Raw genomic sequence first — 54,828 nt, 5'->3', positions numbered from 1 at the left:
CCGGCAGCATCGGCCACCGCGCGTTCCCCCATTGTGGCGACAACCGCCTCCCGCGCCGTGCTGTTCGAGGCGATGGACTGGACGGAAACGCCGGTGCTGCGTCGCGAGACATTGCGTGTCGGTGAGGTCGTGCTGGGGCCCATGGTGCTCGAACAGCTCGATGCGACGATCCTGCTCGCCGCCGGCGACCGCGGCCAGGTCGATGACGTGGGCAATCTTGTCGTGGATCTCGCGCCATGAGGACTGGCCCCGCCGACCCCATCACCCTGGAGGTGATCCACAACGCGCTGCGTTCGATCGCCGACGAGACCTTCCTGGCGCTGATGCGCAGTGCCTATTCCGGCAATATCAAGGAAAGACGGGACCACAGCACCGCGATCATCGACCCCGGGGGGCGGCTGATCGCCCAGGCCGCGCAATCGCTGCCGATCCATCTGAGCGGGCTGATCGGGTTGATCGGCGCGCTGCGCGCCAAGCATCCGCTGGACACCATCGCCCCGGGCGACCTCTTCATCGCGAATGATCCCTATGCGGGCGGCGGGTCGCATCTGCCGGATATCAACACGGCGGCGCCCGTCTTCATCGATGGCCGGCTGATCTGCTTCGTATGCACCATCGCGCATCATTCGGATATCGGCGGCGCGCGCCCCGGCAGCATGGCGAGCGGGCTGACCGAGATCTACCAGGAAGGCATCCGCATCCCGGTGGTGAAGCTGTTCGAGCGTGGACGGCTTCTGCAGGATGTCTTCGACCTGATCTTGCTGAACATGCGGATGAAGGAAGAACGCCTGGGCGATTTCCGCGCCCAGTTCGCGGCCAGCCGCCTCGGCCTGCGGCGCTTCGAGGAGCTGGCGGCGAGCTATGGCGCCGATGCCCTGATCCTCGCCTTCGACGACATCCTTGCCGCCACGGCGCGACGCATGCGGCTGGCGATCTCCGAGATCCCCGACGGCACCTACGGTTTCCAGGATCTCCTGGATGGCGATGGGCTGGCCGCGCATGACATTCCCATCGCCGTCCGGATCGACGTGACGGGCGATCGCATGCTGCTGGACTTCGCCGGCTCAGGCCCGCAGGTGCCGGGCAATATCAACCTGGTGCTGAACGGGCTGCATTCGACCGTCGCCTTCGCCCTGAAATGCCTGCTGGATCCGGAGGCACCGAACAATCATGGGCTGATGCTGCCGATCGAGGTGGTGGCGCCGGAGGGGTCGGTCGTCGCCGCCAGCTATCCCGCCGCCGTCGCGCATCGGGTGATGACCGCCATGCGCGTGGTCGATGTGATCCTGGGTGCCTTCGCGCAGGTGCTGCCGCATCGCGTCACCGCGGCGGCCAATGGTTCCAACACCGCGGCGATGTTCTATGGCCGCCATCCGGCGAGTGGCCGCGAATTCGTCTATTTCGAAACTTTGGGCGGCGGCGGCGGGGCGCGGCACCAAAAACCCGGCAAGGATGGCGTCCAGGCCTACCTGACCAATACCTCCAACCTGCCGGTCGAGGCGATCGAGGCCGAGTATCCCCTGTTGATCGAGCGCTATGCGCTGGTCGAGGGCTCCGGTGGCGCCGGACTGCATCGCGGCGGCCTGGGCATCCGGCGCGAGGTGCGGCCGCTGGGCGACGGCGCGATGTTCAGCGGCGCCGGCGAGCGCTTCGTGCATCGGCCATGGGGTCTGGATGGCGGCGGCGCTGGCGCCGCCGGCCGCTTCCTGCTGCGGGACGACGACGGTACCGAACGCCGGCTGCCCGACAAGCCCGACCTGATGCCGGTGCGATCCGACCAGGTGCTGATCATCGAAACGCCGGGTGGCGGCGGCTTCGGCAACCCTGACGCGGTTGGTGGGTGATGGCTCAGACTTACCTTGCCTTGCGGATCGCGACCGGCCTGCGACGCCTGCTGGAACGCATCGGCGGCTGGATGGGTGTAGCAGCCGGCTGGATCTATGTTGGAATCGCGATCTTCGTGACGGCCGATGTGCTGAGCCGCCGCTTCCTGGGCACGAGTTCGGGCGGCACTACGGAGGTGTCCGGCTACATGATGGGTTTCGGCATCGCCTGGGGGGTGGCGCAGGCGATGACCGACCGCGCGCATGTGCGGATCGATGTGCTGGTCATGCGCCTGCCGCTGGCGGCGCGGCAGTTGCTGCATGTCTTCTCCCTGGCACTGTTGACGCTGCTGATGATCGTGGTCGCCTGGTCGTCGATCGGCGTGGTCGAGGAATCGATTCTCTTCGACACGCGCGACATCAGCGCGTTGGCGGTGCCCCTGGTCGTACCGCAAAGTCTCTGGGCCTTCGGGCTGTGCTTCTTCGCGCTGCTGCTGGTGGCCATGCTGCTGGAAAGCCTCTGCCTGCTCATCGCCGGCCGCGGCGCCGAGGTGGATGCGATGCTGCGCCCGCGCAGCTACGAGGAAGAGACGCAGGAAACCCTGATCGCCCTTTCGAAAGTGGAGGGCACGCCATGATCGCAGTCGTCTTCATCGGCGTGTTGCTGGCCGTCGCCGTCGGCCTCGCCTTCAACGGCGCCGCCACGGATCTGCCGATATCGGAGATACTGGTCCTCTGCGGCCTCTTCGCGGCCTTCTTTGGCGCGGGGGTCTATATCGCGGCGACGCTCGGCATCCTCGGCCTGCTCGCGGGCCTGGCCTTTTCCAGCCGTCCCTTCTGGCTGTTCCTTGGTGAGATCGCCTGGACCACCACGACCAACTACGTGCTGATCGCGATGCCGCTATTCCTGCTGATGGGCGAGATCCTGTTGCGGGCGGGCATTTCGGACCGGCTGTACAAGGCGCTGGGGCTTTGGATGAACCGCGTCCCGGGCGGGTTGCTGCATACGAACATCATGTCCTGCGCGCTGTTCTCGGCGATCTCCGGCTCGAGCATCGCGACCGCGGCGACCATGGGTTCGGTGGCGCTGCCGTATTTCGAGAAGACGAATTACGACCGCCGCATGGTACTGGGCAGCCTCGCGGCCGGTGGGGCGCTGGGCAATCTCATCCCACCGGGCATCACCTTCATCATCTATGCGCTGCTGACCAATACCTCGGTCGGCAAGCTGTATCTGGCGGCGGTCGGGCCGGGCCTGCTCGTGACGGTGCTTTTCCTGGCCTATATCTTCGTCAAGGGGCTGCGCGGGCCGCGCATGGACGCGCCCAAGGTGCCCTTGCTGGTGAAGCTGTTGGGCCTGGTCGATCTGGTGCCGACGCTGGCGCTTGGGCTGGTTGTGCTGGGGTCGATGTATGGCGGCCTCGCGACCCCCACCGAGGCCGCGGCCCTGGGTGCCGTGGCGGCGGTGGTCTTCGCCGCGCTGGCGGGAAAATTCAACCTGCGCATGCTGCATGAATCGGCGCTGGCGACGGCACGGAACACCGCGCTGGTCGGACTGATCCTGATCAGCGCCTTCCTGCTGAACTACGTGCTGACCAGCCTGGATGTGCCGCGCCTGGTCGCGGGCTTCGTCACCGGCCTGCCGCTGCCCGCCTGGGCGCTGATGGCGATGATCATCGGTCTGTATTTCGCCCTGGGCACCTTCATGGAAGGCTTTTCCATGATCATCACCACCATCCCGGTGGTCTTCCCGATCGTCACGGCGCTTGGCTACGACGCCGTCTGGTTCGGCGTGATCGTGACCATGCTGATCGAGATCGCCTTGATCACCCCGCCCGACGGCACCGTCATGTATGTGCTGCAAGGGCTACGGCGGCCGTCCGGGCCGATCACCGATATCTTCGCCGGCGTCACGCCCTTCGTTGCGCTCTATGTCGCCGCGGTCGTGCTGCTTGTCGTCTTTCCCAGCATCGCCCTGTGGCTGCCATCTCTTCAGGATTGAAAGAGTGACGATGACATCTTCCTCCTCCCCCCTGCTCATCGATCTGCTCGGTGGCACGATCGGCACGCTGACCCCGCCGAAGGATGCGCCGCGGGACTACGGCCGCAAGCTGACGACCGCGGGCGTGCATGCCTTCACGGTCACCATGGGCCTCTATGCCCGTGATATCCGACCGATCTTGCGCGAGTTCTACGACTTCGACTGCGTCTTCGAACAGGTGCCCGACCGTGTCCTGCAGGTCCGTACCGCGGATGACATCCTGCTGGCGCGCGACACGGGGCGCGTGGGCGTCATCCAGGGCGTGCAAGGGCTGCATTTCATCGAGGAGGAGACCGCCTTCATTCCCGTGCTGGCGAAACTGGGGCTGCGGGTGGCGGCGCTGACCTATAACGAAACCACGCAATTCGGCGCGGGCTGCCTGGAGCCGCGCGACGATGGGCTGACGCTGCTGGGCATTCGCGCGGTGCAGGAGTTGAACCGCAGCAAGGTGCTGGTGGATGTGTCCCACGCCGGATGCCGGACCTCCCTGGATATCATCGCCAATAGCAGCCAGCCGGTCGTCGCGACGCATTCCAACGCCGATGCGGTGACGCGCAGCGGCCGCAACCTGACCGATGAGCAGATACGCGCCATCGCCACATCCGGCGGCGTGATCGGCATCTCGCCCTACTCCCCCTTCATCCACAAGGACGGGAAGGCCAGGCCGGACCTGGAGGATGTCGTCGATCACATGGCCTATGTCGCCCGGCTGGTCGGGGCGGAACACGTCGCCATCGGCACGGATTTCTTCCCGCACACCAAGGTGAAGTGGGAGAACACGACGCGCCGGATGTATCCGGGCATGGTCGGCCCCTATCTGTTCGAGGATCTCTACGCCGAGGGCCTGGCCGACCATCCGGACATGCCAGCCCTGGCACCGGCGCTGGCGCGGCGCGGTTTCTCGCCCGCCGAGGTCGAGGGCATCCTTGGGCTGAACGCGCTGCGCGTGTTGCGCGCGGTCTGGGGCTGACCGCCATGCTGCTGAACATCGACAGGGCACGGGCGTTGATGGAGCAGCACGGGCTGGACGCGATCCTGCTCGGGCATCCCAACAACTTCATCTATGCAACCGACTATCTGGTGCCAAGCACCTTCTCCTTCCTCGACCGCCCCTTCCTGGCGCTGCTGTTCCGCGATCCCGCGCGAGAGGCCGTGGCGATCGTGCCAAGCTGGGATTTCGACGACATGCGCCGGCGGTCCTGGATCCGTCGCGTGATCGGCTACACCGAATACGCCACCGACCAGGATGGCGATCTGGTGGCGAACTGGCGCGTGGCGCTGGACCACGCCCTGGCTGGCCCCGCCCGGTCCCTGCGGCTGGGTGTCGAGGAACGCTATCTGCCACTGTGGATCAGCCGCGAGGTGGTGGGCCATCCCGCCGTGGGCGCCGTCGTCGATGCGACCTCCATCATCCGCGACATCCGCGCGGTGAAGACGCCCGAGGAGATCCTGCGCTGCCGCCGCGCCGCCGAGATCATGGAGACGGCGGTGGAGGAAATGTTCGCGTCCCTGCACGACGGGATCACGGAACGCGAGGCGGCCCGCGTCTATGCCAGCGCCGTCAGCCGCCAGGGCGGCGAGAACATCGCCAACTTCGTCCTCGGCTTCGGCCCCGCCAGCGCCTTCTCCCACTGCATTCCGGAAGACCGCGCCCTGCGGCCCGGCGATGTCGTGCGCTTCGATCTTGGCGCGCGCTACATGGGCTATCACGCCGATACCGCCGTTTCGCGCTTCTGGCGCGGGCCGACCGCGGAGCAGGCGCGGATCTATGGGGCCGTGCTGGACAGCCAGCGCGCGGCGGCCGCCTTGCTCCGCCCGGGCGTGCCGGTGGCCGAACTCTATCGCGCCGCGATCGCCACGGCACGCGAGGTGCTGCCGCGCTTCCGCATGGAACATGTCGGCCACGGCATAGGCGTGGAGCACCACGAGAACCCGCCGCTGATCGGCAGCGGCGATGTGGTGCTGGAAGCGAACATGGTGATCAACGTCGAGACGCTGTTCCTGGACCCCATCCATGGCGGCTTCGCGGTCGAGGACACCTACCTGATCACCCCATCGGGGGCCGAGCAATGGACCGGCTTCGACCGGAACCCGACCGTCGGTCCATGACGTAGGAACGCAGCGCCCAAGACAGTCACCTCGCACACAGACGGAAAGGACATCCCATGATTGCCAAGCGCACCATCGCCGCGACTGTCGCGGTCCTGGCCGCCGGATTCTTCGGTCCGGCCGCCTGGTCGCAGGAACCCAGCCTCGCGGCCGGGCCCCGCGTGACCATCAACACCATCACGCAGACGCTGCCCACCCTGCCGCAATACACGCAGGTGGAACTGCCGATCTTCCGTGAACGCGTGCCGGCGTGGAGCAATGGGCGCGTCGAATTCCGCCCAAGCACCTGGGCGGAATCCGGCGTCACCGGCAGCAATATCCTGCGCGTCGTGCGCCAGGGCCAGGCCGAGATCAGCGCGGCCCCCCTGGCCTCCGTTGCCGGCGATGTGCCTTTCGTGGAGATCGCCGACCTGGCGGGGCTGAGCCCGACGATCGAACGCGCGCGCGCGATCTCGGCGGCCGTCGTCAATGCCTCGAACCGCGAGATGGAACGCTTCGGGCTGCGTATCATCGGGACCTATGTCTTCCCGGCCAATGTGATTTTCTGCCGCCAGCCCCTGGCCTCCCTGGCTGATCTGGCGGGGCGCAAGGTGCGCACCTTCGGCCCCTCGCAGAACGATCTGGTGGAACAGCTCGGCGCCCAGGCCGTGAGCATCGCCTTCCCCGAAGTCTATGGCGCGCTGGAACGCGGTGTCGCCGATTGCGCCGTCACGGCCGCGCTGTCAGGCAATGCCGCCAAGTGGTTCGAGGTGACGACCCATATGTACAACCTGCCGGTGTCCTGGGGCATCGGCGGCTACTACGTCAGCCTGCGCTGGTGGAACAGCCTGGACCCGGCGGTGCGCGGCTTTGTCGAGCAGGTCTTCAAGCGGATCGAGGATGAGCAGTGGGCGCTCGGCCTCAACGGGACCGCCGATGGCGTGGCCTGCAACATCGGCGACGCCAGCGGTTGCCGCACCGGCACGTTGGTCACCGGCGCGCGCCGCATGACCGTGGTGGAACCGAATGACGCCGACCGCGCCCGCGTGCAGTCCATCCTGCAAGGCGCCGTGCTGACCAATTGGGTTCGCCGTTGCGGGGCGCGCTGCGGCACGCAGTTCAACGAGATCGTCGCGCCGGTTGTCGGCTTCCGCTACGCAGGTAACTGACCATGCTGGATGATGGTGCCGCCCTGACCTTCGACCGCGCCATTGGCGAGGCGATCGACCGGTTGATCTGTGTCGAGATGCGCTTCTCCTCCGGCCTCCCGCGCGGCGTGATCCACCGCCTGTATGATGCGGCGCGTGCCTGGCAGGAGGAGCCGCTGACAACCCGGGCCGCGGAGGCGCTGGCGCGGCGCATCCGCCCCGGCGATCGCGTGCTGGTGGTCACCGGGGCGGGGGCGCCGCCCTGGCTGCCCTTCGGTGAGACGGACGGCCCCCTCGGTGCCGCCGCCATCGCGCGGGGGCTGGACATCGGCCTTGGCGCGAAGCCGGTGCTGGTGTCGGAGGAGCGCAACCTTCCCGCCATCGTCGCGGCGACCGAGGGCATCGGCCTCGCGGTCCTCCCCATGGCCTGGTTCGAGGAACGCAGCGCCTGCGCGACCACGGATGCGCTGCTGCTGGGCGAGGAAGCGGGCCCTGCTTCGGCGCGGGCAATCCTGGCGCGCCACAAGCCCACAGCGGTCGTCTTCGTGGAAAAGGGCGGGCCGAATGCAAAGGGCGTCTTCCACACCATCACCGGGCGCGGGCGGTCCGCGGATGTGATGGCCAGCGCGCATGTGCTCGCCGAGGAAGCACGCGCCGCCGGCATCCTGACGATCGGGATCGGCGACGGCGGGAATGAGATCGGCTTCGGCGCCGTGGCGGAGGCGGTGCGTGACATCCAACCCTTCGGCCGGCGCTGCGCCTGCCCCTGCGGCGAGGGGATCGCGACGGTGGTGGAAACCGACAGCCTGGTGGTCGCGGCGATTTCGAACTGGGGCGCCTATGGTGTCATGGCGGCCCTGGCCTGCGCGCTGGGCGACCGGCACATCCTGCACGACGCGGCGGCGGAGCGCCGGATGCTGCTGCGCTGCGTGGAGAAGGGCGCGGTGGATGGCATCCTGGGCCGGCTTGAGCCCGGGGTGGATGGCACGACCCCGGAGTCCCAGGAGGCGATGCTGACCCTCCTCGGCAACCTCGTGGACAATGCCCTGCGGGCCGGGCAGCGGTCGTTTTAGTTTTGTGAATATACGGACGCCTATCCGGAGTTTCGTAGGTCGTTCGCGCACACTTGCGGCTTGCACATGACCCTGCCCCCTGTCTGGGGCGTGCTGCGAAGGCGTTGGGGGTAAGCCCGTTCAGGCTCGTGTGGGGGCGTTCGATGTTGTCGTCCGTCCTTCGTGTTTCGATGATCCGCGGCGCCATGCCTGCCAAGCCGCAGGCGCGATGTTGCGAATAGTCTTTCTCCCGGATCGTCCAGGTCACGGCATTGTGCCGTGAGCCACGCGTCAGAAGTTTTTTGCCGACATCTCCCACAGCGTCGAAACGTCGAGCATGGAGTCCGCCAGCAGCTTCTTCAGCAATCGCATCGCGGAGAACGCGACCAGAGACCAGGCGCTGCTGCGTGATGCGCTCGCCGCAGTGCAGGCGGCGCCGGACATCCTCGCGGCGGCTGGAGAGGCCGTGTCCGCGGATCCCGCCGAGGGGGACCGAGACGGCGGACCTGTGGCCCATCACCTCAGCCGCCTCGCGCGACCGATACGAGACCGATGAGCGCAGTCATTTCCGGGCCATAAGTGGTCCGACGGCCTTGCCGAAGCACGTCAGGGGGCTGGCAACCGACGACCGCGCTCAGGCCGTGGAGGGCGAGCGGGCCGCCTTTCCGTGCCGAGCCAGATGTGGTGGGTGCCAGCGGCCCCCCCGAAAAGCGGGGCGGCCACGTGTCAAGTCATCGCGCATATCCGAGAGGTCGCCGCATCCAGCGGGTAGACGCCAGGGCATGGGCGCGAGAGCGACGTGCGGCCCTCGAATTCCGCTCCCTCAAGCGCGCGCAATCGGCCGAACCGTCGAAGAAATGATTGGCTGCGCGGCTGGTGGTGTTTAGGCTGTCTCCCGACCAGGGGAAGTTGCGGACCATGAGCGTCGAAAGCGAGATGAGCTCATATAATGCCGGTGCTGCCGGCGGCCTCTATACTGGCAACTCGACCACCGACTTAGCGGCTTACAACGCCGGTGCGGCGAGCCGGTCAGGTGCTGGCGCAGCCGGCGGTGGCGGTGGCGCCATGGTGGCACTGATCCCGTTGATGCTGGCTTCGATCCCGGCCTTGGCGATCGGCACCTGCATCTTCCCTTTGGCTGGCATCCTGACGCTGGTCGGCACCTCGCTGATCGCTGGCGTGCTGCCAGACAACGTCGGCTTCTGGGTCATGATCATGGTCGTCTTGCTGCCCGGCTTCTTCATCTTCGTGCTCGGCCTCAAGCTGGAACGCGTATTGGAGCAGCACCGGTGGTATCGCCGGCTGCGCCATGGCGCGCGCCTGCTGGTCGTGGGGTTTGTGGCGCATGTGATCGCCTTTGCCTTCAACGGCGCCGGCCGCTACGGTGCACAGGTTGATTTCTTTGACAGGATCACGCTGCCGCATGTGATCGCGGTCACCGCGGCCGTAGTGTCAGCGCATTTTCTGTTCCGCCGGTTGGACCGAAAGTTCGGCGACGCCGCGACATTCAGCAAACGCTTCACGTTTCGCCGGACGGCCTGACCGCCGCGCCACGTGGCGGCGTCCGTGCCGCTCGCCTGCTTCGTGTTCAGCGGTGCGTTGCCCTTCGGCTCGATTTTCGCATTACCAAAGCACCACGCCATCAACGGCTGAGCTGCATGGCAAAGCGTGCCCTCCGCCATGCGAAGGTGCAGGGCCAAGGCGGGCGCCTGATCAACATCCCCGTCCCGATCAACACGCGCCGCGTCTACCGCCTCATGGCCGCTATTGGCTGATCAACCACCTCCGTCCATTCCCGCAGCAAGACGGCTCCATCATCGGCAATGTAAACCTGGCTCGCGATGTCGAAAGCAATGGACTCACAAAATGCCTTCAGCGCGGCCACGATGTCCGGGCGCCGCTGGTCTGACTCAACGACCGTTGTCCCTATTCCGATGACGAGTGGCGGGTGGTTCGGCATGCTGGGCATCGGCATCGCAAAGGTGTTGGAGCGTGCGAGGACGGCTCCCCTGCTCTCCGTCCATCCCCGTTCCCGGCTTTCCTTCAGATCGGCACGTACCTTCGCCACCGAAACGCGCATGTCGGGATTGGTCTCTTCCGTATTCGCGCGGCGAAGTATGCGCCCGACTTCCGCGTCGCCATGAATCATCAGAAGTGCCTTGCCGACCGAGGCGCGTCCGATCTGCACCGACGGGATGCCGCAAGCCGGTTGGCGTTCGCAGTACGTTTGTGGACGGGGCGCACCAGCCTTGGTCGATCTCATGGGCGGCGAGTTGGACTTGGTCTGCGCGGACCTTCAGCCAGTCATCGCAGCACATCAGAGAGACGAATATCGAGTTCTCGGTGTGATGGGGACCGAACGATCGCCGGTGCTGCCGAATGTTCCAGTGTTCAGCGAAGTCGGCCTACCGCAGGTTGTGTCGACGAATTGGTACGCTTCCTCGCCCTCGCAGGTCGAAGTAGCGCCACGACTCTCCGGGACCAAACACTCTTTTTTGGGGTGCCCCCAACCAGTTGCCCGGGCGAAGGATCCCTCGTCAGTGTTCGTGGCACCCTCTGGGCAGATCATTGGCCCGCGGTCTGCCCAGGCACCACGATGCGGGGCTAACCTGATGCCATGCCCAGCATGACCTACCCTTGACCGTCACCCGCTTCGTCGCCGCCATCGTTGTCGCACAAGTGCTGGCGCAGATCGGCGCCTTCACCCTGCCGGCGCTGCTTCCGGGCTTCATCGCGCGCTGGTCGCTTTCGGCGACCCAGGCGGGGTGGCTGATCGGCGCTTTCTTCGCGGCCTATGTCGTCGCCGTGCCGGTCCTGGTGTCGCTGACCGATCGGTTGCCGGCGCGGCGCGTCTATCTGGTCGGTGCCGGGCTGACGGCCGCTTCCCACCTCGGCTTCGCCTTGTTGGCGGACGGGTTCTGGGGCGCCCTGGCGCTGCGGGCCATCGCCGGGATCGGGTGGGCCGGCTGCTACATGCCGGGCTTGAAGGCGATCGCGGACCGGCTGGAAGGCCAGGCGCAGTCGCGGGCGATCACCTGGCACGCTGCGGGCGTGGGTATTGCGGGGGCGGCCTCCTTCGCGGTGGCGGGTGGCCTGGACGCGCTGGCGGGGCCCATCGCCCCCTTTCTGTTCGGCGGCGTGGCGGCCCTGATGGCCGGCGTGATCGGCGCCGTGGTGATGCAGGCCGATGGGCCACAACCCCCCAGGCATGCCACGCTGCATGCCGCACCGCCCGCCGCGCTGCTGGATTTCCGGCCGGTCTTGCGCAACCGCGCCGCCATGGCCTGGATCGTCGGCTACACGGTCCATACCTGGGAATTGGCGGCGCTACGCGCCTGGGCGGTCACCTTCCTCGCCGTCACCATCGCGTGGCACGGGGCCCCGGCCTGGCTGCCCGGGCCGACCGCGCTGTTCACGGTGGCCGGCCTGGTGGGCATCGCGGTGTCCGTGTGCGGGAACGAGACGGCGCAGCGCTTTGGCCGCGCGCGGGTCGTCGCCTGGGCGATGGGGGCGGCCGCCACCCTGGCACTCCTCACCGGCTGGTCGGGCATGGTCTCGGCACCTTTGGCGGCGCTTTGCGTGGTGTTGTGGAATGCCGCCATCTACCTGGACAGTTCGGCGCTGACGGCAGGCACGGTGCAGGCCGCGGCCGAGGGGCGGCGCGGGGCGACCATGGGGCTGCACAGCATGTGCGGCTACGCCGGGGGCTTCCTGGGACCGCTCGGGGTCGGCGTGGCGCTGGATGTGGCCGGCAACGGCGCCTTGGGCTGGAGCCTTGGCTTCGGCCACCTCGCGATCGTCACGCTGATCGGGCTGCTCGTTCTACGCCGGCTTGGCCGGCAGCGCTGACGGGGCGGCCGGCCAGCGTCCCGCTCATCCGCCGCCTTGGCCGCAGCACCCCTTCGCTGGCGTGGGTGGCGTCGCGACGGGGCCGCAGCACGGCGCCGCGGCGGCAAGTGCGGGCTTTGGCGGGCAGCAGGCGCCTTGCGGCGTCGTGTCCGTGCAGCATGCCGTCGCCTCGGCGCCGGGCGCCGGCCGGTCGCTCGAACAGACGCCGGTCTCAGGCAGGTCCAGATGGACCTCGCGCGCGGCCGTCCAGTCACCCGCCAGCGCCGCGGCGATGCTGCGCACCTGTTCATGGCCGGTGGCCATCAGGAAGGTCGGTGCGCGCCCATAGCTCTTGATGCCGGCTATCCAGAAGCCGGCCTCCGGGTGCCGCAGCTCCGCCTCGCCATGCGGGCGGACGGTGCCGCAGGAATGCAGGTTCGGGTCGATCAGGGGCGCCAGGGCCGGGGTCGCCTCCACCGCCGGGTCCAGGCCGAGCCGGATCTCCCGCAGGTAGGACAGGTCCGGCCGGAAGCCGGCGGCGACGATGATGCGGTCGGCCTTGACCATGGTGGCGCGACCGCCCTGTCGGCCGCAGATGGCAAGGCCCCCGCCATCGGCCGCGATGCGGTCGATCAGGAAGGGGGCCAGCGCGGTGACGGCGCCGCTTTCCACCAGCGCCTGGGCCCGGGTGCCGAGTGCGCCACGTTCCGACAGCGCATCGCCCGCGCCGCCACCGAAATTCACTGCGCCAAGCGGCCGGCGAAAGGCCCAGAGGATGCGTGTGCCCGGCGCGGCCTTCGCCAGCGTGACCAGGTCCAGCACGGCATTCATGGCGGAATGGCCGCCGCCGACGACCAGGGTGGTCGCCCCGGCATAGGTGGCGCGGGCGGCACCCAGGACCGGCGGAATGCCATAGGCGATCCGTTCTGACTGCGCTGCCTCACCCAAGGCGGGGATGCCATGGGCACCGGCGGGATTGGGGGCGTGCCAGGTGCCGGCGCAATCGATCACCGCCGCGGCCTCGATCGCCGCCATGGCGCCATCGGCGGTGGCGATGTGCAGGATGAAGGGCGCTGCGTCGCGTCCCTGGCCATCGTGCAGCCGGCCGTGGTCGCGGCGGGCGATCCCGACGACCCTGGCGCCGGTGCGGATGCGGTCGCGCAATGCGGCCGTGGCGGCGAGCGGGGCGAGGTACTGGGCCACCAGCTCCGCCCCGGTCGGGTAGGCGCCGGCCGTGGGCGCGACCCAGCCCGCCGCCTCCAGCAAACCACGCGCGGCGGTATCGATGTTGTAGCGCCAGGGCGAGAACATCCGGACGTGGCCCCAGGCGCTGACGGCGTGGCCGACCTCGGGCCCAGCCTCAAGCACCAGAGGTTCCAATCCGCGGGCGAGAAGATGTGCGGCCGCGGCAAGGCCGATGGGGCCGGCGCCGACGATCGCGACCGGAAGCGGGCGAGGGGTCATGATGATGCTCCCTGATGCATAGACGGTTGATGTATTTGGGCAAAGCGAGGCCGCCGCTGGGCTGGCATCAGCAGCAGCCCTTGGCTGTCTTGGCGCGATCGGCGGCGGCAAAGGCGCGGCCCGTGTCCTGCAGGGCGGCGGTCGCGTCCATCCAGGCGCGCAGCGCCACGCGGAAGGCGGCGCGCCCGGCGTCGGTCAGCGCATAGACGCGGCGCTGGCGGCCCTGGACCACCTCCTCCGTCGCGGTGACGAAGCCGCCGGCCTCGAACTCTCGGAGCACAGGATAGATGGTGCCCTCTGTTGGGGAGCAGCAGCCGCCCGTGGTGTGTTCCACCGCCCGGGCGACCTCATACCCATGCATCGGCCCGTCGTGCAGGACGCGCAGGATGAAGAATTTGGAGAGGCCCATCTTGATGGTGCCCGCCCAGTAGTCGCGGGAGGCGAAATCCACGCGGGGCGGGGCGAGGGGGCGGGGTGCGGTCATGCGCGAGATGTATGCATAGACCATCAATGCATCAAGGGGGACTTCTCAATGGATCCGCCGCCCGATCCTGGGCGGAGAGAAACGGCAGGCGGTGATCCGCCACCAGCGTGAACGCCGCTCAGGCCGATGTCATGCGGAGGGAAGGACTGGATTGGTCCATCCGACTTCCGCAGGACGCACGCACGACCATGCGCACCGGCATCGCCACCTGCTCCACCGGCGCCGCGGGATCGGCAATGCGGCGAAGCAGCAGCCGCGCCGCCTCCTGCCCGATCGCGCGCGGGTTGGTCGCCAGGGTCGTGAGCCCCGGTTGGCACGCCGCGGCCTCGGGCACGTCGCCGACGCCCGTCACCGCCACGTCCCGGCCAATCACCAGGCCGCGCTGCTGCAGCCCCATGATGGCGCCGAAGGCGGTGACATCATTGCCGCAGATCACCGCCGTTGGCCGCTTCTCCATCGCCCAGATCTGCGCCGCCGCCTCCACGCCGCCCAGCCGCGTCGTCTCGTTGCGCAGGAACACCGGGTCGGGCAGGCCGTGCCGCCGCAGCGCGCCGGTCACGCCCGCGATGCGCTGGTGATTCGCCGAATGCACCAGCCCACCGCCGACATAGGCGAAATGGCGATGCCCCAGGCCGATCAGGTGCTCGGCCAGAAGGGCCATGCCTGGCTCGTTATCCGGGCCGACGTAGTCACCGGCGCTGCCCGGCACGAAGCGCATGGTCTGCACGACCGGCATGCCCACCGTCGCGAGCTGCGCGATCTGTTCGGGCGTGGACCCGACGGCGGGGCACAGGATCAGGCCGTCAACGCGATGCTCGCGCAGCCGCAGGATGGCGCGTTCCTGGCGATCGACGGCGTCCTCCGTGACCGACAGGAAAGCAATGTACCCCGCCGCATCCAGCGCCGCGCTGACGCCGGCCGTCAGTTCGGAAAAGAACGGGTTGTCGATCTGGTTGACCAGCAGGCCGATGGTCTTGGTGCCGGTGGCACGCATCGTCGCGGCGCCGCGATTATAAAGATAGCCCACCGCATCCAAGGATTGCCGAACCTTGGCCTTGGTCGCCGCCGCGACCAGCGGGCTGTCGCGCAGGACCAGCGACACCGTGGCGCGCGACACGCGCGCATGCCGCGCGACATCGATCAGCGTAAGGCGCTCTGACATGGCATCGATCTAGCAGAACCCGCCGACCGGGCAATGCCGATGATTCGGGCGTGCCGGGCTTGTCATTTAGATTGATCCAATGTTTGATCATGAGGCTGCCCCGGCAACAGGGGCACGCTGGAGGATCCAAGCATGCTTCGTCGGCGGAGCCTTGCCGTACTCGGGCTGGCAGCGACCGTGGCCGCGCCGCGCATCGCGCGCGCCGCCTGGCCGGATCGACCGATCCAGATCATCGTCTCCGGCCCCGCCGGCGGCGGCATGGACACCTACACCCGCGCCATCATCCCCTTCGTGGCGCCGCGGCTGAACAACGCGACGATGGTCGTGGTGAACCGCACCTCGGCCGGCGGCCAATTGGCCTTCGAGGCGGTCTTCGCGGCGGCGCCGGATGGCTACACCCTGGGCGCCGCGCAGACGCCCAACCTCATCACCCTGCCGATCGAGCGCCAGGTCCGCTACCGCATGCGCGACTTCAACTTCATCGCGAATGTCGTGGAGGATCCCGGTGGGCTCTTTGTCCGCGCCGCATCCCCCTATCGCAGCGTCGCCGAACTGGTGGCGGATGCGCGCCAGAAGCCCGGCCTGCTCAACCTCGGCTGCGCCGGCATGGGCGGCGACGACCATCTGCTGATCCTGGCACTGCAGGCAGCGACGGCGACCGAATTCACCGCGATCAACTATCCCGGCACGCCGCCGATCATCTCGGCGGTGCTGGCCGGCGATCTCGCGGCCGGATCCTTCAACGTCGCCGAGGGCATCAGCATGGTGCGCCAGGGCAGCCTGCGCATGCTTGGCCAGGCCAGCCCGGCACGGCTCGACATGGCGCCGGATACGCCGACCTTCCGCGAACAGGGCATCGACATCGTCGCCGGATCGACCCGCGGCATCATCGCCCCACCTGGATTGCCGGTCGAACTGCGCGATCGCTTTCGCACCGCCTTCGCCGAGGCTCTGGCCGACCCTGCTTGGCTGCGCGAGGCCGATCGCCTGTCGCTGCCACTGCGCGTGCTCAGCGGCGAGGAGCAGCAGCGTGTCTTCTACGAGGATGACGTGAAGCTGCGTGCCCTGTGGCAACGCCGCCCCTGGCGCGAATAGGAGGCCCCGGACATGCCTGACACCCCCGCACCATCGCAAGCCCGCATTGCCGGCGCCACGGCGCTGCTGATCGACATCCGCCAGGGCCGCCAGGCCCCCACGCCCGGCCTGCCCGAAGGGCTACGCCCGCGCGACCTGGCGGAGGCCGAGGCGATCCAGCTCGCGACCTATGCCGCGATGGGCTGGGCCATCGCGGGCTGGAAGCTCGGGCGCACCGGGCCGAACGTCTTCGCGGCACCGATGCCGGATGCGACGGTGACGCTGATGGCCGATGCGCCGGTGCGGCTGCCCCCTGGTACCGGCATGGAGCTGGAGGTCGCGATGCAGCTTCGCCAGGGCCTCGATGCCGCGGCGCTTGCGGCACTCAGGCCGGGCGACCTGCCTGGCATTGCCGACCTTGTTCTGCTGTTCGAATTCGTCAAAAGCCGCTTCATCCCCGGCACGCCGCCGGACGAGTGGGACAAGATCGCCGATGGCGTCGCGAATCTCGGCGCCGTCTACAGCCCGCCGCTCGGAAACTGGCACCTGGCGGATTCCGACCCGCTGTCGATGCGGCTGCTGATCGACGATGTCGAGGTTGCGCGGCATGACGGGCCGCATCGCCATGCGCCGCTGGCCGAACTCGTCGAAGCCTGGCGCCATCGGTGCCTCGCCATCGGCCATGCCCCCAAGGCCGGGGAGGTCGTGACCTTCGGCAGCCTGACCGGCATGCTGCCGGTGCCGGCGGCGGGCGGCATCCTGCGCGGTGAATTGGTCGGGCGGGGCAGCCTGGTCTGCCGCGTCGCACCGCTGGCATGAGCCCTGGCGTTTCCCTCGACAAGGCAGCCCGGGCCTTCGCCTCGCCCGGATGCGGAACGTCGACGACGCGCCTGGAACCGACTTAAGCTTTCACACGTGCGGCGCCACGATCGGCGCAGCGATCAGGCAGGCGCAAGAACCTGTCATGCCAACGCGGAGAAACGCCATGCGTCGCAGACAGCTTCTTGGTGCCATCGCCCTGACCGGCGCCATGGCGGCGCCACGGATCGCCCGGGCCGCCTGGCCGTCGGACCGGCCCATCCAGGTCCTGGTGCCCGGTCCGGGCGGCGGCGGCATGGACATACTGGCCCGCACGATCCTGCCCTATGTCCAGCGTCGCCTGCCGGGGGCAAACTTCGTCGTCGTCAACCGCCCCACCGCCGGCGGCCAACAGGCCTTCGAAGGCGTGGCCCAGGCGGCGCCCGATGGCTTCACCATCGGCGCGGCGCAGGCACCGAATTCGATCACCCTGCCGATCGAGCGCCAGGTGCGCTACCGGGTGCAGGACTTCACCTTCCTCGGGAATGTCATCGAGGATCCCTGTGGCCTCTGGGTGATGGCCGAAAGCCCGATCCGCAGCGTCACCGACCTGGTCACCATGGCCAAGGCGCGCCCGGGCCAGGTGACCATCGGCACTGCCGGCGTCGGTAGCGACGACCACCTGCTCGTGCTGGCCCTGCAGGATGCTGCGGGGTGCGAATTCTCCCACGTGCCCTTCAACGGCACGCCGCCGATCGTGACCAACCTGCTCTCGCGCAGCATCGCTGTCGGGTCCTTCAACATGAGTGAAGGGCTGGGTCTGATGCGGGAGGGTGCGCTGCGCGCCCTGGCACAGGGCGGGCCGGAACGCTGGAGCGGGACCAGTGGGGTGCCGACCTTCCGCGAGGCAGGCTTCGCGGTCATCGGCGGGTCCACGCGCGGGCTTGTCGCGCCGCCCAACATGCCCGCCGGCATCCTGGAACAACTGCGCGTCGCGGTCGCTGGGGCGAATGCCGATCCCAACTGGATCGCCGACGCGGAACGGCTGAACCTGCCATTGCGACCGATGACCGCCGAGGCTCAGGAACGCCTGTTCCTGGACCAGGACGCAAGCCTGCGTGCCCTGTGGGCCCGCAAGCCCTGGCGCGACTAAGCCCAGAACCCACAACAAGGATGCCAATATGACAGCCCCCGACCGTTTGCGTGCCCTGCTTGCCACGCCCGATTTCGTCGTCATGCCAGCCGTGTGGGACGGGCTCAGCGCCAAGCTCACGGCGGGGGCCGGGTTCAGGACCGCCTTCCTCTCCGGGTCCTGCGTCGCCGCCAGCCGCCTGGGCGGGCCGGACCTCGACCTGATTTCCTTCGCCGAGATGTTCGACAGCTTCAACATGGTGCATGGCGCCGCACCGGATCTGCTGGTGCTGGCCGATGGCGACCATGGCTACGGCAATGCCATGAACGTGCAGCGCACGGTGCGTGCCTATGGCCGCGCGGGTGCGGCCGCCATCCTGATCGAGGACAAGATCACCCCCCGCGCGCTGACCGCCGCCGGCAAGCCCTGCCTGCCGCGCGACGAAGCGCGGATGAAGGTGCGTGCGGCGGTCGAGGCGGCGAAGGATTCGGGCATCATGGTCCTGGCCCGCACCGATTGCCGGCCGACCCGGGGCATCGACGAAGCCGTTGCGCGGATCGAGATGTTCGTCGAGGAGGGCGCCGACATCCTGTTCCTCGACTCACCCGCCGATGATGACGAGATCCGTCGCGCCGTCGCCGCCGCCGCCGGCCGGCCATCCTTTGCCGTGCTGTCGCCCGGCGCCCCGCGCGCGACCCCGTCGCAGACCCAGGCGGCGGCGCTGGGGTTCAAGATCGGCACCTATCCGACCGGCCTGCTGTCGCCCGTCGCCGCCGGCATGAAGGCCGGGCTCGCGGCCCTGGCCGCCGGCGAGGCCGAGGCCGCGAGCGCGATGTCCCCGCCCGAGATGCGCGTCACCCTGGGCTATCCTGACTACGATACCCAGGCCGCGCGCTTCATCCTGCCGGGCTGATCCCCCGGTGCCGGCCAATCGTTTTTGGCCGGCACCAGGACCCCTGGACCCGTCGTCTGCTATCCCGCGCGGGCGGCGATGGCCCGCGCCCGTTGCAGCAGCGCCTGGGCGCGCTGGACGATCGGGATATCGATCATCTTGCCATCCAGCGCGAAGGATCCGCGCCCTTCCGCCGCGGCCTCCCGATCCGCGGCCACGATCCGCTCCGCCTTGGCCACAGCCTCGGGCGAGGGGCTGAAGCCTGCGTTGAGCGCAGGGACCTGCGCCGGATGGATCGCGGAGGCACCGACGAAGCCGAAGCTGGCCGAACGGCGCACGATGCGCAGATAGGCGTCGATGTCCGAGTAATCCGCGACGGTGCTGATGGTGCCGAGCGGCATGACGCCGGCCGCCGTCGCCGCTTGCAGCATCTGCTGCTTGGGCAGCAGCAGCACATCCTCGGTCGGCTCGCCGCCGATGGCCGTCGCATAATCCTCGGCACCCAGCGACATGCCGACCAGGCGGGGGGTGGCGCGTGCGATGGCATGGGCCTGCGCGAGCGGCCCCGGCGCTTCGATCAGCGCGGTGAAGCGGATGCCGCCCTCGGGCAGGCCGCGCTTCTGTTCCAGCCGCGACACCAGCTCGTCCAGCAGCCGCAGGTGGTCCGGACCCTCGACCTTGGTGACCATGATGGCGGCGACCCCCGGGATCACCGCGGCTTCCAGGTCGCGCACCGCCTCTTCCAGCGGTTGGTTGATGCGGACCAGCACATCCGAACGCCCCTCGGCGCGGATGCGGGCCACGGCGCCTTCCACGCAGCGGCGGGCATCGGCCTTGTCGCCGGGGGCGATGCTGTCTTCCAGGTCAAGCTGGATGGCATCGGCGCCACGCGTGCTGGCCTTGGCCAGGAAGCGTTCGACATTCACTGGCACGAACAGGCCGGAACGCCAGATCGGATGCGGGGCGGCGGTCATGCCGCCGCGACCAGGCCGGAGGCGAGGGCGGTCTCGATCTCGCCCGCCGCAAAACCCTGGGCGGCCAGGATCTCGCGGCTGTGCTGGCCAAGGCGGGGTGCGGCGGCGCGAATGGCGCCTGGCGTGCCGGACAGGCGGGACGAAACGGCATGCATCGGAAAGCTCTCCATATCCTCATCCGGGTAGTCGGCCAGCAGGGCGCGGGCGCGCACATGCGGATCGGCCATGAAGCGGACGATATTGTTGACCGGGCCGATGGTGACCTCGGCTTCTTCGAAGAAGGCGACGTTCTCCTCCAGCGTCCGCTCGGCGACGAAGGCGCCGATCAGCGCGTCCAGCGCCTCGCCGTTCACGACCCGCGCTTCATTGGTGCGGAAACGTGGGTCCTCCATCAGCGCGCCGTGTCCGATCGAGCGCATCACCCGCTCCGCCATGCCCTGGGTGGAGGCGGAGAGGCAGACCCAGCCATCGTCGCTGGTGCGATAGACATTGCGCGGCGCTGCACCGGTGGAGCGGCTGCCGGTGCGCTGCTTCACCCGGCCGGTCAGGCGATTGTTCGCGGCCTGCGGGCCGAGCGCCGTGAACAAGGGGTCCAGCAGCGGCAGGTCGATGACCTGGCCTTGCCCGCCGTTCACTTCCACTTCCCGCAGAGCCGCCATGGCGGCGAAGGCGCCGGTCAGCCCGGCGACGGTATCGGCCAGGTACATCGGCGGCAGCACCGGCTCACGATCCGGGAAGCCATTCATGTCGGCGAAGCCGGCGAAGCCTTCGATCAAGGTGCCGAAGCCGGGGCGGCGGCTATAGGGCCCATCCTGCCCCCAGCCGGAGATCCGCAGGATGATCAGCCGCGGTTCCAGCCGCAGCAATTCGTTCGGCCCAAGGCCCATCGCCTCCATCGTGCCGGGACGGAAGCTTTCCACCAGGATCGCCGCCCCCGGGACAAGCCGGCGGATCAGCGGGATCGCGTCCTTGTGGCGGAAGTCGAGGCACAGGCTGCGCTTGCCGCGGCCATGCACCTTCCAGGCGGTCTCGACGCCCTTGACCCGCCAGCCGCGCAGGGTGTCGCCATCGCGCGGCTCCACCTTGTCCACCACGGCACCAAAATCGGCCAGGTGCTGGGTGACGGTATTGCCCGCGACCAGGCGGGAGAGGTCGAGCACCCGCACGCCCTCCAGGGGCCCGCGCACCCCCGGCGTATAATCGGCGCGCGGCAGCGGCTCAGGCGACGACATCGGCGGCTCCACGGAAGATGATGCCGCCGCGCTGTGGCAGCCAGATGCGCAGGTCGTCTTCCGGCGGTGCCCGCGGCGTTTCCAACCGCAGGGGCGCGCCGGCGATATCCAGCCCGACCTGCCAATGCCCGCCGACGTAGGAACGGCCGGTGACGCGCGTCGAGACCAGCGAACCCGCCTCGTCCGGCGGCGCGTCCTGCGCGATGCGCATCTGTTCGGGGCGGAAGGCGATGGTGACGGTGCTGCCCTCCGTCGCCGGGCGTTCGGCCAGAACCTCCAGCCGCTGCCCATCGCCCAGTTCCAGCACCGTGAGCCCGCCAGCGGCGGCGCCATGCAGCACACGGGCGGGGAGGAAATTCGTCGTCCCGATGAAATCGGCGACGAAGGGATCGGCGGGGCGTTCGTAGATCTCCTGCGGCGTGCCGATCTGCGCGATGTGCCCGCCATTCATGACCACGATGCGATCGGACAGCGACAGCGCCTCGATCTGGTCATGCGTCACATAGATGGTCGTCAGATGCAGCCGCGTCCGCAGTTCCGCCAGCCAGGCGCGGGCGCGGTCGCGCAGCTTGGCATCGAGGTTGGAGAGCGGTTCGTCCAGCAACAGGATGGCGGGGTGATAGACCAGCGTGCGGGCCAGGGCGACACGCTGCTGCTGCCCGCCGGACAGCTCATGCGGGTAGCGGGCCGCATAGGGTTCCATTTCCACCAGGTCCAGCACTTCGCTGACGCGGCGCTTCCGCTCGGTGGTCGTGACCTTCCGCAGCGTCAGCGGGAAGGCGACATTGTCCGCGACGGTCATGTGCGGCCAAAGCGCGTAGCTTTGGAACACCAACCCGCAGCTACGTGCCTCCGGCGGCAGGTAGGTGCCGCGCGCGGCGTCGAAATACACCGTCTTGCCGACCTGGATGCGCCCGCCATCGGCACGGTCCAGCCCCGCCACGGCGGCCAGGGTGGTGGATTTGCCGCAGCCCGAGGGGCCGAGCAGGGTCACGAATTCCCCATCCGCGACATGCAGGTTGACGTTGTCGACAGCGGTGACATTGCCGAAGCGCTTCGTCAGCCCTTCGATCATGAGCTCAGCCATGCAGTTTTACCCCGAAGATGCCGCGCACCGCAGCGACGCAGACGGCGATCACCGCCACCTGGATGGTCGCCAGTGCCGCGACCAGACCGACCTCTCCCTGCACCCAGAGCTGCAACAGCGCGGTGCCGATGACTTCGCTGCCGGGCGCGAAGAGGAAGATGGCGGTCGAGTATTCCTTGAAGAAGGAGATGAAGAGGATCGTGAAGCAGCCCACCAGCGCCGGCCGCATCAGCGGCAGCACGATGCGTCGGCTGGTCGTCCACCAATCAGCCCCCTGCACCCGTGCCGCGCGGTCCAGGTCCTGGCTGACCTGCAACAGCATCGGCGCGACGGCGCCCAGCCCGGCGGGGATGAAGCGCATGGTGAAGGCGATCACCAGGATCCAGATCGAATTCCGCAAGGTGCCAAGCCCCGGCACCAGCGCGAAGGCATAGAAGAAGCCGATGCCCGCCACCACGCCCGGCACCGCGCGCGGGAAGAGCGCGAGGTAATGCAGCGCGCCACGGAAGCGGAATTCCGAACGATGCACGATGATCGCGATCAGGCCGATCAGGCCGGTCGCCAGGGCGCCGCCGACCAGGCTGACAACGAAGGAGTTCCACACCGCGCGGGAATAGATCGGGTAATCGAAGATCGTGACGAAATTGCCCAAGGTCAGCACATCGGACAGCGGCACCATCGGCGAGAGGAAGCTGGTGAAGGCCCGCAGCACCAGAAGCCCCATCGGCGCGATGACGGTCGCCAGGATGTAGATCGCCGCGATGGCGAAAAGCGGCCAGCGCAGCACGCCGAGCCGGAAGGGACGCGGCCGCGTCGCCTTGCCGCCCAGGGTGACGAAGCGCCGCGTATTGCCGAGCATCTTGCCCTGCAACCAGACGAGGAAGCAGACGACCACGAGCATCAGCGCCGCCGCCGTCGCGACCAGCCCGTGATCCGGCCGGGGCGAGGAAATGCCGTTGTTGAACAGGAAGGTCGTCAGCACCGTGATCCCGGCGGGATCGCCAAAGATCAGCGGGATCGACAGCAGTTCCAGCCCGATAGTGAAATTCAGCACCGCGCTATAGGCGATCGCCGGCTTCATCAGCGGCAGGGTGATGCGCCACAGCGTGCGGAAGGTGCCGGCACCCGAAACGCGCGCCGCTTCCTCCAGCGAGGGGTCGGTGATCGTCGCGGAAGACAGGCAGTAGATATAGGCGAGAGGCGCCTGCGACACCCCCGCGATCACCGCCATGCCGCCGAGGGAATAGAGCGTCCAGGGCGCATCGCCGAACAGCGATTCCCAGAGCAGCGTCAGATAGCCGGCGGGGCCGTAGAAGGCATACCAGCCGAAGGACAGCACCAGTGCTGACAGATACAGCGGCCAAAGGAAGAACTCGCTCAGCACCCGCGAACCAGGGACATCCGTGCGCCCGAAGAGGATGGCCGCCACGGTGCCGAGGAACTGCGCGACAATCGTCGTCAGCGCCGCCAGCACCACGGTATTGACCAGCACCAGGCCGAAGCCCTCGGTCCGCGCCAGCCGCGTGAAATTGCCCAGGGTGAAATTGTAGGTGTCGTCGTAAAGCGCGCCGTCCAGCAGCGATTGCAGCAGGACGGGCAGGAGGGGCGCTGCCACCAGCACCAGCACCAGGATCGCGGTGCCGTACTGGATCGGGATTTCACGCGGGAAGGCGGAAGGAACGGGCGGAGCCTCCGCCCGGTTTACCGTCGCATCCATTCCCTCAGCTCACGCCATAGGCTGACTTCCAGCGATCGATGAAGGCCTGGTAGTCGTCCAGCATCGCCTTGTTGTAGTCGATGAAGGCGATGTTCTGCTCGCCGCCCACCGCCTGCACGATGGAACTGTAGGTGTGGCGGATACCCTCGCCCGGCATCACGCCCGGCCGCGCCGGCGTCAGCCCGCCACGCCCGAACGCGGCCTGGCCTTCGGCCGAGGCGATGTAGTCGATCATCAGCTTGGCCGCGTTGACGTTGCGGGCCGCCTTGGCGATGGCCATGCCGCGCAGGATGACCAACTGCCCATCCTCGATGAAGTTCCAGCCCAGCACACGCGCCCGCGCGGGATCGTTCAGGCGCGGCCAGAAGGTGATGGCGGAGACGAACCAGCCCGCGGCGTATTCGCCCGAGGTCACCTTCTCCGTCATGGGGCCGCCCGACCGCTCCCATCGCGGGCGCAGGGGGGCCAGTTCCTTGAACCAGTCCCAGGCCTTTTCGCCATGCTTCTGCACGAAGCCGAAGTTGGAGGAATAGCCAAAGCCGCCGTTATGCGCGCCGTAGCTCGTGATCTTGTTGCGCCAGCGCGCCTGGTTCTGCGTCGCCAGCGTCACGAATTGCGCGAAGCTCTTGGGCTGCTGCGCCTCCGGTACGGTCATCTTGTTGAAGATGAACACCAGCGGGTCGGCGGAGATGGTGTAGACGCCAGGCCAGGGCTTGGCCCAGGCGGGCCAGGCGGCGCTTTCCGCGGATTCGTAGGGCAGCACCTCGCCGCGGGCCTGGAACTCGATCCAGCCGCCGGGATCGGCGGTGGCGAGCAGGTCGGCCGTGCGGCTATTGGTGCCGCGTTCGGCCAGGTAGCGCTCAAACACCTCACGCGAATTCGGCAGGTCGAGGGTTTCCACCCGCACCCTGGGATAGCGGCGGTTGAAGCCTTCCAGCACAGGGCGCCAGTTCTCGGCCGACATGATGGAATAGATCAGCAGGCTGCCCTCCCGCTCCGCCCCGGCCACCACATCCTGGTAGCCTTGGGGATAGGAGGCGGGCGCGCCCTGGGCATGGGCCCTGTCGGCCAGAAGCAAGGCTGGCAGCGCAAGCGTCGTGCGGCGGTCGATCCGGATCATGGTCGGTTTCTTCCCCATCCCTTATCAGGCTCGAGGCTCGCGAGAGGCTCGACCCCGGCGCATTTTGGCGCAATTATTGGCGCCAATATGATAGGCTCAGCTTTTCTCTGGCCGCAACCCCTTTGCCGAGGACAGCAGCAGAATGGCCCGTCACCCCAGCGGCCGCCGCCAACTGGACGTCGAGATCGCGACGAGCATCCGCGACGGCGCCTATCGGCCTGGCGAATGGCTGCGGCAGGTCGACCTGGAGGAACGCTTCAACGCGACCCGCTTCGACGTCCGCGCCGCCTTGGCCCAGTTGGCGCAGCGCCAGACGGTGGAGCATGTGCCCAACCGGGGGTTCCGCGTGGCAATGCCCGACCGGCAGCGCCGCCGCGACATGCTCGCCGTGCGCGCGTTGCTGGAGGCGCAGGCCGCGATCGAGGCCTTGCCGGCCCTGGACGAGGCCGCGCTGCGCCTGCTGGAAGCCAAGGCCGACGCCTTCGACCGTGCCATCGACGAAGGCACCTCGGCTGACCAGAGCGCCACCAACCTCGATTTCCACGACACGCTCTACGGCTTCGGGCCCAACCGCTTCCTGGTCGAATTGGCGATCGAAACCCGCGACCGCGCGAGGCTGTGGCCCATGGTGCTCTGGCCCTCGCTACGCGCCCTGCGGCGTAGTGCCGAGGGGCACAGGAGCATCCTGGCGGCGCTGCGGAGCCGCGACCCCGGGGCAGTGGCCGCGCGGGTGCGCGAACACATCCTGGGCTCGGCCGCCAACGATCCGGCGGTCGAGGGGGGCGATTCCGCCGCCTGAGACGTCCCGGCTTCTCCTGGTGGCTTGCCTTTGAGCGGGACGCGCCTCAGGCGCCTTGCCAGGCCCGGAGCACCGCCGCCCCATGCGCGCGTTCGTCGCACAAGGTGAAGCCCGGCAATTCGGGGGCGGGTTCGGCCCGTCCGGCTTCGGCCACCAGCAGCGCGCCGGGCGCGATCCAACCCGCCGCCGCCAGGGCCGTGACACCGCGGGCGACGAAATCCTGGCCATAGGGCGGGTCGAGGAAGATCAGCGTGCAGGCTTTGTCGGCCCGTGGCGGGCGGGTCGCGTCCACGGCCAGGACCTTGGCGACGTCCTCCGCGCCGCAGGCGGCGATATTGGCGCGGATGGCGGCCAGGGCGGGGCGGGCGGTTTCCATGAAGGTCACATGCGCGGCGCCGCGGGACAGTGCCTCAAGCCCCAGCGCGCCGGTGCCGGCAAAGGCATCCAGCACCCGGGCACCGTCCAGCCGGTCGCGCCCGGCCCAGGGCGCGTGGGTCAGCGCGTCGAACAGCGCCTGGCGCACGCGATCGGCGGTGGGGCGGGTGGCCTCGCCAGGGGGGGCTGCCAGGCGCCGGCCCTTGTGGCGGCCGGCGATGATGCGCACCGGCTTTTACCCGCGCGGCGGCTTGGCCGGGGGGCGGGGCCGGGATGGCGCGCCCGACGGCCGGTCGGCGCCACCGGCGTTGCGTGCGCCCGGGCGCTTCGGCGCGTCCTCCGCCCGCCAGTCCGGCGCGCCCCAGGGCGTCATCTGCGGGTCGCCGGCGCTGCGGGCGCGGGGCGCGCGGGCGGGTTTTTGCGGCGCGGGTTCGGCCACGTCCGGCGCGCGTTCGGTGCCGCGTTGCAGGCGCGGGGCGGCATCGACGCCGATCTGGTCGCGCATGATCTTCGCGTTCACTTCCTCGACCGCGCCATCCGGCAGAAGACCCAGTTGGAACGGGCCATAGGCGACGCGGATCAGCCGCGTGACGTGCAGGCCCAGGTGCTGCAGCACGCGCCGCACCTCGCGGTTCTTGCCTTCGTGGATGCTGACCGTCAGCCAGGAATTGGCGCCGCGGCGGCTGTCGAGGCCGGCCTCGATCGGGCCATACTTCACGCCATCGACGGTGATCCCGCGGGTCAGCGCGGCCAGCGCCGCCTCATCCACCTGGCCATGCACCCGGGCGCGGTAGCGGCGGATCCAGCCATTGGCGGGCAGTTCCAGCTTGCGGGCCAGCGCGCCGTCATTGGTCAGCAGCAGCAGGCCCTCGCTGGTCAGGTCCAGCCGCCCGACGGAGACGAGGCGCGGCAGCCCGGCGGGCAGGTTCTCGAACACCGTGGGGCGGCCCTCGGTGTCCTTATGCGTCGTCACCAGGCCGCGCGGCTTGTGGTAGCGGAACAGCCGCGTGCGTTCGGGCGCCGCGACCGGGGTGCCGTTGACGGTGACGCGGTCGGTCGGGCCGACGAAGGTCGCGGGGGTCATGACCTTGTGGCCGTTGAGCACCACGCGGCCCTCGGCGATCAGCTTTTCCGCGTCGCGCCGGCTGGCGATGCCCGCGCGCGCCAGGAATTTGGCGATGCGGTCGCCGCGTTCGCCCTCGACCTCGTCGTCATCGTCGGGGGTTTCGGCGACGGGGGTCTCGTCCAGCCCGCCCTCGACGCTGCGCGCGCGGGAGGAGTGGCGCTTGCCGCCGCGCACGCGTTCGGCCAGCGGCACGTTCGGGATGTTGTCGTCGTCGTCGGGCGGCACGGCGGTCATGCCGGCACCATCTGGCGTGTCGTGGCATAGGCCACGGCGGCGGCGATGAAGGCGCGGAAGATGTCGGGGTCGGCCGGGTCCACCGCATATTCCGGGTGCCATTGCACGCCGAGGCAGAAGGTCTTGCCGGGGGCCTCGATGCCCTCGATCACGCCATCCGGGGCGACGGCATTGACGATGCCGTGGCTGCCCGGTGTCGCGACCGCCTGGTGGTGCGCGGTGTTCACCGCCATGCGGGTGCCGCCGATGATGCGGGCCAGCAGGGTGCCAGGGGTCACGGTCACATCATGGCCTGGCTGGTCGCGCGGGGTCGGTTGTTCATGTTCCAGCGCGCCCGGCACGTCGTCCGGGATGTGCTGGTGCAGGGTGCCGCCCAGGGCGACCGCCAGCAATTGCTGACCGCCGCAGATGCCCAGCACCGGCATGTCGCGCGCGATGGCGCCGCGCAGCACCGCGAGTTCGAAGCCGGTGCGGCCTTCCTTCAGCACTACCGTCTCGTGCATCGGCCCCCCGCCATAGAGGCCCGGGTCCACATCGAAGGCACCGCCGGTCACAACCAGCCCGTCCAGCCGGTCGAGGTAGGCCGCGGCCAGCCCCTCCTCATGCGGCAGGGCGACCGGCAGGCCGCCGGCGATGGCGATCGCATCGCAGTAATTCTGCCGCAGCGCATACCAAGGGAGCTTGGACCAGCCGCCGGCGGGCTCGGCATCCAGGGTCAGGCCGATCAGGGGATTTTTGCTCATGGCGCTTGCTACGCGCAGGGATGGCCTGCGGTAAAGCGTGCTGCTTGCGCCCACTGTCCCGCGCGGCGCAGATACGCCGCATGAACAGCCATATGGACGATGCCCTGGTCGAAGCCCGCGCCGCCGCCGCGCGGGGCGAAGTGCCGGTGGGGGCCGTGGTGACCGATGGCGCGGGGCGCGTCCTGGCGGCGGCGGGCAATGAGGTGGAGGCCCGCCGCGACCCTTCCGCCCACGCCGAATTGCTGGCGCTGCGGGCGGCCGCGGCCCTGCGCGGGGATCGCGTGCTGCCGGATGCGACCCTGTGGGTGACGCTGGAGCCCTGCGCGATGTGCGCCCATGCCGCCAGCCTGTTCCGGGTGAAGCGCGTGGTGTTTGGCGCCTATGACCCGAAAAGCGGCGGGGTGGAGCACGGCGCCCGCGTCTTCAGCCACCCGACCTGCCACCATGTGCCGGAGGTCGTGGGCGGGGTGCGGGAAGCCGAGGCAGGGGGGCTGTTGCGCGAATTTTTTGCCGGGCTGCGGTAGCGGTCAGTCGCCCCGCAGCGCCGACAGCCCGCCGGGCGCCGCCCCCAGGCCGTTGTTTGGCCGCGTCACGACACCCGCGCGGCCGGGATCCCACCAGGCCGGCGCCGTTGGCCCCACCGCGATGCCGCCGACGAAACGCGGCGCCGGCGCGTGACGGGCCTGTCCGGCCAGCACGGCTTGGCCCAGCGGGCTCAGCGCCAGCGGCCCGCTGCGGGCGATCAGGCGGCGGGTGCCGTGGCGCAGGCGGTCGATGATCTCGGCCACCATCAGGTCGGTCGGGTGGAACACCGGGTCCGCGGCGGCAAAGCCCGCCAGCACGGCGGCGGCGTCGGCAGCACCTTCGACCACCGCCCGCAGCACGCGCCGTTCTGACAGCGCCAGCCCGTCACTGGCCCAGGGCAAATCCTGCAAATGCCGCCGCAGGGCGGGCGCCAGGTGCGGGAAGGGCAGTTGCCGCCGCCAGATGCGGTCCAGTTCTGCCGGGTCCTCGCCCGCGAAGGCATCCCAGGCCAGGCACGCGGCCTCGGCCGCCGCATCGCCCAGGGGAACGGGCACCAGCGCCGCCAGTTCGGCATCGGTCAGGGCAGGGAAGACCCGGCGCCCATCGGCCGGCATCAGAAAGATTCGGCCGCGTCCAGCCGGCCAGATCAGGGAGATGATCCGCAGCAGCGCGATCTGGTCCCACACATCATGTTCGCACCAGATATGCAGCGGCGCGTCACCGCGCGCCGCGGCCAGCAGGGCGGTGTATTCGGCGCCAAGCCGCAGGCGCACGGCCTCCAGCGGGTGGTGCGCGTGCATCGCGACGAAGCGCGACCGCTGCGCCAGCCAGGCCATCGGCCCATCCGCATCCCGCGCGGGGCCTAGGCAGACCGGATCGGCATAGGTCAGGTAGTCGCCGGGCGGCAGCCGGCCGCGCAGATCGTCGCCGGGGCGGATGTGGATCGGGGTCATGCCGTCACCGCCCTGCCATCACCAGCGGGGTCAGCGCATCCAGCACCCCTGTCAACGTGATCTGCACCCCCACGCACAGCAGCAGGAAGGCCGAGACCCGCGTGACCAGCCGCGAACCATCGGGGCCAAGCATCCGCGCCACGCTGACAGCATGCCGGTAGGCCAGGTAGATCACCACCGAGACGGTCGCCGCGACCAGCAGCCCCACCAGCATGCTGGGCACCAGGCTACGCATGTCGCCGCTGCGGTTCGCCGCCAGGGCGATGGAGGCGGCGATGGTGCCCGGCCCCGTGGTCAGCGGCATGGTCATCGGGAAGAAGGCCATGCGGTTCGCTGCGGCCATGCTGACCTTGGCGACAGAGGTCGCATCCGGCGCATCGGGTGCGTTCAGCATCCCCCAGCCGGCCAGCGCGACCGTCAGCCCGCCGGCAATCCGCAAGGCGGCCAGAGAGATGCCGAAGAAACTGAGGATCTGCTGCCCCAGGAACCCCGCCACCAGCAGCACGCAGAGCGAATAGAATGCGATCCGCCGCGCCAGGGCGGCACGCTCGCGGTAGCTCAGCCCCTGCGTGCGTTCGAGGAAGACGAACCCGATCGCGAAGGGGTTGATGATGCTGATCAGCGTGGAGAAGGCGAACAGGTAGTCGCTGATCATCCGCGCGATGATGAAGCCGTCCATCGTGGCGCTACCGCAGTTCGATGTTCAGCCCGCCCGGGGCGATTTCCAGCATCGCCCCGTCGCGGGATGCGCGCAGCCGAAGCCGCACGCCATTGCCGTTGCGCAGGAAGCGGACCAGCGGCCCGCCCGGCGGGGGCGGGGGGGTATCGGCGGCCGGCGGGTCCTGCGCCTCTTCCGTATAGGCGCCGGAAAAATCCTCCAGCCGGGACAGGTTGAACACCTCCCCCCGCGCCTGGAGGGAGGTCAGGCCAAGTGCGCCGACGCCCAGGCCGCGCACGCGGAAGGGATATTCCTCACCCCGCCAGCGCAGCCGGCCGCCGCCGATGCTGCCGGCGACGATGCCGATGCCGACGCGCACCTCCTCGATCTCGACCGAGGCATCGGGGTTCGGGTCGGCACGCTGGGCCATGGCCGCAAGGGGAAGAACCGAGGCAGGGAGTGCCACGGTTCCCCCGACCGCCGCCAGACCGCGACGCGTGATCCACAGCGCCACCTGATCATTCCCCTATCCTGCTGCCGTCCTGCGTAGCCTGCCTGCACTGGAAGGGTCCAGCCCGCGCATGGGCGGGGCGGTGGATTTGCCGTGCCGGGGGGGGGGCGGACCGGGGCGACGCCGGGCGCCGTCCGAAATGAAACGTCAATCCATTCGCGGGTAAGCCTGCCCGCCAGCAGAGCAACGATGCCCGCGTTCCGCATGATGCGGGCGGGATGCCGAGGGATCACCATGCGCATAGCGAAGATCTTCACCATCGCCCTTGGCGCCGTCGCAGCCGTTGCCCTGGGGGCAAGCGGGGTCGCGCTGACCAACGCCTGGCGCGCCTTCGATGGCAGCGGCAAGGCCCTGCTGCTGACCGATGTCTACAGCAGCGTGCTGACGATCCCCCAGGCGCTGACGGATGAGCGCAGCGCGGGCGGCAACATGCTGCGGCCGCCCCAGGCCAGCGCCGCCGACCACCAGGCGTTGCGCGATGCCCGCCGGATCCTTGATGAACGCCTCGCCTCCGCGCGTGCCGCCACGGCCGCGGCCCCCGGCCTGGCCCCGCCCAGCACGGGCGCCACCCTGGCGCGGATGCAGGCGGACATCCGGGCGATCCGCGCCGAGGTGGATGCCGGCGCCAGCCGACCGCATGCCGAACGCATGCCGCTGGCCGCCCGCATGTCCGCCCGCAGCCTCGAAGTCCAGGGTTCGCTCAACCCGGTGTTGAACAGCACCGAGCGTAGCCTGACCGCGCAGGATCCGCGCCTGGCGGATGCGGCGGCGATTGCCCGCCTCGTGCTCAGCCTGCGCGAAAGCGCCTCGGCGATCGTCATTCCGATCGGCCTGGGTGTTCGCGAGAGCCGCCCCCTGACGGTGGAGGAATTGCTGCGCGGCGAACGCGCGCGCGGCGCCTATGACAGCGCGAGCGAGCAGATCGCGGGCCGCGCCAGTGCCCAGGACGCCCCGCCCGCCATCCGCCAGAGCTACGAACAGTTGTTCGGGCGGCAGTTGGTCGAACCGACCCGCATCATCGACACCGTCATGACGGAAGGGCGGCTCGGGCGCGGCTATTCGATCGATACGGCGGGCTGGGGCAACCAGGTGATCGGGGCCTTCCGCCAGGTCTTCGACCTGCGCGATGCGGCGCTGCTTGAACTGCGAAGGGAGGCCGACAGTGCCCATGGCGCGGCCTTGTCCCGCCTGGTGATCCTTGCCTGCGCGGTGATCGTCCTGCTGCTGGGGCTGGCCGCCGGCGGCTGGCTGTTCCGCCGCTATGTGCTCTCGGCACTGGAACGCATCACCGGCGCGATGGGGGAGGTCGCCAAGGGCGATTTCACCGTCACGGTGCCGCATGCCGACCGCCAGGATGAAGTCGGCGAACTGGCGCAGGCGCTGGAAGTGTTCAAGCGCCAGGGGCTGGAGACCCAGTCCCTCCAGCAGCAGCGGGAGGCGGATGAGCGCGCCCGCCAGCAGCGCGTGGCCCGGATCGACACGCAGATCCAATCCTTCACGACCACGGTGAATGACGCGCTGGACCGGGTTACCAAGTCCACCGGCACCATGATGTCCTCCGCCGACAGCGTGACCGGATCGAGCGAGGCGACCCGTCAGCGGGCGGCGAGCGGCGCGCAATCGGCGGCACAGGCCTCCGGCGCCGTCCAGGCCGTGGCCGCCGCGACCGAGGAGCTCTCGGCCTCCGTCGCCGAGGTGTCGCGCCAGGTCCGCAGCGCCAGCAGCATGGCCAGCGAAGCGGTCCGCGAATCCGTGGCGGCCGACGCCAATGTGCAGGGCCTGGCCAATTCGGCCCAGAAGATCGGCGATGTCGTGAAGCTGATCACCGATATCGCGGCCCAGACCAACCTGCTGGCCCTGAATGCGACCATCGAGGCCGCGCGGGCGGGCGACGCCGGCAAGGGCTTTGCCGTCGTGGCGTCGGAGGTGAAGAACCTGGCCAGCCAGACCACGCGGGCGACCGAGGATATCTCCGCCCAGATCGCCGATATTCAGATGGCCACCACCAGCGCGGTGACGGCGATCCAGAGCATCGCGAGGCGAATTGGCGAGATGAGCGAGGTCTCGGCGTCGATCGCGTCCTCGATCGAGGAACAGGGTGCCGCGACCCGCGAGATCGCGGAGAGCATCCAGCGCACATCCTCCGGCACCCAGGCGGTGTCCGAGGAGATCGGGGCGGTAACCGAGGCCGCCAACGCCATGGGCAGTGCCACCGGCGCGATGGTCGATTCCATCGGCTTGGTGTCGGCCGAAATGGGCGAGTTGAAGGTGGAGATCGGCGACTTCCTGGAAAGGATGCGCGCGGCGTAGCACCGCCCTCCGCGTTCCCCTGCACGCCGATCCAGGTCTATCCTGGATGATAACAGTCGGGGGAACACGACGCATGACCGCCCTGTCCAGCATCCTGAGCGACCATTGGGAAATCGGGCTCTTCCTGGCGCTGGCCCTGGGTTATGCGATCGGCAAGATCAAGATCGTCGGGCATGCGATGGGGCTGGTCACCGGATCGCTCTTCGCCGGGCTGCTGATCGGTCAACTCGGCGTTGAAATCCGGCCGGAGGTGAAAACCGTCTTCCTGCTGCTGTTCCTCTTCGCCAATGGCTATGGCGCGGGGCCGCAGTTCTTTCGGGCGCTGCGCAGCGACGGCGTGAAGCCGCTGATCCTGACCCTGTTGATCACCTTCCTGGGTCTTGGCTGCGTCTATGGCATGGCGCGGCTGATGGGGCTGGAGACGGGCTTCGCCGCCGGGCTGCTGTCGGGCGCACTGACGCAATCCTCCGCCATCGGCACGGCGTCGGAGGCGATCATGGGCCTGGACCTGCCGATGGCCGAACGCCAGCGCCTGGTGAACCAGATCCCGGTCGCGGATGCCGTCTGCTACCTGTTCGGCTTCTGGGGCGAGGTCTTCTTCGTCGCCATGCTGCTGCCGAAGCTGCTGAAGATCGACCTGGAGAAGGAAGCGCGTGCGCTGGATGCGAAGCTTGGGCTGAGCAGCGCACAGGCCGGGGTGAAATCCGCCTATCGCCTGCGCGCCGCGCGCAGCCACCGGGTCGAGAACGCCGCCGCCATCGGGCTGAGCGTCGGTGAGATCGAGGCCCGCGCCCTGGCGCAGGGGGCCCGCGTGGTGCTGCACCGGCTGCGGCGCGATGGGGAGATCCGCGACTGCGCGCCGGCGGACCGCCTCGCCGCCGGCGATATCGTCGTCGTCGCGGGCCTTCGGGCCGCGATCCTGGAGACGGGCGCCTTGCTAGGGCCCGAACATGATGACGCCGATCTGCTCGACATGCCGATCGAGACGCTGGATGCGGTGGTGACCAACCGGAAACTGGCGGGGCAAAGCCTTGGCCAACTCGCCGCTGAACGGCCGGAGGCGCGCGGCATCTTCGTCAAATCCCTGCGCCGCGGTGGGCAGGCGATGCCGCTGGCCGCCAGCACGGTGCTGAACCGCGGCGATGTGCTGACCCTGATCGGGCCGGTCGCGGCCGTGGAGCGTGCCGTGGTCCAGATCGGCTTCGCCGACCGGGCGACGGTGACGACCGACATGTTGACCATTGGCCTTGGCGTCGCGGCGGGCTGCCTGATCGGGCTGCCGGCCGTGACCTTCTTCGGCATCAAGCTGTCGCTGTCCACGGCGGTCGGCACGCTGTTGATGGGGCTGTTCTTCGGCTGGTTCCGCTCGGTGAAGCCGAACCTGTTGGGCCGGGTGCCGGAGGCGTCGCAGGCCTTCATGATGAACTTTGGGCTGGCGGGGTTTGTCGCGATGACGGGGCTGCATGCGGGGCCGGTGTTCCTGCCGGCGCTGATGGAAAGCGGTGTCGCGCTGTTCATCGCCGGGGTCGTCTGCACCTGCGTGCCGCCGACCGTCGGCGCCTTCTTCGGCAAGTATGTGCTGAAGATGAACCCGGTGCTGCTGCTGGGCGCCGTATCGGGCGCGCAGACTATGACGGCGGCGATGGTGGCGGTGCAGGAACAGGCGAAAAGCCGGGCGCCGGTGCTGGGGTTCACCGTGCCCTATGCGCTGGGCAACATCATCCTGACGATCTGGGGCACGGTGATCGTGTTGCTGATGGCGGAGTAGGGGCGGGGGGCTAGACCGCGATGCGTTCGCATTCGCTCACGCATCGCGGTCTAGCTTGTTGTTTTGTCGCGTGATTCAGCCCTGCGGCGCATTCGCGCCTACGACCATCACGCTCTAAAGCCGCAGCCCCAGCCGCTGGATCATCACCCGCTCCTCCTCATACTGCCGGCGGGCAAAGGTCGCGTAGGCATCGCTGTCCAGATACATCGGCTGCATGTCGAACCGGTCCAGCATCGCGATATGCGCGGGGTCGAACAGCGCCTCCTTGAAGGCATCGTGCAGCACCCGCACCACGCCCGCGTCCATGCCCTTCGGCCCGCCGATGCCATAGGGGCTGATCGAGACGATATCGATGCCGCTTTCCTGCAAGGTCGGCGTATTGGGGAAGCGCTTGGCACGCTCGGCCCCCCAGGTCACCAGCAGCCGCAGCCGCCCATCCTGCACCAGTTGCGACCAGCCCGAACTATCGGCGGTGGCGTGGATCTGGCCGCCCAGCAGCGCCTGCAAATTCTCGGCGACGCCGCGGAAGGGCACATGCACCCATTCCACGCCCTTCTGGCCCGCGATCTGTTCCATCGTGATGTGCAGCGACGTGCCGACACCGGGCGTGCCGTAGTTGATGCGCCCAGGATTGGCACGGGCATAGGCGAGGAAGTCTTCCAGCGTCTGCCACGGCGCGTCGGCGCGGACGACGATACCGAACAGATAGCCGGTCAGATGAACGACCCAGGTGAAGTCATTCATCGGGTCGAAGGGCGGGCGCGGGTTCATCAGCGGGTTGCGGAACACGCTGATCGGCATCTGCGACAGGGTGTAGCCATCCGGCCGTTCGGCCAGCAGTTGCTGCGCGCCCAGAATGCCGCCGGCGCCGGGCTTGTTGTCCACGATCACCGGCTGGCCCAGGCGGCGGGACACCTGTTCGCACAGCACCCGCATCTGCACGTCGGTGGTGCCGCCCGCGCCCCAGGGGACGAGGACCCGGATGGGGCGGTTGGGGAAACCGGATTGCGCGAAAGCCGGGGCGGCCAGGGCGGTCGCACCGGCGATCAGCGCGGCACGGCGGCCGATATGGGTGGTCATGAACATTGTCTCCCGCGGCGGGCCTTTTTGGAATGGCCTCTGCCTTGGCGGGAGTATTGCGGGGCAAGGCTGGGCGGGGCAACCGATATGGCGGCCCCGCCCCCCGGCCGGATACCCCCGGTCAGATCCGCAGCGTGCCGTTCATCGCGGCGGCATAGCGTTCGGAAATCTTGTCCCAATCCACCACGTTCCACCACGACACCAGGTAATCGGCGCGGCGATTCTGGTAGCGCAGGTAATAGGCGTGCTCCCACACGTCATTGCCCATCAGCACGCGCTGGCCATCCATCAGCGGATTATCCTGCCCGGGCTTGGTGGTCAGCGCCAGATTGCCGCCGGGGGTGACGGTGACGAAGGTCCAGCCGCTGCCGAAGACGCGCAGGCCATTGCCGTTGAAGTCGGCCTTCATCTTCTCGAACCCGCCAAGGTCGCGGTCGATCGCGGCCTTCAGCGCGCCCGTGGGTTCGCCGCCGGCGCCCCCCATGATCTGCCAGAACATCGAATGATTGGCGTGCCCACCACCATTGTTGCGGACGGCGACGCGGATCGCCTCCGGCACCTGCGACAGGTTCATCAGGATCTCGTCCAGCGGCATGGCCGCGACCTGCGGCTGGCCGGCGACCGCGGCGTTCAGCCCCGCCACCTGCGCGCCATGGTGGCGCATGTGGTGGATCTCCATCGTCAGCGCGTCGATCGCGGCCTCGTTCTTGTTGGTCGCGTAGCCCAGCGGCGGCAGGGTGAAGGGGCCGGTCGCAGCCGGCGCGCCTTGGGCGAAGAGCGGGCGCCGTGCCTCGGCGAAGACGGTGGCCGCCAATGCTGCGCCACCCAACAAAAGGGAGCGACGATGGGGCTGGGCTGTCATGACGATGATCCTCCTTTGGGCGCGGCGTTCGGGGCCGCGCGATGTCTGTCCGGCAGCCTGACGCCACGAGGCCACGGCAGCATCTGGCGCGGGGCGGGGTGGCGTCAACGCCGATACCGGCTGAAGAAATCGATTATCAGGGCCACCGTGCCAGGGGCCTCGGAATGGCCTTGGCCGGGGAGTCTCGCCAAGGCCGCGGCCCCGGCGGCACAGCCGACGGCCTCGGTGATCAAGAACCCGTCCGGGGCCGGGCGTTCCTGCCCCGGCGTGCAGCCCTGCCGTGTGGCCATGATCGCCAGGCTCTCGCTCTGCGACAGCATCCGTCCGCGCGGATTGACGAAACCCGTCACCGGAAAGGTACGATCCTCGTCGCCGATCACGAACAGCGTCGGCAGCGGCGGCCCGGCGGCGCAACCCGGCTGCAGCAGATCGGTGATGCCGCCCGCCAGCACAGCGATCGCGGCCCAGGTCATCGGCGCGCCGCAACCGGCTGAAAGCGTCATCAGCGCGCCCACCGAAAAGCCGGTCAGGTACAACCGGTGCGGATCGGCGATGCCCAGGGCAACGAGGCGCGCGGCCAGGGCCTCGACAAAGGCCCGGTCGTCGATCGGCGCGCCATCGGGCATCATCGTCGGGGCTTCCGGCCCACGCAGGTTGGGCCGCGAATACTGCCAGCGCCCGCTCACCCCGTCGGGGAAGGCGATAGCATAGCCGGCCGGCAGCGCGACGGCGTCGATCGCAAGACCCGCGCGCTGCCTGGCGCCGGTCTGCCCCGCGCCATGCAGCCCGATGATGAGCGGGAAGGGGCCGGGGCCGTCCGGGGTGGCGACCACCACGCTGCGGTCCATGCCTTGGTGGGGAATCGCCACCAGGGTTTCGCCGGCACCCGCAGGGGCCGAGAGAAGGCAGCCCAGCAGCAGCAGACCCCAGTGGCGCATCGGGCGACCGCTACTCCGCCCGGATGCCCGCCGTGGCGATCACCTGGCTCCATTTGGCGGTCTCCGCGGCGATGAAGGCGGAGGTGGGGGCCGGGCCGCGCCGGTCCGGCGGCGGGACATCCACGCCGAGTTCGGCCAGCCGCACCGCCAGACCAGGATCGGACAAGGCGCGGCCGATCGCGGCACCGATCGCGTCCACGGTGGCCGGCGGCGTGCCGGCAGGGGCCAGGACGGCGTTCCAGGTGGTGGCGGCGAAGCCGGGCAGGGCTTCGGCCAGGGTCGGCACGTCGGGCAGGGCGGCGCTGCGCGCCTCACCGGTCGTTGCCAGCGCGCGCAACTGCCCGGCGCGCACAGGCCCGGCGCCGGTGGCGACGCTGTCCATCAGCAGCGCGATCCGCCCGCCCAGCAGGTCCTGCAAGGCCGGCGCGGTGCCGCGATAGGGGATGTGTTCGGCCCGCGTGCCGGTCAGCGCGGTCAGCAATTCCACGCCCAGATGCGACGACCCGCCGGTGCCGCTGCTGCCATAGGCGAGCGGCGGATTGGCCTCACGCAGCGCCGAGATCAGCGCGGCCATATTGGCCCAAGGCGCATCGGGGCGGACCAGCACCACCATGGGCACGATGCCGACCAGGGCGACCGGGGCGAAATCACCGGCCGGGTCAAAGGGCAGGCGCGCGCCATGCAGCGCGCGGTGCACGGCATGGACCACGGTGGTGAACAACAGCACCGAACCGTCCTTCGGCGCGCGGGCCACGACCTCGGTGCCCAGCAAGGCCCCGGCGCCGGCGCGGTTCTCGACAACCACCCGTTGCGGCAAGTCGGCCGATAGCCGCTCGGCCAGAAGCCGCGCCACGATGTCGGTCGGCCCACCGGCAGCGTAAGGCACGACCAGGCGCACGGGCCGGTCGGGCGACCAGCCCTGGGCACGCCCGGGTCGTGCGACTGCGGCCAGCATGGTCGCGGCAAGCGCCGCGCGGCGTGGGATCATGGCTTTGGTTCCTCCGGCCCGGAGCCTCGCCCAACCAAGGTCGTAACGGAAGGGGCCGGCACCTTGGCCTTGTAGTTGCAGAAGGCCGCGGCGACGCAGCGCCAGCACTCGGGCGCGCGCGCCTTGCAGACGTAGCGCCCGTGCAGGATCAGCAGGTGGTGCGCCGGGCCGATCAGGTCGGGCGGGCAGCGGGCGACCAGCAGATCCTCGACCGCGCGCACGGTCTTGCCTGGGGCCAGGCCGGTGCGGTTGCCGAGGCGAAAGATATGCGTGTCCACGGCCATCGCGGCTTCGTTGAAGGCGATGCTGAGCACGACATTCGCGGTCTTCCGCCCGACCCCGGGCAGGGCTTCCAGCGCCGCGCGGTCGTTCGGCACCTGGCCGCCGTGGCGTTCGATCAATTGCGCGGACAGGGCCGCCACGTTCTTCGCCTTGTTGCGCCACAAGCCGATGGTGCGGATGTGGGCGGCGATGCCGTCCTCACCCAACGCCACCATCGCTTCGGGGGTGGACGCGGCGGCGAACAACCCGCGCGTCGCGCGGTTCACCGAGGCATCGGTCGCCTGCGCCGAAAGCGCCACGGCGACCAGCAGGGTGAAGGGGTCGGTGAAGAGAAGTTCGGTTTCCGGCTTCGGATTCGCCGCCGCCAGGGCGCGCAGGAAGGCCTCGGCCTGGGCGGCGCCCATGCGGCGCGACCGGCGCGGATCGGCGACGGTGCCATGCGGCGTGGCGCCGCGGCGGCGGGATTCGGTTGTGGCTGGCATGGTGTTCCCGAAACTCCGACCTATGTCACGGGTCGATGACGCAACCCTGCACGAACCGCGTGACCGAGGATATCGCCCCGCCGGCGCGACCCTTGCTGTTCGAGGCCTTGAGCACCCCGCCGCGCGGGTTGTCGCGCGGCGCGATCCTGCGCATCGGCCTGTTGCTGGGCGGGGCCGCGCCGATCTGCGGCGGCGGCTTTGTCTGGCTCGGGGCCTGGCCGGTCTTTGGCTTCCTCGGGGTGGAGGTCCTGCTGGTCGTGGCGCTGCTTTCCGCCCATGCGCGCTGGTCCTCCCGCGCCTTTGAACGCGTGCTGCTGGCCGATGGACGGCTGACGATCGAACGGGACAACGGACGCGGACAGCGCGAAAAAGCCGAGATGGACGCCTATTGGGCGCGGCCGCGGTGGATCGAGACCGCGCCGGGGGAGGGGCGCCTGCTGATCACCCTGCGCGGGCGCGGGGTGGAGATCGGGATGTTCCTGAACGGGCCCGAGCGTCGCTCGCTGCACGACGCCCTGGATCGGGCACTTATCGCTTGGCGTAATCCGACCTTCGAAAATACTCAACTAATGGTGGCAATTGACCGTGCCAAGTCGCCTGAAGCTATTCGCCCGGGGCCATCGCCCGGATAAGGTCGAACACCCGCTTGCGGACCGAAGGATCGGTGATCCGGTAATAGGCGCGGACGAGTTCCAGGGTTTCGCGGCGGTGCAGGGTATCATCCTCGAAGCCGTCCTGGGCCTCGGCAAAGCCGTTCATCAGGCGGCGGGCGCCGGAGCCGGCTTCGCCCGGCAGGTCATCGAAGAAGAAGCCGATCGGCACATCCAAAACCCGGGCCAGATCGAACAAACGGCTGGCGCCAACACGATTCACGCCACGTTCGTACTTCTGCACCTGCTGGAATGTCAGGCCGAGCGCCTCGCCCAGCTTCTCCTGGCTCATGCCCAGAAGGGTGCGGCGCAGGCGCACGCGGCTGCCGACATGGACGTCGATCGGGCTGGGCTTGTGTTCGCGCGGCTCCTTCTCGGGGCGTTCCGGCGTGTCGTCGATCTGCATGCTGGGCCTCCCGCGGATGAAGCAGTCGGGCCTTTTGCCTGACGCGAACCGGTCGCCAACGGCACCGCTTGCTGCTGAAGCCCTGGATAACGACCCAGTAAGCCTTTGTCAACTCTTTCGAGAAATCTCGTTATTGGGATTACTTTGAGGGGTTATGCGGCGGTGCAGCACCCCCACAGCGATAAGGCAGGCGACCAGTAACAACCCGGGCGATGCAAGCCCGGCCCGTGCGAAGACCGTCGGCGGGAGTGCGCCGGGCAGCGGCGCCACCAGCACACCCGCGGTATCGAGGCCAAGCCGGCCGACAACGCGCCCCCGTGCGTCGATCACCGCCGAGATCCCGGTCTGGGCCGCGCGGGCGAGTGGCAGGCCTTCCTCGACCGCGCGCAACCGTGCCGCGGCCAGGTGCTGGTAGGGGCCGGTCGAGACGCCGAACCAGCCGTCGTTGGTCACGTTCAGCAACCAGCCCGGGCGGTCCGCGCCCACAACCTCACCGGGAAAAATCACCTCGTAGCAAATCAGCGGACCGGCCGGGGGCAGCCCCGGCAGCGGCACCACCACGCGCCCGGGCCCGGCCGAAAAATCGCGGCTGCCGTGCACCAGGCGGATCGGCAGCAGCCCCCGCAGCGGCATGTATTCGCCGAAAGGAACGAGGTGCGCCTTGTCATAGGTGCCCTGGACCAGCCCATCGGAATCGAGCGCCACCAGGCTGTTGAACAGTGCTGCCAGCGATCCGTCCGGGGCGAATTCCGCCCGCACCGTGCCGGCGAGCAGCAACGCGCCGTCCGGCAAGGCCTCGGCCGCCAGCCGTTGCGCGACGGGATCGGCGCCGAGCAGGAAGGGGCTGGCGGTTTCCGGCCAGATCGCGACCAGCCGCGTGCCCGGCGGCACCATGCGCTCGGCGCGGGCCATGCCTTCGCGCGTCAGGTCCAGGTGGGTGCGGAAGTTCGGCACGCGGCTGTCCTCGCGCCACTTCGCTTCCTGGGGGATATTGGCCTGCACGATGACCAGGGCCGCGCCGGGGGGCGTGGGTTCCTCGCGCCACAACCGTGCGGCGCTGGCGGTCAGCACCAGCAGCAGCACGCCCAACCCCGCCAGCATGGTCCGCGCCCCCAGGATCGGCAGGGCGGCCAGCACCAGCGTCGCCAGCCCCAGGCCATGCGCGCCAACCAGGGCCGCCCCCTGCAACGGCACGGCGTGGAAGGCCCAGACGGTGCCGATCAGGTTCCAGGGAAAGCCGGTCAGCACCACGCCGCGCAGCATCTCGGCCGCGATCCAGATTGCGGCGAAACCCAGCACCCGCGCCCAGCCCGGCCGCGCCCAATAGGCCGCCAAGGCCGGCAGCACGGTGAAGGCGCCAAGCGGCAGCGCGAGCGCCGGCACCGCGATCGGCACCAGCCACCACCAGGTCGCGACATCGGTCAGCAGCGCATGCGTGATCCAGTAGAGCCCGGCGACGTTGAAGCCCCAGCCGAAGCAAAGGCCCCGCAAGCCCGCGCTCCGCCACGTCCGGGCCGCGCCCAGCATTGCCAGCAGCCCCGGGATGGTCAGCCACAACACGGGCAGCGCATGCACCGGTGGCAAGGCCAGTGCGGAGCCCGCGCCGATGCCGAAGGCCAGAAGCCCGGCCCGCCAGCCGGTCTGGGTGGTGAAAAAGGCCAGGATATGCGGGATCACCAGGTCGCCTCGACGGTGGGGTCGCTGCGCGCTTACCCGCCGCCGGAGCCGGCGTCCATTCAGCCCGCGTCCATTCAGGCCGTGGTATTGATCCCGTAGTCGGCGATCAGCCGCGTCCAGCGCGCGACATCGGCGGCGAAATAGGTGGCGAAGGCGTCGGGGTTGGCGCTGACCGTGACCTGCACGCCCTGGGCTTCCTGGCTGGCCCGCAGTGCTGGGTCGGCCATCACCTCGGCGATGCGGGCGTGCAGCAGCGCGATGATGGCGGGCGGCGTGCCGGCCGGCGCGAAGACGCCATTCCACAGCCGGGTCGGCGCGCCCGGAAAGCCCTGTTCCGTCATGGTCGGCACGTCCGGAAGCTGCGCCAGCCGTTCGGTGGTATCCACCGCAAGCGCACGCAGCCGCCCGGCCGCGATCTGCTGCTGCACCGAGGTGATGGCAAGCTTCGTCAACTGCATGTCGCCGCGCAGCACGGGGGCCAGCATCTCACCCGCGCCGCGCAGCGGCACGTGCAGCAGGGTGATGCCCGCGGTCTTGGCGAAAACCTCAAGGTCGATGTGCTGGTACGATCCGACACCGGCCGAGGCGAAGGCCAGCGGCGTCGGCGCCGCCTTCGCCAGGGCGATGAATTCGGCCAGGTTGGTGGCGGGAACCTGGGCGCCTGCGACCAGCACCTGCGGCAGTTCCACCAGGTTCGTGATCGGCGCCAGGTCGCGCGACGGGCGTATGCGCCGGTCCGGGGTGGCCAGGGCCTCGTTGATCGCGCCGGTCGAGACGTTGTTGACGATCAGCGTATGCCCATCGGCCGGTTGGCGCGCGACGTATTCATTGGCGATCCAGCCATTCGCACCGGGCCGGTTCTCCACGATCACGGGCTGGCCGAGCATGCGCGACAGCGGTTCGGCGATGATCCGGGCGATGACGTCGGTCGATCCGCCGGGCACCAGGGGAATGACCAGGCGCACCGGCCGGTTGGGGAAGCCCGCGGCGGCCGGGGCCGCCTGGGCCAGGGCCTGCCGACCGCCAACCATCATCCCGCCACCGATGGCGCCCCCGAATGCAATGACCTGGCGTCGGTTCATCTGTTCCTCCCTTGGCACCATCCTGTGCCTTATGACAATGCATGACCTATCCTTCATGCGGCCCATGTCAAGCGATTCAACTTTTTGTCGCGTTGGTATAGTGTCAGCCTCATGGACCAACCGACCCCTTCCCCCCTGCGCGCGCTGCGCGGCGGCAGCTCAACCCCCTTGTGGTTGCAGCTCAAGCACGCGCTGCGCGACCTGATCACCTTCGACCTCGTGGCCGGCGACCGGATCCCGACCGAGGCCGAGCTTTGCGACCATTACCGGCTGTCGCGCATCACAGTGCGCCAGGCGGTGACGTCGCTGGTGAATGAGGGGCTGCTGCTGCGCCAGCAGGGGCGGGGCACCTTCGTCCGCCTGGCGCGGCAGGATCTGGCCCTGTCCGACCCCGGGCATTTCCTGACCACCGGCTTCGACCTGGCGCCGGCCGCCGACATCACGGTGCATGGCGCCGAAACCCTGCCTTGCCCGGACTGGATCGCCCGTCGGCTGGGCATCGCGCCCGGGGCGCCGGTGCACAAGGTGCGCCGCCTGCTGTCGCGCGACGGCAACCCCGTGGCGATGCGGACGGTCTTCGTGCCCGAAGCGCTGGCACCGGACCTGCTGCTGGCCGAACTCGACCAGCCGATCCACCTGCTGCTGGAAGTGCGCTTCGGGCTTGAGGCGCAGGAAGCCGATGAGCGGATCGAAGTCATCACCGCCGATGACTTCCGCGCGGAGGTGCTGGACATCGCCCCGCAGGATCCGATCGTGCTGACCGAACGGGTGACCTTCGATGCCGGCGGCCGGGCGATCGACTGCACGCGGACCTATTTCCGCGCCGATGCGTTTTCCTTCCGCCGGGCGCTGCGCCGGCCCTGCGTGAAGGCGGCGAAGAAGGTATTGGCCGCGGTGACCTGAATTCAGCCTCTTGACCGCACGCTCCAGATTCGTCCTGTATCATCCTAACGAACTGGAAGCGCCCCAAATGGTCATCGACGCCCATACGCATGTCCTGTCAGAGGCGATGATCGCCCAGATCGCGCGTGAGGTGCCTTCGCTGGCGCCGAAATTGACCAAGATGTCCGACGACCACGGCGTCCTGGAAATCCTCGACGTCCGCCAGAATCCCTTTCCGCGCGGCGCCTGGGACCTGGAGCGCCGTTTTGCCGACATGGCACGCCAGGGCAGCGACATGCACGTGATCTGCAACGTGCCGCATACCTTTCTCTATGAGGCAGATGCCGGCGCCGCCGCCACCGTCGCGGAAATCCAGAACGAGGCGATCGCCGCCCTGGTCGCGGCCCATCCCGACCGCTTCATCGGCATGGCGACGGCGGCCATGCAGGACCCGGTCTCCGCCGCCGCCACCCTGGAACGCGCGGTGACCGTGCACGGCCTGCGCGGCGTGCACATCGGATCGAACATCCGGGGCGAGAACCTGGACGATCCGGCACTGGATGCGGTCTGGGACGTGATGGATCGCCACGCGCTCTATGTGCTGGTGCATCCGCACAAGGTCGTCGCGGCGGGGCGGATGAAGTCCTACTACCTGACCAACCTGATCGGGAATCCGCTGGAAACCACCATCGCCGCGGCCAGCCTGGTCTTTGGCGGCGTGATTGAGCGCTTCCCCAATATCCGCTTCTGCCTGAGCCATGGCGGCGGCTTCGTGCCCTATCAGGCTGGGCGCTTCCGCCACGGCTGGGCGGTGCGGCCAGAGCCAAAATCGCGGCTGAAGGGCGACCCGGCGGACAGCATCGACCGCCTGCTGCACGACAGCATCACGCATGACGCGGCAACCCTGGGCTTCCTGCTATCGCAGGTGGGGGCGGCGCGCATCACCTATGGCACCGACTACCCCTTCGACATGGGCACCGAAACCGGCGTCGCCGAGGTGATGGCCGCGACCGCCGACCCCGCCACCCGTGCCGCCGTGCTGGAAGGCAACGCCCGCCGCCTGTTCCAGGCCGGCTGACATGGCGATCGACAGCGGCGACGCCCGGCGCTTTGCCGCCCCCGCGATGGAAGCCTTCATCGCCCGGGTGCTGGTCGCCAACGGCTTGCGCCCGGCCGATGCCGCCCGCGTCGGGACGCTGATGGTGGAGGCCGACCTGACCGGCGCCGATGCCCATGGCATTTTCCGCCTGCCGCAATACGTCCGCCGCCTGCAAGCCAAGGGCATGAACCCGCAGCCCAACATCACCGTGTCCCGCCGCGCCCCCGCCGTCGCGGTGGTCGAGGGCGACAACGGCATGGGCCACCTGGTGATGTCGCAAGCCGGGGCGACGGCGGTGGAAATCGCCCGCGAAACCGGTATCGCCTGGGTCGGCGCGCGACGCTCCAACCACGCGGGATCGGGCGCCGTCTATGCCACCTTGCCGCTGCCGGCGGGGATGATCGGCATCTACACGGTGGTTGCCTCGGCCAATCACATGGCGCCCTGGGGCGGGTCGGACAGCCTGCTCGGCACCAACCCGCTGGCCATCGCGATCCCGATGGGCGACGCCGACCCGGTGGTGCTGGATATGGCGACGACCGTGGTGTCCTACGGCACCGTCAAGGGCCACGCCCTGCTGGGCCAACCGATGCCGGAGGGCTGGATGGTGGACCGCACCACCGGCGAACCGCTGACCGACCCGAAAAAATCAGCCGAGGGCGTGTTGCTGCCGATCGGTGGCTACAAGGGATCGGGGCTGGCGCTGGTGCTGGGCCTGCTCGCCGGCCCCTTGAACCGCGCGGCGTTTGGCAAGGATGTGGTGGACTTCAACGCCGATGACGCGACGGTCACCGAGACGGGACATGTGCTGATCGCGCTGGATGTGTCCCGCTTCCTCGACCCCGCCGAGTTCCACGCGGATGTGGCGCGACACCTGGAAGACCTGCGGCAGAGCGTGCGCCTGCCCGGTGTGGACCGCATCCGCATGCCCGGCGAAATGCGTGCGCAGCGCCGGCGGGACCGGGTGGCGCATGGCGTGCCCCTGGCACCGGCGCTGATGGCGCTGCTGGACCGGTTGGCGGGTGAGGCGGGGGTGGCGGGGTTGGTATAGAATTGGGAAAGTCGCGCTTTGAAAGGGGCTTTGGCCCTCTCAAACTCTCCCCACCAAGGGGCCGTGACCCCTTGGAACCCACGCGATTTGGTAAAATAAAGAGAGGGGCGTCTCAGGTGCTCGACTGATCGAGGTCGCGCGATGCCCTTCTCTTTATTTTACCAATACTCCGCCGGTCCAGGGGCGGCGGCCCCTGGTCGGGGTGGTGTGGAGGGGGCGAAGCCCCTTCCACTGGCGCAACCTCCCAATACTCGACTACAGCGCGCAGGCCGCATCCACCAGCACATCCACCAGTGTCCCGTTCCGCACCTCGCGCAATGCATCGGGGCCGCGTGGCAGGTCGCGGACGATCAGGCCGACGGCGTTACGGTCGCGGTACCAGTTGCCTTGCACCGGATGCCAGGCGGGGCGATCGCAGCGGTAGTCGGCCAGGTAGGCGACGCTGCGCGCCTGGCCGCCCGTTTCCGGCATGTGGATCGGCTCGGCCAGGTTCATCACCAGCCAGACGCGGCGCAGGCCGGAGGGGTGGCGGGTCACCGGGGATGCCGCGAAGGCCTCCGCGATGGGGCCATCGGCGGCGACGGGAAGGCGGCGCCAGGTCCGGCGCGGCGCCAAGGCGATGGCGGGCATGGCCGGCAGGGCCTCGGCCGCCACCACGGGCGCCACCGCCGCCGGAGGTGCCGCTTCCGCCGGCTGCGGTTCGACCGCGGTGCAACCCGCACCGACGGCCAGCAGGAACAGGACGGCGATTGTGTGGGACGTCGCCATCACGGACTCCAGAATCGGGCAGGGAAGTGTCTCACCCACCCGATGCCGCGTGAAGCTTCGTCCTGCAATCAATAGTATTTCAGCGCCGTCGCCTTCCCGCCGAAGATCCGCCAGACGAAGATCGTGTAGAGCAGGATCATCGGCAGCACCGCGATCGCGCCGACCAGAATGATCATCAGCGCCTCCGGCGCGCTGGCCGCCTGGAAGATGGTCATCCGGTCCGGCACCACATAGGGCCAGAAGGAATAGGCCAGGCCCTGGAAGCACAGCACGAAGATGCCGACCACGGCGGCGAAGGGCACCCAGTCCAGCGTCGAATCCCGGCGCGGCATGCGGCGCAAGGTCAGGAAGGCCAACAGGAACAGCGCGGTCGTCGCCAGCGGGATCGGCGCCAGGCCCAGGATCTGCGGAAAGGCGAACCAGCGGTCCAGGATGCGCGGGCTGGCCAGCGGCGTCGCCGCCGAAACCACCAGCACCCCGATCCAGGTCAGCACAAGCGCGACGCGCGCCCAGGCGATGGCGCGTTCCTGCAAATCGCCCTCCGTCCGCCACACCAGCCAGCAGGCACCGACCAGCGCATAGCCCGCGACGACGAAGATGCCGCAGAGGAAGGCGAAGCCGAGGGAGACCCAGCCAGGCTCCGGCAGCCCCTGGATATAGAGGCCGAGCATCCAGCCCTGCGCGAAGCTGGCGAGGTAGGAGCCCGCCTGGAAGGCGATGTCCCAGCGCGGCTTCTGGCTTTCCGGCGCCTTCACACGAAATTCGAAGGCGACGCCGCGGATGATCAACGCCGCCAGCATCAGCACCACGGGGATGTAGAGCGCGGTCAGGATGAGGCCATGCGCCATCGGGAAGGCGACCAGCAGCAACCCGACACCCAGCACCAGCCAGGTCTCGTTCGCATCCCAGAAGGGGCCGATGGAGGCGATCATGCGGTCGCGGCTGTCCTCATCCGGCACATGCCGCAGCAGGATGCCGACGCCGAGGTCGAAGCCGTCCAGCACGGCATAGGCGAGCATGGCGATGGCCATCAGCCCGGCGAAGACGATCGGCAGCCAGGCGCCGGGGGGAAGGGCATCCATCACACGAGTCCCTCCTTGGGGTCCGGCAAGCCGCCGGCGATTTCCGGCGTCACCAGGTCCGGCCGCCGCGCCAGATGCATCAGCGTGCCGATATAGGCGGCCAGCAGCACGCCATAGACGATCAGGTAGAGGATCAGCGACGAGGCGATGGTGGTCGCCGCGACCGGACCCGCGGCCTCCGACGTGCGCAGCACGCCGGAAACCAGCCAGGGCTGGCGGCCGATCTCGGTCACATACCAGCCGGAGAGCGTTGCGACCCAGCCGGAGAAGGTCATGCATACCAGCGCCCAGCCGATCAGCCGCGTCGGGCCGCGTCGATGGATGGTCCAGAGCGATGTCCAGGACACCAGCAGCATCAGCATGCCCACGCCCACCATGATGCGGAAGGCGAAGAACAGGGGCGCCACGGGCGGATGGTCGGGGAATTCGTTCAACCCACGGATCTCGCCATCCAGCGAATGGGTGAGGATGAGGGAGGCGAGGTAGGGGATCTCGATCTCGAAGCGATTGCTGCGCGTCGCGGCATCAGGGATGGCGAAGAGGCGTAGCCCGGCATCGCGCTCGGTCTGCCAGATGCCTTCCATCGCGGCGATTTTCTGCGGCTGGTATTCCAGCGTGTTCAGGCCATGCGCATCGCCGACGTAGATTTGCACGGGGATCAGGACAGCGGCCAGGGTCACGCCTGTGCGCATCGCCTTCAGCACGCCGGCCGAGGCATCGCCGCGCAGCCAGCGCCAGGCCGAAAGCCCCGCGACGAGGAAGGATACGGTCAGCCCCGAGGCCAGCAGCATATGCGTCAGGCGATAGGGCATCGAGGGGTTGAAGATCACCGCGACCCAGTCGGTCGCGTGCACGACGCCGTCGCGGATTTCGAAGCCTTGCGGCGTCTGCATCCAGGAATTCAGCGCGATGATCCAGAATGCGGAGAGCGTGGTGCCACCGGCGACCAGCACCGTCGCCATCGTATGGATCTTGTTGGGCACGCGGCCGAAGCCGAAGAGCATGACGGAGAGGAAGGAGGCTTCGAGGAAGAAAGCGGTCAGCACCTCGTAGGCCAGCAGCGGCCCCGCGATATTGCCTACCTTCTGCATGAAGCCGGGCCAGTTCGTGCCGAATTGGAAGGACATGGTGACGCCGGACACAACGCCCATGGCGAAGGACAGGGCGAAGACCTTCACCCAGAATCGGTAGGCTTCCATCCAGGCGTCGTCGCGCGTGCGGTTGAACCGCAGCTTGAAGAACAACAGCATCCAGCCGAGCGCGATGGTGATCGTCGGGAACAGGATGTGGAAGGAGATATTGGCCGCGAACTGGATGCGGGCCAGGACGATCGGGTCCACGACGGCTACTCCTTCTTTCTCGCGCGGGACTTGCCGCCAAGCATGGCAGGCAGGCGATCCTTGGCATCAAGCAACTTAACCACACCCGAACCGAGTTTGAGCAATTGGATCAACCGCTCATCCGGCAGGCGCTGCACTTCGTCGGCCCATCCGGTCAGCAATTCGATGGTGGCGGTCAGGTCGCGCAGGCGGGCCTGGGCATGCTGTTCCTCCTCCGACGCGGGCGTCTGCATCAGCAGGTCGCGCAGGACGGACAGGGTCGGGTCCACCTCTCGCTTGCGGCGTTCCTCGGCCAGGGTGCGGACGATGGTCCAGGGGTCTTCCAGGGCCGTAAAATAGTCGCGCCGGTCATCCGGCAGGTGCTTCAGCTTCACCAGCCGCCAGGTGTCCAATTCCCGCAAGCCCATCGAGACGTTGGAGCGCGAGACACCAAGCCGCTGGGTGATCTCCTCGGCGTTCAGCGGCCGGTCGGCTGCATAGAGCAGCGCGTAGATCTGCCCGACCGTGCGGTTGATGCCCCAGCGCGACCCCATCTCGCCAAAATGCAGCACGAAGGCCTGGATGAGGGGAGGGAGGTCCATGGGCTGACAGATATTTCAGTAATTTCTGAAATGCAAGACGTGACCGACGGTGCCTCCCTTGCCCGCCCGCCGCCCGACAGGCAGGGTCGCCGGCCAGGAGAACCCGCATGCGCCGATTGATCCTTCCCGCCCTCGCCATCCTGCCCTTGCTGCCCGGCCCCGCCGCGGCGCACCACCCGATGGGCGGCGCCACGCCGAGCACCTTCTGGCACGGGCTGCTGTCGGGCTTGGCGCATCCGGTGATCGGCCTGGACCACCTGGCGTTCCTGCTGGCCTTTGGCTTCGTCGCCGGGCTCGCGGGCTGGGGGTTCGGGCTGCCCTTGCTGTTCGTCGGCGCCTCCATCCTGGGCGTCGCCAGTGCCTGGGCCGGGCTGGCATTGCCGGGGGCGGAGATGCTGGTGGCGGTCAGCGTGATCGCCGTGGGCGGGTTGCTGCTGGTTGGGCGGAGTGTTCCGCGCGGGGCCTGGGCCGCCCTGGTGCTTCTGGGCGGCATCGCCCATGGCCAGGCCTTTGCCGAGGCGGTGCTGGGGGCCGAGGCGACCCCGGTCGGCGCCTATCTCCTGGGCCTGGGCATCGTGCAGGCGGCGGTGATGGGCGGGGTCATGCTGCTGCTGCGCCAGCAGCCCCGGATTGCGGCTGGCCCGCTGCCGCGCGTGGCGGGGCTGGCCGCGGCCGTGGTCGGGGTGATGGCTCTGGCGGCCTAAACCCGCCGCACGCCCGTAAAGGTGGACAGGCCCACCGGGATATCCACCAGGTTCCGCTGGTGCGCGATCACCCGGAAATACTCGCCCAGCGGCAGATAGGGCAGGTCCTGCCAGAACTGCGTCTGGATCTGCCGCGCCACCGCCTGCTGCGCCGCCGTGTCCGGGGCCGCCATCCAATCCTGCCGTGACTGTTCCAGCGCCGGGCTGTTCGGCCAGCCGAACCAGGCGCGATCGCCATTCGCCCGCAGGCCGAGGTTGGCCACCGGATCCAACAGCCCCGCCGCGCTGAAGCCGCTGATGAAGGCGTTCCAGCCGCCGCGATCCGGCGGTTCGCGCGATGCGCGGCGCTGCACGATGGTGCCCCAGTCGGCGGCGAAGGCTTCGGCGTTCATGCCGGCCTGGCGGAACATGTCCACCGCCACCTCGCTCATGGCCTTGAGGAAGGCGAGGTCCATCGGCTGCAACACCAGCACCTTCTCACCCTTGTAGCCGGCGGCGGCGAGGTCGCGCTTCACCCGGTCCATGTCGCGCGGGCCGCGCAGCACATCGATGCCCGCATCATTGGCCATCGGTGTGTTCGGCAGGAAGGCACCGACATCGGTGCGCCACAGGCTGCGGTCCTCGCTGAAGGCGGCGGTCATGAACTGGCTCTGGTCCAGCGCACCCAGCATGGCGCGGCGGATCGCCGGGTTGTTGAAGGGCGGGGTCAGGTGGTTGAAGCGCAGCACGCTGATGCTGCTGTCTTCGGTGACCTTCACTGTCACGTTCCTGGCGCGGCGCAGCAGCGGCAAAAGGTCGTTGGGCGCGTATTCCAGCCAATCCACCTCGTTCTGCTGCAAGGCGGCCGCGGCGGTCGCGGGGTCGGGCAGGATGTGCCACTCGATGCGGTCCAGATGGGCGATCTTCGGCCCTGCCGAACGGCTGGCGGTGCCGCCTTGGCGCGGCACATAACCATCGAAGCGATCGTAGACGACGCGCACGCCTGACACACGTTCGGCGGTGTTGAAGCGGAAGGGGCCGCTGCCGGTCATCTCCGTCACCGCGCGCGACGGGTCGGTATTGGCCAAACGTTCGGGCATCATCGCCGGCATCGCGGCGGTGACCTTGCCGAGCGCACGCGGCAGCAGCGGAAACGGCCGCTTGAGGCGGAAACGGATGGTCCGGTCGGTGGGCGCGGAGAGTTCGTCGATGGCCGCGATCAGTTCCGCGCCGAACATGTCCCTGGCACCCCAGCGGCGGATGCTGGCGACGCAGTCCCGCCCGCGCACGGGTTCGCCATCGTGGAAGCGCAGACCCTCCCGCAAGGTCAGGGTCCAGGTCCGGCCGTCATCCTCCACCACATGGCCTTCGACCATCTGCGGCTGGACATTGTAGTCGGCGTCCAGCCCGTACAGCGTGTCGAAGACCATGAAGCCATGCGCGAGCGTGACGGTCGCGGTGTTGAAGACCGGGTCCAGCACGGTCAGGTCGGCCTGGGGCACGAAGCGCAGGGTGCGGCTGGCGGCGTTCTGCGCGCCGGCCAGGCGCGGGGCGCCGAGCAATGCCCCGGTTACTCCAAGAATTTGGCGGCGGCTTGGCATCGGCTCGGCTCCCTGGGTGACGTTACGCGCCAGGATCATGCAAGCCCGGTGCCGCCTTGGCGCAATCATGCGTGGGCCGCATGCTGCACGCCACCGATCCCGGAAGGACTGCCCGATGACCCTGCGCTGCGACCTGATCATCCGCGACGCGACCCTGATCGACGGCACCGGCGCGCCGCGCCGGCGGGGCGACATCGGGGTGAAGGGCGACCGCATCGCAGCCATCGGCGACCTGTCCGCCATGGCCGCCGATCGCGAGGTGATGGCCGAGGGCCGCGTCGTCGCACCCGGCTTCATCGACGCGCACACGCATGACGACCAGGTGGTGCTCTGCGGCCCGGCCTGCATGCTGTGCAAGACGTCGCAGGGCGTCACCACCGTGGTGGTCGGCAATTGCGGCATCAGCCTGTCGCCGGTGACGATGGCCACCCGTCCGCCGCCGCCGCTCGACGGCGTCTGCGCGCCGGAATGGTGGATCTTTGACAGTTTCGCCGCCTATGCCGACCGGCTGCGGGCCAATCCTTCGGCGGTGAATACGCTGGCGCTGATCGGGCACATGTCGCTGCGCATCGGCGCCATGGGGCGTGACCTCGATCGCCCCGCGACCGACCGCGAGGCCGAGGCGATGCGCAAGCAACTCGCCCAGGCCCTGGCCGAGGGCGCGGTCGGCCTGTCCACCGGGCTCTTCTACCCGCCCAGCAAGCACGCGCCGACCGATGAGGTGATCGCGGTGGCCGAGGCGCTGCGCGGCACGGGCGGACTCTACGTCACCCACATGCGCGACGAAGCGGATCATGTGCTGGATAGTATCGAGGAGACCTTGAAGATCGGCGCCGCCGTCGGCGCGCCCATCATCATCAGCCACCACAAATGCGCGCAGCCCGAAAATCACGGCCGATCCGTGGAAACTCTGCCGCTGATCGAACGGCATGCGGCGCAGTATCCCGTCGCCTTCGACATGTATCCCTATACGGCCTCCTCCACCTCGCTCGGTGCGCGCAAGCCGCGGCCGGATGTGGCGGTCACCGTCACGACATCGGTCCCGCATCCCGAAATGGCCGGGCGGGCGCTGGCGGATATCGCCACGGAATGGGGCGTCTCGCTGGAGGATGCGGCGGCGCGGCTGATGCCAGCGGGCGGCGTGTTCCACAACATGGGAGAGGAAGATGTGCGCCGGATCATGGCGCATCCCCTGTCGATGATCGGCAGCGATGGCGGCCCGCTGGCCAAGCACCCGCATCCGCGCCTCTGGGGCACGTTTCCGCGTGTCCTTGGCCGCTACAGCCGCGACCTCGGGCTCTTCGACCTGGAAACCGCCGTCCATAAGATGACCGGACGCACGGCATCTATCTTCGGCATCGCCGATCGTGGCGTGCTGCGTGAGGGTGCGTTTGCCGACCTGGTGCTGTTCGACGCGGCGACGGTCGCCGATCGCGCGACCTTCACCGAACCGCGCCAGGTGGCGGATGGCATTGTCGAGACCTGGGTGAACGGCGCCTCGGTCTATACCCACGCCGGCGGGGCGAGCGACACCCCGGCCGGACGGTTGCTGCGGCGGGACGCTACTCCGCTGCTTGGGCCTTCGCCCCTGGCCGTTTGACCCGCAGTCGGCGGATGCGACGCGCATCCGCCTCCAGCACCCGGAACTCCAGCCCCGAGGCATGGCTGACCAATTCGCCCCGCGCCGGCACACGGCCCGCCAGGGTCAGGACCAGCCCGCCCACGGTGTCGATGTCGGCGTGGCGTTCCTCATCGGTCAGCACCACGCCCATCCGGGCCTCGAAGGCTTCGACGGGCATGCGGGCGTCCAGGTCCAGCGTGCCGTCCGGGCGTTCGATGGCCTGGGGGGCCTCGTCCTCGTCGTGTTCGTCGGCGATGTCGCCGACGATGGTTTCGACCAGGTCCTCGATGGTCACCAACCCATCGATGCCACCGTATTCATCGACGACCAGGGCCAGGTGCATCCGGGCCTGACGCATCTGCAACAGCAGGTCCAGCACCGGGACGGATGGCACCACCAGCAAGGGCTGCCGCAGGATCGCCGCCAGGCTGAAGGGGACATCGCGCCCGACCGCCGCAAAGACGTCCTTTATGTGGACCATGCCAAGGATGTCATCCAGGCTTTGCTTGTAGACGGGCAGGCGCGAATGACCCTCGCGCTGGATCTGGCGGATCG

At 69.0% G+C, this 54,828-nt stretch carries 54 protein-coding genes and 1 pseudogene (2 of these 55 running past the window's edge); 25 read left to right on the top strand and 30 right to left on the bottom strand.

Going from position 1 to position 54,828, the window contains the following annotated elements; translation table 11 throughout:
• The 8 genes in view from ACQW02_RS17170 to ACQW02_RS17135 are tightly spaced (at most 56 nt apart) and all read left to right on the top strand, a layout consistent with a single transcriptional unit that may run on beyond the window.
• Window positions 1-240, top strand: the 3' portion of a protein-coding gene (locus tag ACQW02_RS17170) for a hydantoinase/oxoprolinase family protein (RefSeq protein WP_431285920.1). Its footprint begins 1,827 nt before the window's first position; only the last 240 of its 2,067 coding nucleotides appear in the window; its start codon lies beyond the left edge, outside the window; the stop codon is at window positions 238-240.
• Window positions 237-1,844 (top strand): hydantoinase B/oxoprolinase family protein, encoded by a 1,608-nt coding sequence (locus ACQW02_RS17165; RefSeq protein ID WP_431281135.1) that lies wholly within the window; start codon window positions 237-239, stop codon window positions 1,842-1,844. The genes ACQW02_RS17170 and ACQW02_RS17165 overlap by 4 nt, the downstream gene beginning before the upstream one ends.
• Complete coding sequence (locus ACQW02_RS17160) at window positions 1,844-2,461, top strand: TRAP transporter small permease subunit (RefSeq protein WP_431281134.1); 618 nt, start codon at window positions 1,844-1,846, stop codon at window positions 2,459-2,461. The genes ACQW02_RS17165 and ACQW02_RS17160 overlap by 1 nt, the downstream gene beginning before the upstream one ends.
• Window positions 2,458-3,825 carry a TRAP transporter large permease gene (locus ACQW02_RS17155; protein ID WP_431281133.1) on the top strand — a complete coding sequence of 456 codons (1,368 nt, stop codon included), beginning with the start codon at window positions 2,458-2,460 and terminating at the stop codon, window positions 3,823-3,825. The genes ACQW02_RS17160 and ACQW02_RS17155 overlap by 4 nt, the downstream gene beginning before the upstream one ends.
• Window positions 3,826-3,835: 10 nt before the next feature.
• Complete coding sequence (locus ACQW02_RS17150) at window positions 3,836-4,834, top strand: dipeptidase (RefSeq protein WP_431285919.1); 999 nt, start codon at window positions 3,836-3,838, stop codon at window positions 4,832-4,834.
• Between the two features lie 5 nt (window positions 4,835-4,839).
• The gene (locus tag ACQW02_RS17145) at window positions 4,840-5,973 is read left to right on the top strand and encodes a M24 family metallopeptidase (protein WP_431281132.1); all 1,134 of its coding nucleotides are present in this window, start codon (window positions 4,840-4,842) and stop codon (window positions 5,971-5,973) included.
• 56 nt (window positions 5,974-6,029) lie between these two features.
• Entirely contained in the window at window positions 6,030-7,121 is a 1,092-nt protein-coding gene (locus tag ACQW02_RS17140) for a TRAP transporter substrate-binding protein (RefSeq protein ID WP_431281131.1), read from the top strand.
• 2 nt (window positions 7,122-7,123) lie between these two features.
• Complete coding sequence (locus ACQW02_RS17135; RefSeq protein WP_431281130.1) at window positions 7,124-8,173, top strand: glutamate cyclase domain-containing protein; 1,050 nt, start codon at window positions 7,124-7,126, stop codon at window positions 8,171-8,173.
• 270 nt (window positions 8,174-8,443) lie between these two features.
• Here ACQW02_RS17135 and ACQW02_RS17130 read toward each other — a convergent pair whose 3' ends face one another.
• Window positions 8,444-8,596 carry a hypothetical protein gene (locus ACQW02_RS17130; protein ID WP_431281129.1) on the bottom strand — a complete coding sequence of 51 codons (153 nt, stop codon included), beginning with the start codon at window positions 8,594-8,596 and terminating at the stop codon, window positions 8,444-8,446.
• Between the two features lie 474 nt (window positions 8,597-9,070).
• On the opposite strand from ACQW02_RS17130, the gene ACQW02_RS17125 reads away from it, so the two are divergent.
• Window positions 9,071-9,694, top strand: coding sequence for a hypothetical protein (locus tag ACQW02_RS17125; protein ID WP_431281128.1), 624 nt, complete (start codon window positions 9,071-9,073; stop codon window positions 9,692-9,694).
• 205 nt (window positions 9,695-9,899) lie between these two features.
• Here the strand turns inward: ACQW02_RS17125 and ACQW02_RS17120 are convergent, their stop codons facing one another.
• Window positions 9,900-10,340, bottom strand: coding sequence for an IclR family transcriptional regulator domain-containing protein (locus ACQW02_RS17120; RefSeq protein ID WP_431281127.1), 441 nt, complete (start codon window positions 10,338-10,340; stop codon window positions 9,900-9,902).
• A 7-nt stretch (window positions 10,341-10,347) separates the two neighbouring features.
• Here ACQW02_RS17120 and ACQW02_RS17115 point away from each other — a divergent pair, with 7 nt between their 5' ends.
• Together ACQW02_RS17115 and ACQW02_RS17110 are read left to right on the top strand one after the other, a co-directional pair.
• On the top strand, window positions 10,348-10,782 hold the full coding sequence (locus ACQW02_RS17115) for a tripartite tricarboxylate transporter substrate-binding protein (RefSeq protein WP_431285918.1): 435 nt from the start codon (window positions 10,348-10,350) through the stop codon (window positions 10,780-10,782).
• 7 nt (window positions 10,783-10,789) lie between these two features.
• The gene (locus ACQW02_RS17110) at window positions 10,790-12,001 is read left to right on the top strand and encodes an MFS transporter (RefSeq protein ID WP_431281126.1); all 1,212 of its coding nucleotides are present in this window, start codon (window positions 10,790-10,792) and stop codon (window positions 11,999-12,001) included.
• Window positions 12,002-12,025: 24 nt separating this feature from the next.
• Here the strand turns inward: ACQW02_RS17110 and ACQW02_RS17105 are convergent, their stop codons facing one another.
• The 3 genes from ACQW02_RS17105 to ACQW02_RS17095 all read right to left on the bottom strand — a co-directional run bounded on the left by ACQW02_RS17105 (window position 12,026) and on the right by ACQW02_RS17095 (window position 15,090).
• Window positions 12,026-13,444: an FAD-dependent oxidoreductase gene (locus ACQW02_RS17105; RefSeq protein WP_431281125.1), complete on the bottom strand. Its 1,419-nt coding sequence runs from the start codon at window positions 13,442-13,444 to the stop codon at window positions 12,026-12,028.
• Window positions 13,445-13,511: 67 nt separating this feature from the next.
• Entirely contained in the window at window positions 13,512-13,928 is a 417-nt protein-coding gene (locus tag ACQW02_RS17100; protein WP_431281124.1) for a PadR family transcriptional regulator, read from the bottom strand.
• 118 nt (window positions 13,929-14,046) lie between these two features.
• Window positions 14,047-15,090, bottom strand: coding sequence for a LacI family DNA-binding transcriptional regulator (locus ACQW02_RS17095; RefSeq protein WP_431281123.1), 1,044 nt, complete (start codon window positions 15,088-15,090; stop codon window positions 14,047-14,049).
• 132 nt (window positions 15,091-15,222) lie between these two features.
• Here ACQW02_RS17095 and ACQW02_RS17090 point away from each other — a divergent pair, with 132 nt between their 5' ends.
• The 4 genes from ACQW02_RS17090 (at window position 15,223) to ACQW02_RS17075 (ending at window position 19,007) form a co-directional block, all read left to right on the top strand.
• Window positions 15,223-16,185 (top strand): Bug family tripartite tricarboxylate transporter substrate binding protein, encoded by a 963-nt coding sequence (locus ACQW02_RS17090; RefSeq protein ID WP_431281122.1) that lies wholly within the window; start codon window positions 15,223-15,225, stop codon window positions 16,183-16,185.
• Window positions 16,186-16,197: 12 nt separating this feature from the next.
• The gene (locus ACQW02_RS17085; RefSeq protein ID WP_431281121.1) at window positions 16,198-16,983 is read left to right on the top strand and encodes a hypothetical protein; all 786 of its coding nucleotides are present in this window, start codon (window positions 16,198-16,200) and stop codon (window positions 16,981-16,983) included.
• Window positions 16,984-17,149: 166 nt separating this feature from the next.
• Window positions 17,150-18,115, top strand: a complete 966-nt coding sequence (locus ACQW02_RS17080) for a Bug family tripartite tricarboxylate transporter substrate binding protein (RefSeq protein ID WP_431281120.1) — start codon at window positions 17,150-17,152, stop codon at window positions 18,113-18,115.
• A 28-nt stretch (window positions 18,116-18,143) separates the two neighbouring features.
• Window positions 18,144-19,007: an isocitrate lyase/PEP mutase family protein gene (locus ACQW02_RS17075; RefSeq protein WP_431281119.1), complete on the top strand. Its 864-nt coding sequence runs from the start codon at window positions 18,144-18,146 to the stop codon at window positions 19,005-19,007.
• Between the two features lie 59 nt (window positions 19,008-19,066).
• Here the strand turns inward: ACQW02_RS17075 and ACQW02_RS17070 are convergent, their stop codons facing one another.
• From ACQW02_RS17070 to ACQW02_RS17050, 5 genes are read right to left on the bottom strand one after another with little or no spacing between them, the layout of a single operon-like run.
• Window positions 19,067-19,960, bottom strand: a complete 894-nt coding sequence (locus ACQW02_RS17070) for an HpcH/HpaI aldolase/citrate lyase family protein (protein ID WP_431281118.1) — start codon at window positions 19,958-19,960, stop codon at window positions 19,067-19,069.
• Window positions 19,957-21,192, bottom strand: a complete 1,236-nt coding sequence (locus ACQW02_RS17065) for a CaiB/BaiF CoA transferase family protein (protein WP_431281117.1) — start codon at window positions 21,190-21,192, stop codon at window positions 19,957-19,959. The genes ACQW02_RS17070 and ACQW02_RS17065 overlap by 4 nt, the downstream gene beginning before the upstream one ends.
• The gene (locus ACQW02_RS17060) at window positions 21,179-22,279 is read right to left on the bottom strand and encodes an ABC transporter ATP-binding protein (RefSeq protein ID WP_431281116.1); all 1,101 of its coding nucleotides are present in this window, start codon (window positions 22,277-22,279) and stop codon (window positions 21,179-21,181) included. Before ACQW02_RS17060 ends, ACQW02_RS17065 begins: the two co-directional genes overlap by 14 nt.
• Complete coding sequence (locus ACQW02_RS17055; protein ID WP_431281115.1) at window positions 22,272-23,996, bottom strand: ABC transporter permease; 1,725 nt, start codon at window positions 23,994-23,996, stop codon at window positions 22,272-22,274. The genes ACQW02_RS17060 and ACQW02_RS17055 overlap by 8 nt, the downstream gene beginning before the upstream one ends.
• Before the next feature lie 4 nt (window positions 23,997-24,000).
• Window positions 24,001-25,116 (bottom strand): ABC transporter substrate-binding protein, encoded by a 1,116-nt coding sequence (locus ACQW02_RS17050; protein WP_431281114.1) that lies wholly within the window; start codon window positions 25,114-25,116, stop codon window positions 24,001-24,003.
• A 142-nt stretch (window positions 25,117-25,258) separates the two neighbouring features.
• Here ACQW02_RS17050 and ACQW02_RS17045 point away from each other — a divergent pair, with 142 nt between their 5' ends.
• On the top strand, window positions 25,259-25,915 hold the full coding sequence (locus ACQW02_RS17045) for a GntR family transcriptional regulator (protein ID WP_431281113.1): 657 nt from the start codon (window positions 25,259-25,261) through the stop codon (window positions 25,913-25,915).
• 46 nt (window positions 25,916-25,961) lie between these two features.
• On the opposite strand, the gene rsmD is transcribed toward ACQW02_RS17045, so the two are convergent.
• The 3 genes and pseudogenes from rsmD to ACQW02_RS17030 form a co-directional block, all read right to left on the bottom strand.
• Window positions 25,962-26,519: a 16S rRNA (guanine(966)-N(2))-methyltransferase RsmD gene (rsmD, locus tag ACQW02_RS17040; RefSeq protein WP_431281112.1), complete on the bottom strand. Its 558-nt coding sequence runs from the start codon at window positions 26,517-26,519 to the stop codon at window positions 25,962-25,964.
• Between the two features lie 180 nt (window positions 26,520-26,699).
• Window positions 26,700-27,539 (bottom strand): annotated as a pseudogene (locus tag ACQW02_RS17035) (pseudouridine synthase); the annotation flags it as partial.
• Between the two features lie 107 nt (window positions 27,540-27,646).
• Window positions 27,647-28,393 (bottom strand): gamma-glutamyl-gamma-aminobutyrate hydrolase family protein, encoded by a 747-nt coding sequence (locus tag ACQW02_RS17030; RefSeq protein ID WP_431281111.1) that lies wholly within the window; start codon window positions 28,391-28,393, stop codon window positions 27,647-27,649.
• Window positions 28,394-28,485: 92 nt separating this feature from the next.
• Between ACQW02_RS17030 and ACQW02_RS17025 the strand changes: the two genes are divergently transcribed.
• Window positions 28,486-28,917: a nucleoside deaminase gene (locus ACQW02_RS17025; RefSeq protein WP_431285917.1), complete on the top strand. Its 432-nt coding sequence runs from the start codon at window positions 28,486-28,488 to the stop codon at window positions 28,915-28,917.
• 3 nt (window positions 28,918-28,920) lie between these two features.
• Here the strand turns inward: ACQW02_RS17025 and ACQW02_RS17020 are convergent, their stop codons facing one another.
• Genes ACQW02_RS17020 through ACQW02_RS17010 form a run of 3 tightly spaced genes read right to left on the bottom strand, consistent with a single transcriptional unit; the run spans window position 28,921 to window position 31,043 of the window.
• Window positions 28,921-29,871, bottom strand: coding sequence for a hypothetical protein (locus tag ACQW02_RS17020; protein ID WP_431281110.1), 951 nt, complete (start codon window positions 29,869-29,871; stop codon window positions 28,921-28,923).
• Window positions 29,872-29,875: 4 nt separating this feature from the next.
• Window positions 29,876-30,550, bottom strand: a complete 675-nt coding sequence (locus tag ACQW02_RS17015; RefSeq protein WP_431281109.1) for a MarC family protein — start codon at window positions 30,548-30,550, stop codon at window positions 29,876-29,878.
• A 7-nt stretch (window positions 30,551-30,557) separates the two neighbouring features.
• Window positions 30,558-31,043 carry a hypothetical protein gene (locus tag ACQW02_RS17010; protein ID WP_431281108.1) on the bottom strand — a complete coding sequence of 162 codons (486 nt, stop codon included), beginning with the start codon at window positions 31,041-31,043 and terminating at the stop codon, window positions 30,558-30,560.
• 186 nt (window positions 31,044-31,229) lie between these two features.
• On the opposite strand from ACQW02_RS17010, the gene ACQW02_RS17005 reads away from it, so the two are divergent.
• Window positions 31,230-33,350 carry a methyl-accepting chemotaxis protein gene (locus ACQW02_RS17005; RefSeq protein ID WP_431281107.1) on the top strand — a complete coding sequence of 707 codons (2,121 nt, stop codon included), beginning with the start codon at window positions 31,230-31,232 and terminating at the stop codon, window positions 33,348-33,350.
• A 73-nt stretch (window positions 33,351-33,423) separates the two neighbouring features.
• The gene (gene aspT, locus ACQW02_RS17000; protein ID WP_431281106.1) at window positions 33,424-35,118 is read left to right on the top strand and encodes an aspartate-alanine antiporter; all 1,695 of its coding nucleotides are present in this window, start codon (window positions 33,424-33,426) and stop codon (window positions 35,116-35,118) included.
• A 114-nt stretch (window positions 35,119-35,232) separates the two neighbouring features.
• Here the strand turns inward: aspT and ACQW02_RS16995 are convergent, their stop codons facing one another.
• The 5 genes from ACQW02_RS16995 to nth form a co-directional block, all read right to left on the bottom strand.
• A complete protein-coding gene (locus ACQW02_RS16995; RefSeq protein WP_431281105.1) occupies window positions 35,233-36,198 on the bottom strand; it encodes a tripartite tricarboxylate transporter substrate binding protein in 966 nt (321 codons plus the stop codon).
• Window positions 36,199-36,319: 121 nt separating this feature from the next.
• The gene (locus tag ACQW02_RS16990) at window positions 36,320-37,060 is read right to left on the bottom strand and encodes a superoxide dismutase (RefSeq protein WP_431281104.1); all 741 of its coding nucleotides are present in this window, start codon (window positions 37,058-37,060) and stop codon (window positions 36,320-36,322) included.
• A gap of 104 nt (window positions 37,061-37,164) precedes the next feature.
• Window positions 37,165-37,998 (bottom strand): alpha/beta hydrolase family esterase, encoded by an 834-nt coding sequence (locus ACQW02_RS16985; protein ID WP_431281103.1) that lies wholly within the window; start codon window positions 37,996-37,998, stop codon window positions 37,165-37,167.
• Window positions 37,999-38,008: 10 nt separating this feature from the next.
• Entirely contained in the window at window positions 38,009-38,986 is a 978-nt protein-coding gene (locus ACQW02_RS16980; RefSeq protein WP_431281102.1) for a tripartite tricarboxylate transporter substrate-binding protein, read from the bottom strand.
• The gene (gene nth, locus ACQW02_RS16975; RefSeq protein WP_431285916.1) at window positions 38,983-39,672 is read right to left on the bottom strand and encodes an endonuclease III; all 690 of its coding nucleotides are present in this window, start codon (window positions 39,670-39,672) and stop codon (window positions 38,983-38,985) included. Before nth ends, ACQW02_RS16980 begins: the two co-directional genes overlap by 4 nt.
• A 113-nt stretch (window positions 39,673-39,785) precedes the next feature.
• On the opposite strand from nth, the gene ACQW02_RS16970 reads away from it, so the two are divergent.
• A complete protein-coding gene (locus tag ACQW02_RS16970) occupies window positions 39,786-40,382 on the top strand; it encodes a DUF2244 domain-containing protein (RefSeq protein ID WP_431281101.1) in 597 nt (198 codons plus the stop codon).
• On the opposite strand, the gene ACQW02_RS16965 is transcribed toward ACQW02_RS16970, so the two are convergent.
• The 3 genes from ACQW02_RS16965 to ACQW02_RS16955 all read right to left on the bottom strand — a co-directional run bounded on the left by ACQW02_RS16965 (window position 40,354) and on the right by ACQW02_RS16955 (window position 43,565).
• Window positions 40,354-40,806 carry a helix-turn-helix domain-containing protein gene (locus ACQW02_RS16965; RefSeq protein WP_431281100.1) on the bottom strand — a complete coding sequence of 151 codons (453 nt, stop codon included), beginning with the start codon at window positions 40,804-40,806 and terminating at the stop codon, window positions 40,354-40,356. The genes ACQW02_RS16970 and ACQW02_RS16965 overlap by 29 nt on opposite strands.
• A 108-nt stretch (window positions 40,807-40,914) precedes the next feature.
• Window positions 40,915-42,483 carry an apolipoprotein N-acyltransferase gene (lnt, locus tag ACQW02_RS16960; protein ID WP_431281099.1) on the bottom strand — a complete coding sequence of 523 codons (1,569 nt, stop codon included), beginning with the start codon at window positions 42,481-42,483 and terminating at the stop codon, window positions 40,915-40,917.
• A 74-nt stretch (window positions 42,484-42,557) separates the two neighbouring features.
• On the bottom strand, window positions 42,558-43,565 hold the full coding sequence (locus ACQW02_RS16955) for a Bug family tripartite tricarboxylate transporter substrate binding protein (RefSeq protein ID WP_431281098.1): 1,008 nt from the start codon (window positions 43,563-43,565) through the stop codon (window positions 42,558-42,560).
• Window positions 43,566-43,676: 111 nt separating this feature from the next.
• On the opposite strand from ACQW02_RS16955, the gene ACQW02_RS16950 reads away from it, so the two are divergent.
• From ACQW02_RS16950 to ACQW02_RS16940, 3 genes are all read left to right on the top strand, one after another.
• Complete coding sequence (locus tag ACQW02_RS16950) at window positions 43,677-44,468, top strand: GntR family transcriptional regulator (protein ID WP_431281097.1); 792 nt, start codon at window positions 43,677-43,679, stop codon at window positions 44,466-44,468.
• A 67-nt stretch (window positions 44,469-44,535) separates the two neighbouring features.
• Window positions 44,536-45,525 (top strand): amidohydrolase family protein, encoded by a 990-nt coding sequence (locus tag ACQW02_RS16945; protein ID WP_431281096.1) that lies wholly within the window; start codon window positions 44,536-44,538, stop codon window positions 45,523-45,525.
• 1 nt (window position 45,526) lies between these two features.
• Window positions 45,527-46,597: an Ldh family oxidoreductase gene (locus ACQW02_RS16940; protein WP_431281095.1), complete on the top strand. Its 1,071-nt coding sequence runs from the start codon at window positions 45,527-45,529 to the stop codon at window positions 46,595-46,597.
• 255 nt (window positions 46,598-46,852) lie between these two features.
• Here the strand turns inward: ACQW02_RS16940 and ACQW02_RS16935 are convergent, their stop codons facing one another.
• The 4 genes from ACQW02_RS16935 to ACQW02_RS16920 form a co-directional block, all read right to left on the bottom strand.
• The gene (locus ACQW02_RS16935; RefSeq protein ID WP_431281094.1) at window positions 46,853-47,365 is read right to left on the bottom strand and encodes a surface-adhesin E family protein; all 513 of its coding nucleotides are present in this window, start codon (window positions 47,363-47,365) and stop codon (window positions 46,853-46,855) included.
• Between the two features lie 68 nt (window positions 47,366-47,433).
• Window positions 47,434-48,447, bottom strand: a complete 1,014-nt coding sequence (gene cydB / locus ACQW02_RS16930) for a cytochrome d ubiquinol oxidase subunit II (RefSeq protein ID WP_431281093.1) — start codon at window positions 48,445-48,447, stop codon at window positions 47,434-47,436.
• Window positions 48,447-49,787 (bottom strand): cytochrome ubiquinol oxidase subunit I, encoded by a 1,341-nt coding sequence (locus ACQW02_RS16925; RefSeq protein WP_431281092.1) that lies wholly within the window; start codon window positions 49,785-49,787, stop codon window positions 48,447-48,449. The genes cydB and ACQW02_RS16925 overlap by 1 nt, the downstream gene beginning before the upstream one ends.
• Before the next feature lie 5 nt (window positions 49,788-49,792).
• Window positions 49,793-50,368, bottom strand: coding sequence for a GbsR/MarR family transcriptional regulator (locus tag ACQW02_RS16920; RefSeq protein WP_431281091.1), 576 nt, complete (start codon window positions 50,366-50,368; stop codon window positions 49,793-49,795).
• Between the two features lie 107 nt (window positions 50,369-50,475).
• Between ACQW02_RS16920 and ACQW02_RS16915 the strand changes: the two genes are divergently transcribed.
• Window positions 50,476-51,072 carry a HupE/UreJ family protein gene (locus ACQW02_RS16915; RefSeq protein ID WP_431281090.1) on the top strand — a complete coding sequence of 199 codons (597 nt, stop codon included), beginning with the start codon at window positions 50,476-50,478 and terminating at the stop codon, window positions 51,070-51,072.
• Here the strand turns inward: ACQW02_RS16915 and ACQW02_RS16910 are convergent.
• Window positions 51,069-52,652: an ABC transporter substrate-binding protein gene (locus ACQW02_RS16910; protein WP_431281089.1), complete on the bottom strand. Its 1,584-nt coding sequence runs from the start codon at window positions 52,650-52,652 to the stop codon at window positions 51,069-51,071. The two genes, ACQW02_RS16915 and ACQW02_RS16910, sit on opposite strands and share 4 nt — an antisense overlap.
• 115 nt (window positions 52,653-52,767) lie before the next feature.
• On the opposite strand from ACQW02_RS16910, the gene ACQW02_RS16905 reads away from it, so the two are divergent.
• Window positions 52,768-54,252 (top strand): N-acyl-D-amino-acid deacylase family protein, encoded by a 1,485-nt coding sequence (locus tag ACQW02_RS16905; RefSeq protein ID WP_431281088.1) that lies wholly within the window; start codon window positions 52,768-52,770, stop codon window positions 54,250-54,252.
• Here ACQW02_RS16905 and ACQW02_RS16900 read toward each other — a convergent pair.
• On the bottom strand, window positions 54,215-54,828 hold the 3' portion of the coding sequence (locus ACQW02_RS16900) for a hemolysin family protein (protein WP_431281087.1). 274 nt of this gene lie beyond the right edge of the window; the window shows 614 of its 888 coding nt (coding positions 275-888); the start codon falls outside the window, past its right edge — the gene reads right to left on this strand; its stop codon occupies window positions 54,215-54,217. The genes ACQW02_RS16905 and ACQW02_RS16900 overlap by 38 nt on opposite strands.

Origin of the sequence: Humitalea sp. 24SJ18S-53 (assembly GCF_050632385.1) — a bacterium.
Taxonomy (GTDB): Bacteria; Pseudomonadota; Alphaproteobacteria; order Acetobacterales; family Acetobacteraceae; genus Humitalea.
This window is presented reverse-complemented; position numbering and strand designations above follow the sequence as displayed.

Bases quoted from the DNA above. Each gene is read 5' to 3' on its own strand.
- ACQW02_RS17165 (WP_431281135.1), top strand. From the start codon at position 237: ATGAGGACTGGCCCCGCCGACCCCATCACCCTGGAGGTGATCCACAAC.
- ACQW02_RS16920 (WP_431281091.1), bottom strand. From the start codon at position 50,368: ATGGACCTCCCTCCCCTCATCCAGGCCTTCGTGCTGCATTTTGGCGAG.
- ACQW02_RS17060 (WP_431281116.1), bottom strand. From the start codon at position 22,279: ATGGCTGAGCTCATGATCGAAGGGCTGACGAAGCGCTTCGGCAATGTC.
- ACQW02_RS17045 (WP_431281113.1), top strand. From the start codon at position 25,259: ATGGCCCGTCACCCCAGCGGCCGCCGCCAACTGGACGTCGAGATCGCG.
- ACQW02_RS16905 (WP_431281088.1), top strand. From the start codon at position 52,768: ATGACCCTGCGCTGCGACCTGATCATCCGCGACGCGACCCTGATCGAC.
- nth (WP_431285916.1), bottom strand. From the start codon at position 39,672: ATGGGCGCCGCCCAGGCCGAGGCCTTCCTGCGCGCCCTGGCGGCGGCG.
- ACQW02_RS17085 (WP_431281121.1), top strand. From the start codon at position 16,198: ATGCCTGACACCCCCGCACCATCGCAAGCCCGCATTGCCGGCGCCACG.
- ACQW02_RS16950 (WP_431281097.1), top strand. From the start codon at position 43,677: ATGGACCAACCGACCCCTTCCCCCCTGCGCGCGCTGCGCGGCGGCAGC.
- ACQW02_RS17005 (WP_431281107.1), top strand. From the start codon at position 31,230: ATGCCCGCGTTCCGCATGATGCGGGCGGGATGCCGAGGGATCACCATG.
- ACQW02_RS17100 (WP_431281124.1), bottom strand. From the start codon at position 13,928: ATGACCGCACCCCGCCCCCTCGCCCCGCCCCGCGTGGATTTCGCCTCC.
- ACQW02_RS17130 (WP_431281129.1), bottom strand. From the start codon at position 8,596: ATGTCCGGCGCCGCCTGCACTGCGGCGAGCGCATCACGCAGCAGCGCC.
- ACQW02_RS17050 (WP_431281114.1), bottom strand. From the start codon at position 25,116: ATGATCCGGATCGACCGCCGCACGACGCTTGCGCTGCCAGCCTTGCTT.
- ACQW02_RS17095 (WP_431281123.1), bottom strand. From the start codon at position 15,090: ATGTCAGAGCGCCTTACGCTGATCGATGTCGCGCGGCATGCGCGCGTG.
- ACQW02_RS17055 (WP_431281115.1), bottom strand. From the start codon at position 23,996: ATGGATGCGACGGTAAACCGGGCGGAGGCTCCGCCCGTTCCTTCCGCC.
- ACQW02_RS17125 (WP_431281128.1), top strand. From the start codon at position 9,071: ATGAGCGTCGAAAGCGAGATGAGCTCATATAATGCCGGTGCTGCCGGC.
- ACQW02_RS17020 (WP_431281110.1), bottom strand. From the start codon at position 29,871: ATGACCCCGATCCACATCCGCCCCGGCGACGATCTGCGCGGCCGGCTG.
- aspT (WP_431281106.1), top strand. From the start codon at position 33,424: ATGACCGCCCTGTCCAGCATCCTGAGCGACCATTGGGAAATCGGGCTC.
- ACQW02_RS17090 (WP_431281122.1), top strand. From the start codon at position 15,223: ATGCTTCGTCGGCGGAGCCTTGCCGTACTCGGGCTGGCAGCGACCGTG.
- ACQW02_RS16915 (WP_431281090.1), top strand. From the start codon at position 50,476: ATGCGCCGATTGATCCTTCCCGCCCTCGCCATCCTGCCCTTGCTGCCC.
- ACQW02_RS17025 (WP_431285917.1), top strand. From the start codon at position 28,486: ATGGACGATGCCCTGGTCGAAGCCCGCGCCGCCGCCGCGCGGGGCGAA.
- ACQW02_RS17140 (WP_431281131.1), top strand. From the start codon at position 6,030: ATGATTGCCAAGCGCACCATCGCCGCGACTGTCGCGGTCCTGGCCGCC.
- ACQW02_RS17150 (WP_431285919.1), top strand. From the start codon at position 3,836: ATGACATCTTCCTCCTCCCCCCTGCTCATCGATCTGCTCGGTGGCACG.
- ACQW02_RS17075 (WP_431281119.1), top strand. From the start codon at position 18,144: ATGACAGCCCCCGACCGTTTGCGTGCCCTGCTTGCCACGCCCGATTTC.
- ACQW02_RS16940 (WP_431281095.1), top strand. From the start codon at position 45,527: ATGGCGATCGACAGCGGCGACGCCCGGCGCTTTGCCGCCCCCGCGATG.
- ACQW02_RS17070 (WP_431281118.1), bottom strand. From the start codon at position 19,960: ATGACCGCCGCCCCGCATCCGATCTGGCGTTCCGGCCTGTTCGTGCCA.
- ACQW02_RS16995 (WP_431281105.1), bottom strand. From the start codon at position 36,198: ATGACCACCCATATCGGCCGCCGTGCCGCGCTGATCGCCGGTGCGACC.
- ACQW02_RS17155 (WP_431281133.1), top strand. From the start codon at position 2,458: ATGATCGCAGTCGTCTTCATCGGCGTGTTGCTGGCCGTCGCCGTCGGC.
- ACQW02_RS16945 (WP_431281096.1), top strand. From the start codon at position 44,536: ATGGTCATCGACGCCCATACGCATGTCCTGTCAGAGGCGATGATCGCC.
- ACQW02_RS17160 (WP_431281134.1), top strand. From the start codon at position 1,844: ATGGCTCAGACTTACCTTGCCTTGCGGATCGCGACCGGCCTGCGACGC.
- ACQW02_RS16935 (WP_431281094.1), bottom strand. From the start codon at position 47,365: ATGGCGACGTCCCACACAATCGCCGTCCTGTTCCTGCTGGCCGTCGGT.
- cydB (WP_431281093.1), bottom strand. From the start codon at position 48,447: ATGGATGCCCTTCCCCCCGGCGCCTGGCTGCCGATCGTCTTCGCCGGG.
- ACQW02_RS17015 (WP_431281109.1), bottom strand. From the start codon at position 30,550: ATGGACGGCTTCATCATCGCGCGGATGATCAGCGACTACCTGTTCGCC.
- ACQW02_RS16985 (WP_431281103.1), bottom strand. From the start codon at position 37,998: ATGCGCCACTGGGGTCTGCTGCTGCTGGGCTGCCTTCTCTCGGCCCCT.
- ACQW02_RS17080 (WP_431281120.1), top strand. From the start codon at position 17,150: ATGCGTCGCAGACAGCTTCTTGGTGCCATCGCCCTGACCGGCGCCATG.
- ACQW02_RS16990 (WP_431281104.1), bottom strand. From the start codon at position 37,060: ATGACAGCCCAGCCCCATCGTCGCTCCCTTTTGTTGGGTGGCGCAGCA.
- ACQW02_RS17135 (WP_431281130.1), top strand. From the start codon at position 7,124: ATGCTGGATGATGGTGCCGCCCTGACCTTCGACCGCGCCATTGGCGAG.
- ACQW02_RS16970 (WP_431281101.1), top strand. From the start codon at position 39,786: ATGACGCAACCCTGCACGAACCGCGTGACCGAGGATATCGCCCCGCCG.
- ACQW02_RS16980 (WP_431281102.1), bottom strand. From the start codon at position 38,986: ATGATCCCACGCCGCGCGGCGCTTGCCGCGACCATGCTGGCCGCAGTC.
- ACQW02_RS16955 (WP_431281098.1), bottom strand. From the start codon at position 43,565: ATGAACCGACGCCAGGTCATTGCATTCGGGGGCGCCATCGGTGGCGGG.
- ACQW02_RS17105 (WP_431281125.1), bottom strand. From the start codon at position 13,444: ATGACCCCTCGCCCGCTTCCGGTCGCGATCGTCGGCGCCGGCCCCATC.
- ACQW02_RS17030 (WP_431281111.1), bottom strand. From the start codon at position 28,393: ATGAGCAAAAATCCCCTGATCGGCCTGACCCTGGATGCCGAGCCCGCC.
- ACQW02_RS16965 (WP_431281100.1), bottom strand. From the start codon at position 40,806: ATGCAGATCGACGACACGCCGGAACGCCCCGAGAAGGAGCCGCGCGAA.
- ACQW02_RS17145 (WP_431281132.1), top strand. From the start codon at position 4,840: ATGCTGCTGAACATCGACAGGGCACGGGCGTTGATGGAGCAGCACGGG.
- ACQW02_RS16910 (WP_431281089.1), bottom strand. From the start codon at position 52,652: ATGCCAAGCCGCCGCCAAATTCTTGGAGTAACCGGGGCATTGCTCGGC.
- ACQW02_RS17115 (WP_431285918.1), top strand. From the start codon at position 10,348: ATGCCGCAAGCCGGTTGGCGTTCGCAGTACGTTTGTGGACGGGGCGCA.
- ACQW02_RS17065 (WP_431281117.1), bottom strand. From the start codon at position 21,192: ATGTCGTCGCCTGAGCCGCTGCCGCGCGCCGATTATACGCCGGGGGTG.